The organism is Flavobacterium soli DSM 19725, from assembly GCF_000422705.1.
Classification (GTDB): Bacteria; Bacteroidota; Bacteroidia; order Flavobacteriales; family Flavobacteriaceae; genus Flavobacterium; species Flavobacterium soli.
In genome coordinates, this window is the sequence record NZ_AUGO01000008.1 from 1 (window position 1) to 57,671 (window position 57,671).

The window sequence follows — 57,671 nt, forward strand, 5'->3', positions numbered from 1 at the left end:
CTATTCGGGAGTAGCACCCTTTGAATATTCATCAGGAACCAGTGTAAAAGGCAGGACCAAGGTGAGTCATTTAGCAGACAAAAAGATGAAATCATTGCTTCACATGTGTGCATTGACGGCTATCAAATATGATCCACAGTTAAAAGAATATTATAATAAAAAGAAAGCCGAAGGTAAAAATTCGATGCTAGTATTAAACAACATTAGATGTAAAATTATAAGTCGTGTTTTTAGCGTAATTAACAGACAAACTCCATATGTAAATACATATAAATTTGCCTGTTAATTTTTAATATTTTATTTGTTTTTTATCATAGAATGCACTAGCCTGATTAAACCACCTGATTTAATGATATTGATTGCTCGAATCCTTTTACATTGACGCTTAAAATTTAATCCATCCTTCTAAAACCACCCCAAACCTCTAGAAAATTAAAAACACTATCTTCGTGACACCCAAAACCCCAATCATGAAAAAGTTCTTCCTCATTTTTTTCCTATTTGTTGTTGCCAGTGTTTTCTCGCAAACTGTCTATATCACCAAAACAGGTGCAAAATACCATCAGGAAACATGTACTCATTTGAAGCATTCTTCAATTAGCATGAACCTTGAAGAAGCCCTCGAAAAAGGATATGAACCCTGTAAAGTCTGTAAACCCCTAACGACTCAGGAGAAAGTTTCTGTAAATAATGTCAAGACAGAAACGACCACCGAGAGCCAAACTACAAGTACTACTTCGGTACAATGTTCTGGAAAAACCAAAAAAGGAATACGCTGCAAAAGGAAAACGACCAACACAAATGGAAGGTGTTACCAGCATTAAGGGCATTTTCAAGAGGCTATAAAATACGCATGGGAAAAGTCTAAATAGGCATGGGCAACTTCTGAATACGCATGGGAAAAGTCTAAATATGCTCCGACAACTTCTGAATACGCATGGGAAAAGTCTAAATATGCTCCGACAACTTCTGAATACGCATGGGAAAAGTCTAAATATACTCCGACAACTTCTGAATACGTATGGGAAAAGTCTAAATACGCTCCGACAACTTCTGAATACGCTCCGACAACATTTAAGATGCTAAGAGCAAATTCTAAGCGGATCCGTGAAAACAGATATAAAAAAACTGCAAGTGGTAGCTTGCAGTTTTGGTTTAGATAAAGTTATGGTCTTGTAATGCAGAGGTGATTTCATTCTTCAATAAACCACTACCACCACCATAGTGCTGAATAATGACAATGTCGGGTTTTTGGTTTCGGAAAGCAGTGATTAGTAGCTGTTCGCTTTCTTCACTGATGCCACAACCCAGCAACACAAGAGCAAAGTCATAGGTTGAAAATAATTCCAATGCTTCTTCATCGGTTTCGGCACCAATTCCGAACCATTCGTCGTTTGCATTGAGCAATCTCACGACCGTGTCGAGGATTTCCTTGTGTTTGCCGATGTAGAGGATTTTTATCATTTTAAATTTTTTTAATAAAGCCTGAGAGAAGAATCCATCAGGCTTATTAGTTTACATTTATTGCTTTACAAACTGCAATTCAATATTCAGTTTTACTTCTTCACCAACTAAAACTCCACCTGCTTCAAGTGCTGAGTTCCAGTTTAAGTTCCAATCCTTACGGTTGATTTTTCCCGAAATAGACATTCCCGCTTTTAGATTTCCCCAAGGATCCTTTGCCAATCCGCCGAATTCTACCTCCAATTTTACAGGTTTTGTAACACCGTGAAGTGTCAAATCGCCTTTCAATTCATATTCTCCTTCGTTTTGTTTTTTGAAAGAAGTGGCACTGAACGTCAATTTTGGGAATTTTTCAGCATCAAAGAAATCCGGGCTTAACAAATGCGTATCACGGTCGGTATTTCCTGTTGTGATAGAATCTACATCTCCTGAAAATTCAATTTTTGCGTTTTCGAAGTTGTCATCTTCGGTTTCAATCGAAGCATCAAATTTTTGAAAGCTTCCTGAAACATTTGTAAACATCATGTGTTTTACTTTGAAACCAATTTCTGAGTGTGTTGGGTCGATTGACCATTTTGTTGTTGACATAATTATTTAATTTTTAATTTATTATTACTATTGTTTATTATTATTTATTGAAATTACCATTGATTTTTGCTATTGCAATTGAATTACATCATCATTGGCACTTCCATCAAAAGAATTCTCGCATCTTCTGAGTTGGCCTTGATATCGATGCTTGAGGTATCCCAGATTCCTAGTCCGTCGCGTTGGTTCAAGGCGATGTTTCCTATTGTGAAATCTCCTTTAAGGACGAAAGCATAAATTCCGTTTCCTGCTTTTTTAAGGTTGTAAGTAGTGCTGAAATCCTTGTCGAAATTCCCCAAATGAAACCAAGCATCTTGGTGGATCCAAACGCCTTCATCGTCCTGATTGGGTGAGATAATCTGCTGTAATTTGTTATGACGGTCGGCTTCGTTTAGCGTGATTTGATCATATCGAGGGGCTACATTTTTCTTATTCGGATACACCCAAATCTGCAAGAACTTCGTCAAATTTTCAGAGCTGTTGTTATATTCGCTGTGGAAAATCCCGGTTCCGGCACTCATGACTTGGATATCACCTTTCTTGATAACGGCCTTGTTCCCCATACTGTCTTCGTGTTTCAAATCGCCTTCAAGCGGAATCGAAATGATTTCCATATTGTCGTGAGGATGACGCCCAAAACCCATCCCGGCATCCACACGATCGTCGTTTAAAACTCGTAGTACACCAAAGTGCATTCTCTCTGGATTGTGATAATTGGCAAAGCTAAACGTGTGGTGTGAATCCAACCAACCGTGATTGGCATGGCCTCTTGTATTGGCTTTGTGCAGAACAGTGTTCTCCAAAACTTTTGAATCTGTATTGGGAATATGATTAAAACCAACTGGTTCCAACTCTTTTATTTCGTCTATTTCATTTTTAAGAATTGATCCAACTGCAGCAGTTGTAACGAACATTCCTGTGCCAAATAATCCTTTTTTTATAAAATCTTTTCTGTCCATAATGTGATGCTTTATTATTACGGTACAAAGTTGCGTCAGAAAAAAGAGGTGGGCATTGAACTAGGACAAGAAATGATTTTTAATTAAAAATAAATACCAAAAAGCAAATTCCAAAAAGCAATTTCCAAATTCCAAAAAACAAATAAATTCCAATCTTTCAAATTTCAATTTTTGAAACCGTTGCTAAGGTTTGAAAAATTTTAAAATTGTTACTTGGAGCTTATTTGGAATTTGCTTTTTGGAATTTGGAAATTGTATTTTGGAATTTACCCTTTGGCCATTTTTGCCCGAACCTTGCTCAAGAACTCAGCCGAGATTCCTAAATAAGAAGCGATATAATGTTGTGCAACACGTTGGGGAATGGTTGGATAAAGTTCAAGAAATTCTACATATTTTTCCATTGCGGTTTTGGAAATGGTATTGAAAAGACGGTGTTGAGTAACCGAAAGGTTCCGTTGCATTAGGATTCTGAAAGCTCTTTCAAATCGAGGAGCTCTTTCAAAAAGCATTTCTTTAGATTCGGGACTGAACATAAAAAACTCGCAATCTTCGAGGGTTTCTATAAAAACTTGGCTGGGTTTATCTTCATATATACTAAAGGAAATATCACTGACCCAAGCGTTTTCGATTCCAAATTGCAATATCACTTCAAAACCATTGGCATCAATAAAATATTTGCGAATACAACCTTTAATGACGAAAGCTTCAAAATTGCACATTTCGCCTTCGTGAAGCATAATGGTTTTCTTGGGTACTTTTTTATGTTCTAATAAAGAATTGAAAATATTGAGCTCCTCTTCAGTAAAGGAAACATATCGGCTGATGCTGTTGTTGATTTGTGTGTACAAGGTTTTGGGATTTAAAGCATAAAGTTATAGAATTTATTGAACTAGGACAACACATTTGAAAATAACTTATTAGTATCTTTGTGCTCTACAAAATTACCATCTAAATGATTTACGAAAAACGACAGGATAATCCGCTTCAGGTTCAGATTTCTTTTCATAAGCTCATTGAAAGTTTGGAAGAAATAGCCTTGTCGGATGTTGACTATAGGTCGAATTATGCCAAAGGACTTTTAAATGAAGTGAATAAATTTCCTGAATTGAGAGAAGGTATAACCGATTTCAATGCCATTCAGGAACACAAACAGTTGATCCGTTATTTGCTTTCAGATTTGTTTCCAACAGCTTTAACAAAGAACGAAATTAAAGCGATTGCCATACCTTTCCACAATATAATTTTTAATTATTCCGAACGATTTCAAAGCATATTAAACAATGCAGGACCAGATTTTGACATGACAATTCGGGACTTCGACGACCATGAATTTTATGTCATGAGTTGCTGTTTGATTTTGATGCAATATTACGGATTGAAACTTGATCTAAGTAAGCCTTTCTTTTATGATATTCCCGATGCCGAGGGAATAATGAAGCATTACAGGATATTGTATAATGCTGATTTTATGGAAATTATTCCAACTGAATCTGCAATTCACATTACCCAGGAAGATGTTGATATGTTGATTGACAACTACGATAATTTCGAAATTTGGAAAGAAAAATTCCCAACTAATAGTTGGATAATTAAAGGTTTCGGAATTATGTCGATGTATGATGCCACGACTGAAAGTGCCGTTTCTAACTTGAAAACTAATCTTATAGGTAAGCGAGAAGAAGATTTTTCGGTAGAAGAAAACTTCCAAACCATTTTCAGATCAATCTATAGGATTCCCGATTTGAAAATTGGTTATACCGCAATCAATTACGAAGAAAATAAATTTGTAACTGCTCCTTTTGATAAGAATGTACAAAGCTTTATTTTAAGTGAGGCAATTGAAAATGATTGTAAAGAATTACTTTGTGACAAATCGTTTGATGGATTAATTAAGCAAAATAATTATTTGAGTATTTCGGATGTAGAAAAATTTGCAAACGAGAATCCAGAAAACCAATTGGCCCGTCATTTTTTGAAACTGGGGATTAGAAGTGCAATTTTTGCACCGATGGTCAAAGATGAAAAATTACTAGGAATTATTGAATTGGTTTCCTATAAAAAAGGTACACTCAATAGCATCAATGCTCATAAAATGGACATCGTGATGCCTTACATAATAGATACAATTGATCGTTTTTATTTTGAAACCGAAAACGAGATTGAAGCCATCATTCAAAAGGAATATACTGCAATCCATCCGAGTGTGTATTGGAAATTCCGCGAAGAGGCGATACTTCATATTGGGAACAAAAACAATAGGGATTTGCCTTTCAAGGAAATTGTTTTCAAAAATATCACCCCATTATATGGTCAGATTGATATAAAAGGTTCTTCTACGGCTCGAAATTTGGCCATCGAAAAAGATCTGGCTTTGCAAATCGATTTATTGATTGATCTCTTCAAGTTCATCAGCGAAAACCTTCAGCTTCCAGTTATTTATCAGAATATATTTGAATTGGAAAAATACCAAACCCAGTTGAAAGAAAGCCTGAAAGCTGATACAGAATCAATTGTTCAGACGTATATCTTGAATGAAATTCATCCGATATTACAGCATTTTAATTCCTCAAATACACAAGTAAAACAAAAGATAACGGCTTATTTTGATGCTTTGGATCCTCATATCCAAATGGTGTATGACGCAAGGAAAGATTTTGACAATACACTTTCGCTCATCAATAAAAAGATGGCTTCAGTTTTGGATAAAAAGCAGGAAAAAGCTCAGGAATTTTATCCGCACTATTATGAGCGTTTCAAGACCGATGGAGTGGAACATAACCTGTATATTGGAGCTTCCATTTCGCCAAAGCTGCCTTACAATCCATTGTATTTGAGTAATTTGAGGCTGTGGCAATTACAGGCTATTTGCGAAATGGAGAACGAATATTTCCATTTGAGAAAAACCTTGCCGTATGATTTGGATGTTACCTCGCTGATATTGGTTTTCAGTACCCCAATCTCAATACGTTTCCGTATGGATGAAAAGCGATTTGATGTTGATGGAACTTACAACGCCAGATATGAAGTCGTGAAGAAAAGAATCGACAAATCCAACATCAAGGGAACTCAAGAGCGAATTACCCAAAAGGGAAAAATCACGATTGTCTATTCCCAACATCAGGAAGAAATGGAGTACCGAAAATACATCCAGCTTTTGCAACATAAAAATCTTTTGGGTGCCGAAATTGAAAATTTTGAAGTAGAAGATTTACAAGGTGTTACGGGATTAAGAGCACTTCGAGTGGAAGTTGTTTACAATGAAATTGTGGAGGAAGAATATACGTATCAGGAATTGGTGAAGGATTTTAAGCAATAATTGTATTATATAGTATACAAAAGAAATCCCGTAGGGATGAAATTGTTGTAGATTTTATCGGGTAATGTGGTTAAAAACCCCGTAGGGTTGACATTATAATTTCATCCCTACGGGATTTTGGTTTTGTTGTGAATTTGGTTGCTACAATAATTTCATCCCAACGGGATTCTATCCAATCCTTTTAAAAGCAATCACAAAACACGCCACCGAAACAATAATTCCAATCATAAACACGGTATAGGTAATACGTAGCAATTTGTATTTTCGGTTTAAAACCAATCCTAGAAAGTACAAATCTTTTATCATCGAATCATAAAGGTATTCGCGGTCTTTCATCATTTCCTTCATGGCCCAAGTATATTCGTCAAGTGGCATTTTATAGAAATTTCCAAAAAACAAAAGGTTGATTTTCTTGGTTTCAACATCCTTTCGGGTAAACGAACCGTTTGTGACTTTTGGCCGGGTAGAAAGTATTGCAAAAATTATGGAAATCACACTAAACATCAGCATTACAAACGTTGGAAAAACCAAATGAGCATTACTTGGACTGTCTAATTTCGGAATTAAAGTTGACAAGGCAATCGAGATGATGATGGCATTTACCGAAAGTAAGATATTCGCTTTACTATCGGCAATCTGGCTTAATTGTGTGTGATTGTTTAAGGTTACTCTGAACATTGTTTCAATTCCACGTTCAGGCGTTTCCATTTTTTCCAGTTTCTTCTGGTTCAATAAATCTTTACTTTTCTTTTTCTCTTTTTTCCCTTTTTCAAGCGAAGTGATGAGGTTTTGAAGCGTTGCAATATTTTCGTCTTTTACAGGTTGCCAGTTTTTCTTGGCATATTCGGTATAAAATCGATGGAAACTGTTGAAGAACTTGCGGTTTTCATTGGCCCAATCCAATTCGGAAAAATCAATTTTCTTGGTATGTTTAAACTCTTCCCGAAGTAAATCGCACACTTCAAAATAGTTTTTGCTTCCAAAATGAGCATTATCAGCATCCCGAAGAATTTTTTCCAAATACTCTACAGGCTCAAGATTGAGCTGTGTTGCCTTGATTAATTTGGCAATCTGTTCGATTTTTTCAGGATCATAATTATTTTCGGTCAAAAAATCCTTGACGATTATAATTCCGTTGTCTTCATGATTTTCATATCCCTGAATGTATCCGGCATCGTGAAACCATGCAGCTATAATAAGCATCTCGGCATCAGCCTCATTAATTTCTTCGGCTTCAATCAACGTTTTAACGCTATTTACAACCCTTAAAGTATGATTAAAATTATGATAGATATAATCAGAAGATAATTTATCTTTGAACAACTGGAATATATAATTCTCGGCTTTTTGAACAATAGTCATAATCAAAATTTTATACAGCCAAAATATGAAATTATTTTCTCTAAATAATAGATTTCGTCATAATATTAGCTTCATTATACCAAACGTCTTTATACTGTTTCTATTGTATTCATGTGCTGTAAAAAAACCGCAATATGGAAAGGAAACTACTGCTTTTGAAAAGGATTCGGTAACTGCCACAAAAGTCAAGCACACGTTCTTTTTGATTGGAGATGCAGGAAATGCAGATGAAGAAAATGCAAAAAACACGCTTTCAGCCTTAAAAAAGCGATTGAATAAGGCAAATGAAAATAGCACACTTCTTTTTCTGGGAGATAATATTTATCCGTATGGCATGCCAAAAAAGGACGACAGTGAAAGAAAATCAGCCGAAGAAAAGCTCGACAATCAATTGGCTTTAAGCCAAAATTTTAAAGGAAAAACGATTTTTATTCCGGGGAACCACGACTGGTATAACAATGGGGTAGAAGGATTGAAGCGTCAGGAAGATTATGTAAATGAAAAGCTGAAGCAAAAGAAATCCTTTTTGCCTAAAGACGGTTGTGCCATTGATGATATTTCAATAAACGATAATTTGTCGTTGATTATCATCGATTCGCAATGGTACCTTGAAAAATGGGACGAACATCCTACAATCAATGATAATTGTACGATTAAAACCCGAGAAGATTTTTTTACTGAACTCGAAGATGTCTTAAACAAAAATCAAAAGAAAACCACTGTCATTGCCATCCATCATCCCTTGATGAGCAACGGTACTCATGGCGGACAATTTTCGCTTGAAAAACAATTATTTCCATTAGAGTCAAAAGTTCCATTGCCAGTGATTGGTTCACTGATTAATTTGCTTCGAAAAACTACAGGTGTTAGTCCACAAGATATTCAAAACAAGAACTATACGAAATTAATAAAACGTATCAAGGCATTGATTCAAGACAAGGATAATGTGGTAATTGTTTCGGGTCACGACCATAATCTGCAATATGTCGAGAAAGATAATATCAAGCAAATCATCAGTGGTTCGGGCTCAAAGGTTGAAGCTGCAAGAGTTATCAACCCAAAGGATTTTTCATTTGGTGGAAATGGTTATTCGGTTTTGGAAGTGACAGACAAAGGTGTTGCCAATGTTTCTTTTTTCGGGATGGTGGACAAGAAGGAAAAACTGTTGTTTCGCCATCAATTAATTGCCGATAAGATCGAAATTCCGAAGAAAAACTACACAAATTCTTTTTCAAAATATACCCGTTCATCGGTTTATGATTCGACCATGACTTCAAAAAGTAAGTTCCATACGTTTCTTTTTGGAAAACATTATCGCGAATATTTTAGCAAGCCAGTTCGGGTTAGAAATGTAAATCTCGACACGCTTTATGGCGGTTTGAAACCTACAAAAGCTGGAGGCGGACATCAATCAAAATCGTTGCGATTGGAAGACAAATCGGGTAGGGAATATGTGATGAGAGCCTTGAAAAAAAGTGCCACTCGTTTCCTTCAATCCGTAGCTTTCAAGGATCAATATGTTGAAAAGGAGTTCCGTGATACTTATGCAGAGGATTTTCTGCTTGATTTTTATACTTCTTCACACCCTTATACGCCTTTTGTTGTGGGAGATTTGGCGGAAGCCGTTGGCGTTTATCACTCGAATCCTAAATTATTTTTTGTTCCGAAGCAAAATGCCTTGGCCGATTTCAATGAAGATTTTGGAGATGAATTGTATATGATTGAAGAACGTCCGGCTGATGGTTTTGAAAATCTCGCAAGTTTCGGAAAACCAGATGCTATTGTAAGTACGGATGATGTTTTAAAAAACTTGATGAAAGATGAAAAATATGCAGTAGATGAAAAGGCCTATATCAAAGCCCGTTTGTTTGACATGCTTATTGGCGACTGGGACCGCCATTATGACCAATGGCGATGGGGCGAATATAAGATCGATGGCAAGGTATTGTACCGCCCAATTCCGAGAGACCGCGATCAAGCTTTTCCAAAATATGGTGGAGCCTTGTTGTCGCTTTTGATGAAAATGCCTGCTTTGCGACACATGCAGAGTTTTAGAGGTGAAATACGTAATGCGAAGTGGTTGAACATGGAACCTTATCCGCTTGATTTGCGTTTCTTGAGAACTTCAGATGAGAGGGATTGGAAAGAACAAGCCGAATACATTCAAAAAGAACTAACCGATACGGAAATTGAAAAGGCTTTCGCCAAATTACCAAAGGAAGTTCAAGACAATACCGTTGGAAGAATCAAGAATTATCTGAAAGAAAGAAAAGGTGATTTGATAGAAACGGCTGGAGATTATTATAAAGTTTTACAGAAAACGGTTTTAATAGTGGGTACAGACAAAAAAGACAAATTTGTTATCACCCGACTTCCAGATTCTAAAACGGAAGTAAAAGTTTTCAGAATGAAAAAGGAGGGTGAGGAATTTCAATATTCCCGTATTTATGATAAGAAGCAAACCAAGGAAATATGGTTGTATGGTTTAGATGACGATGATATTTTTGAAGTAAAAGGCAAAGAAAACGGAACGATTACCGTGCGAATGTTAGGAGGATTAAACCATGATTCTTATTTGGTTGAAAACGGAAAAAAAGTGGAAGTGTACGATTATAAATCAAAGGAAAATACTTTTGATATTGATAGGGCTACTCGTAAAAACCTGCACGATAGTTACGAACTCAATCAGTATGATTATAAAAAACCAAAATACAATGCTATTGCTGGTTTCCCAAGTATTGGTTTCAACCCTGATGATGGTGTGAAATTAGGGGTTTCGATAACTTATACTGTAAATGCTTTTAAGCGAAATCCTTTTTCGCAAAAACACAACATCAAGGCCAATTATTATTTTGCAACAAGTGGTTATGAGTTGCTTTACAAGGGTGTTTTTCCTAATATCGTCAATAATTGGTTTGTAGAGATGGATGCCAGTATTACGAGTCCAAACTTTAGTTCCAACTTTTTTGGCTATGGAAATGAGACCTTGAATGAGGATGATGAAAAAGGAATGGACTTCAATCGGGTAAAGATACAAAGTATAAAGGCATCACCCTCTATCAATTGGAAAGGTGATTTTGGGGCTTATTTTTCGGCGAAAGCTACCTTTGAATCAATGGAAGTGGAGGAAACCACCGACCGATTTATTAACACGCCAGGATTGGTAAGTCCATCGGTTTTTAGGACCCAGAATTTTGCTGGAGCAGAAGTGCGTTACGGTTATGAGAATTATGACAATCCGTCCAATCCAACCTTGGGGATGAAATTTTATATTGAAGGAGGATATCGTGTAAACCTTGGAGATTCAGATAGGCAGGTGCCTCATGCAGAAATGGCATTGGGTTTTAGCCATAAAATTACAAAAGGAGGGAAGCTGGTTGTGGGAACTTTGGCGAAGACCAGAATACTTTTTAGTAATGATTATGAGTTTTATCAGATGGCAACACTTGGAGGCGATTTTGATTTGAGGGCTTTTCGATTCCAACGTTTTTCAGGAAAGCAATCGTTCTTTCAAACATCGGATATACGATATGAAATGGGTAAATTCAAGAATGGAATCGTACCAATAAAATATGGCTTCCTTGCCGGATTCGATTATGGAAGGGTTTGGCTTCAGGATGATTTTTCGACCAAGTGGCACAATTCATATGGAGGTGGAATCTGGTTGAATGGCGTGAATGTACTTACAGCAAAATTATCATATTTCCACTCTGAAGATGGGGGAAGGGTGTCGTTTGGTTTGGGATTTGGTTTTTAGCTACAGAATTTAAAAATGATTTAAACACAGATTTCACGAATTTTCACAGATTATTTTTAGAATGGAATCTGTGAAAATTCGTGAAATCTGTGTTTTTATTTTTTTACTTCAACACCAAAAACTTCTACAGCTTTGCTGTCGGACAAAATCAAGCGGTATAATTTCCCTCCTGTTTTTTTGTCTTTTTCATCAGTAACATAAAGCTCGTCGTTGCCAACAAAACAAATACCTTCTTTTTGGGTAAAATTATTCAAATCAATCTGTTCCACTTTTCCCGAAAGGAAATTAGGGGAAGTAAAATCAGTAAAAATCCAAACCTTATCGGCACTTAACAATGCGATTTTTTTTCCGTCGGGGCTGATATCGGCACTGGTAACGGCACAATGGTTGAAATTGTCGCAGGTTTTAAACGAGGAAATAAGCTTTGCTGGATGGTTTCCGGGTTGGTTTGGAACTTGGTACAATAATGTCGTTCCATCAAATTTTGAACTTCGGTTTTTGGTAAATAAATAGAAATGGTTTTCAAAAAGAAAAAAAGATTCCACATCATAAAATCGCTCTGACTTTTTTGGAGGAAACAAGGTTTGTTCAGGAAAAAAGAAGGCTGTTTTCTCGGCTACAGAAGCTTCTTTTTTGTTCAAATCCGAAGCATTTATTTTGTAAATCGATAAGTCTTTTCGATCGTTATCATTGTTTCCAAAATCACCAATATAGAGGTTTCCATCTTTATCAGAAGTTAAATCTTCCCAATCGTTGTTTTTTGCATCTGTAATTTCAACTGTATTCACAATTTCGCCTTTTAAGTTCAAGGCAAATAATAACGGATCATTTCCGCTGTCTTCTAACGTCCAAATCAAATCTGATTTTTCAGTGACTTCAACGGCTGATGATTCTTTGATTTTTTTTGGCATTGAAAATAGTTCCTCGATTACTTCGGAAGAGGAGTTTGCACAAGATATAAATACGGCACTTGCCAGAAATATTTTTAGGGATTTTGAGAACATATCTTTTTTTGCATAAAAGTAATGAAAAAGCAAATCGAATCTATCTTTTAAATTTCGGCTCAAAAAAAAACTAAATGGGTTAAAACCCATTTCAATTGATGGCTTTGTTTGTTAATGCATGTCATCAATAGCATCAGGCTTTAGCCTGATGGATAATAGAAAGAAAGAAAAAATCGGCTTTAGCCAAAAGAATGACTAAAGCCGATTTGTGATTGTAAAGATGAATTATTTCTTCTTGTCAATCAATTCCTGAATTTGATTCCAATCATAAAAATGAAATGTCATTCCGTTACTCATGGCCACAAACATTCCGTTTTTGTATTGTGAATTAAGGTTGATATTGGTCACATCAGCTCCATCACATTCAACAGTTGAAGTTGGAATTACAGCCAAAAGCGGATATTCGTTTGGATTCCCATTTGCACCTTCTCTCGGATACACATTAAACGTATTGTCTTGTTGGTTTGAAACCAAAATATAACCTGTAGTTGCTGTTTTTTTGTAAATCGCAATTCCTTCATTATCGGCTTTGAAATCCTTCTGACCAAAAAAAGCCAATTCGTTATTGTTCTTTGCATCAGGATCAGCTACATATTTTCGCATTCCAGATTGTTCATCTGAATAATAAATATACCCCAATTCATTATCAACAGCAATGGCTTCGATTTCTTTTTTGCCACTGAATTTTCCAAATTTCCTAACCAATTCTGCTTTTACAGTTCCAGAACCATCAGTCAGTTTATATTGCCACAAATATGTATCTGTTGGACCTGTTTTTCTTCCAACGATTGCAAAAATTGCCTTGTCGCTTGGTCTTGTGTATAACGAAACACCCATCGGGTCACGTTCAACTTCGCCTTCAAAAACTGGAATACCGCCATTATCAAGTGGTTTCATATCAGGTAAACTGAAAATACGGATGCTGTTCATTTCACGTTCGGTTGTAACGGCAATATCTGTTTTTTTTCCGTTAATCATCAAGCCATAAGCGATATCAACGTTGTTTGGACGTTTGATTCCCAATACCTTATTGACGATTTTCCCTTCTAGATTATAAACATACAAACCACCTTCTGTATCTTTATCGGTCCCGATAATCAAACTCTTTGACGCATCTGTTGGATGAATCCAGATTGCAGGGTCATCCGTGTCGTGAGGAGCTGGTTCAGTGATAGCGTTTGGCTTTAAGGCGTTTGGTTTTACAGGAGCCAGCTTGTCGCTGCAAGAAATACTCAAGGCTCCGATTGTTGTTATTGCGATTAAAAAATGTCTCATTATTTATTGATTTCTGTTGTATAAATTATTTTCCCTTTTTCGTTTACGACTTGTACCTGAAGTTTTTTTTCATTTATTGAAAATGTCATAAAACCTGGTTCCGAAGCGGCAAATAATGTCCCTTCTCTTTTTCCAGTTGGTCTAATTTCGCAAGCAGCACCTGATAAAAACTGAGTGGTGTATCGACCTTTTGGTTTGATGATTTGCAAATCGTGTTCGTGTCCACACAAATAAGCATCTACTTTATATTGGTCGAACAAATCGGCAAATTTTTTCTCGAATCCTTTTGTATCGGGATTGTCCTTGCGTTTTCCTCCCGAATATAACGGATGATGTCCCACAACTATTTTCCATTTGATGGATGTATCCGAAGTGTTCAAGGTTTCAATCAGCCATTTTTTTTGTAGAATTGTATCTTGGGCAATGATGTTTTCATACATTTCTGAACCTTTTTCGTAATAACCATCAATAAACGGATTGGTATCCATCACGACCATCAAAACTTTTTCTCCGTTTTTAAGTTCAAAAGTTTCCGAATAATATTTGGCAGGCATTTTCCATCTTCGGCTGCTGTTTGAATAATCAATCTGGGCTTGGATATTACCCTTGTAATCGTGATTTCCCAAAGCTACATACCAATTTTCATACAAACTGTGGTTGGTGTAGATGTTTTCAAACGAAGAAATCCACTGGTAATCAGTTGTGCTTTGAACGCCATTTGGATAGAAATTATCGCCTACAGAAATCGTAAAATCCGACTCAATTGTCATCGAAGCTTTTCCCATCTGTTCAGCTACTTCCTTTTGAAAATATTGTCCGTTTCTTCCAAAATCTCCCATCACAATAAAGTTAAGACTTTCGTCCAATACTTTCAGCTCTGGAATAAAACCGCCTTTGTAGCCTGATTTTTCTTCAGAAAGATAGTCTTGGGCAAAGGTATTTCCGAAGACAAATAATAAAATGTAAATTATATTTTTCATACTTATATTTTACTCAAAAAACGCTGACAGGAAATGACTCCCGTCAAGCGTTATTTTTTATTTTAAATTAAAGGATTAAAAATCGAATTTCATACCGAAATTATACCTTGCCTGATAGTATTCCAATTGCTTCGTTCTAGAAGAAATTCCTTGGTAATAACGCAAAGGCTGATTACTCAAGTTGTTTCCTTCTATAAACAAACGCAAGTTTTTAGTGATTTTGTATGAAGCGTTTGCATCCACAAAAAGTTGCTTGTCATAATAAGTATCTTCAAATTCCTCTGAACCCAATTCATCCAAATAATCAGATGTGAAGTTAGTTGAAATTCTGGCAGAGAAACGTTTGTTTTCCCAGAACAATGATCCGTTGAAAGAGTGTGGAGCTGTTTTTGGCAAGCTTACATCCGCTCTTGGATTTCCATCTTCATCGGCAATTCCGAATGCTTTTGATTCAGTAAACGTATAATTCACATAGATTCCGAAACCTTTCAAGAATTTTCCAGGTAGGAAATCCAATTGTCTTTGCAACGCAACTTCAAATCCATAAACATCAACTTTATCACCGTTTCTAGATTGTGTGAAGGTCCAGTTCTCTCCAGCTGGAATTGGGTTTTCTTGATTTGGAAAATCTGTTGCGAATTTTTCAGTTGTATAATCTGGGTCGCTGAACGTGTAAATGAAATCATTTAATCTTTTGTAGAAAACTCCAGCCGAAAGCAATCCTACAGATTTGAAATAATTTTCCATCATGAAGTCAGCATTGTAAGCCAAAGTCGCATCAAGGTTCGGATTTCCTGCAAAAATCTCTGAATCCGATGCGATATTATTTACAAACGGAGCCAATGCATAATAATCAGGACGGGCCAGAGCGGTTGTCAAAGCAGCACGAAGTACTAAACTTTCTGAAGCATCATATTTAAACGAAACGCTTGGTAAAATATTCGTGTAGGAGTTTGTAGTCGTGATTTGTCCTTCCAACTCTTCTTCATCTAAAACCCTATTTCCAGTATAATCAATTTGAGTATTTTCGATTCTGAAACCTACAATCATTGATAGCTTAGTAGATAAGTCCTGATCCCATCTTATATAACCTGCAAATATATTTTCTTTTGCATTGTAGTTTTCTGCAAGAAATTCTGATGGATCAACTTCTCTCTCAAAAAGTCCGTCGTTGTTCAAATCTAAACCACCTAAGAAGTTTGCCGAAGCAAAAGTTCCAGGAACATATTTTACGCCAGGATTAAAATTCTCACTTCCAAAAAAGCTTGTTGCAACATCTGCTAAGGTTTCGAATCCGTCGATTGGCTCATAAGCATAGAAAATATTGTTTCTTTCCTTGTCTTTTAATCGCACTCTCAAACCCGTTCTGATTCTACCTTTTTGACCTTCAATTACAGAAAAAGGGAAACGGATATTGATTTTTGCACCAAATTCACTCTCTTTGGTTTCATCTGTATTTTGTGAAAGGTTGGATAGTTCAAGACTTGCAGGATCTTGTCCGACAGCAGTAATCAAAGGATATTTTGTATCTGATAAATCTTCCAGCATTTCCAAACCTTCTTGTTCAAATTCCAAATAACGCTCTTCAGGACGGTATTCTCTTGCTGTTGCATAATTAATAGACCAGTCTAAATCTAATTTTGGAGTCAAAAGGTGTTCCCCTCTCAACGAGTAGTTTTGAACTCTTTGGTCTTCCAAACGTCTATTTTTGTTTCGGTTGTTGTCAACTCCACCTTTTGTTTCTTTCACAAGTGTTCCTTCATAGCCAATAATTGCATCATTTGCATCATATTGTGCTTCTATGTCAGTGAATGTCGTTCTGAAACGGTTCTCACGATCATCTCTCCAGTTGTAAATCGCACTTGCAAAAATCGTGTTGTTATTGTTGAATTTATAGTCCAAAGCTACCGATGCACTTCTACGGATTCTTTGCACATCATATTTTCTGATGTCCGATTCTTCGATGTAAACATTCCCGAAATCGTCCTTTACCCAAGCCGCTTCGATATTATCAGAACCATAGTCGTTGTTATTGTAGGATCCACTCACGACCATTCCAAATTTGTTATCCAAATAACGATTTCCATAAACCAAACCTCCTGTATAAAGTGCTTTTTCACGAATTGGATTATAACCTCCTGATAATGTAGCTGAAATCCTTTCGCCATTTGGAGTAGCTCTTGTAATCAAGTTTACCGAACCTCCAATTGCATCTGCATCCATATCTGGAGTCAGGGTTTTGTTTACTTCGATGGTAGAAATCATATCCGATGGAATAAGGTCCATTTGAACATTTCTGTTATCGCCTTCGGCAGATGGAATCCTGTCACCATTAATAGTAACAGAGTTTAAAGTAGGAGCCAAACCTCGAACAATAATGTTTCGGGCTTCACCTTGATCGTTCTGCATCGTGATTCCGGGAACTCTTTTCAAGGCATCTCCGATATTTGAATCTGGAAAACGACCTACTTGATCCGAAGAAATTACGTTGGTAATGTTTCTATTGTTTTTTTGCTGGTTCAAGGCTTTTGCCTGACCTTTCAAGCGATCTCCAATTACAACCACTTCACTTAAATTCTCTGAACCTGAAGAAAGTTTGAAATTGATGATAGCTGTTTTTCCTTCTTCAACCGTAATTTCTTGCGATTGTGTTTGATATCCAATATAAAGAACTTCTACCGTATAGTTTCCAGCAGGAACGTTCAAGAATTCGAAATCTCCAATCTGATCGGAAACGGTGTATTTGTTTCCAACATTCAATTTGATTGTGGCACCAGGAAGCGAGAAGTTCCCGTCCGAATCGGTAATTTTTCCAGAGATGACTCCGTTTTTTTGAGCCAATCCACTAAAGCTGATCGCCAAAAAAGTAAGTAATAGAAGTAAATTTTTCATCATTAATGTTTGTGTTGTTTTAATGATGCGAAAGTAAAAAGGTGGTATAAAGCAAATGTTAACAACCTATTAGGAAATGATGCACTTTGCAGAAGTTTGTGTTAAGTAATTCAATATTTTTTTTGTCCAATGTAAAAAAATGGGACAAAAAAAAACAGCCCAAAAGAGGACTGTTTTCTTGATAAATAAGTACTAACCAATAATAACTATTTATTTTATCGTGATACTATACTTTCCGTAAAAGATTTATTATCGTAATCCATTACAAACGTATATTCTTCTCCAGTAAAATTGCTAACATCAAATTTTTTATTCACAGCATCCATATCTTTTAATGTTGCAGAATATACTTCGTTTTGGTAACGGTCATATACTTTAATGGCAACCGTGGTATTTTTAGTATTTGGGATACTCAATGTTACCAGTCCTTTTTTTGATACCAAAACAGGCTTGAAAGTTTCAAAAATTGCTTTTTTAGAAAGGTTTGCATCCTTGTCTGATACCGTGATTTCATAACGGGCAATTTTTGCATCTGTTTCCACTTCTAGAAAATAAGTTCCTTTCGCAAGTTCGTTCAAATCGTAGGTTCTGTTGATACCATTTTTGTTAGAAGTTGTTTCAGAAAAAAGAATTCTTTCTTGTGGATCCAAAATCGAGATTTCAGTTTTTGTATCTTGATTCAAAGCGAAACGGATTGTTTTTCCTTGTTCTTTTCTAACATGAAGATAAAAATCTCCGTTTGCAGCTTGTGCTCCAACGGCAGTCAAAACTACCGCCAATACCAATGTCAATTTTAAAATCGTTTTCATAATTGTAGTTTTTAAATTTATATTATTTTATTTAGGGCTAAATTACTACAGAAGTAAATGCAGCAAATAGAGTTTATTTTCAAATTTGTATTCTATATTGTCTTCAGCGAAAACGATTTAGGTTAAAATTGGTAATAAAACACATAATTGAGGTAATTTTGTAATCATTTCAAAACCCCAAAAATGAAAATACATAAACCTACTTATGAATTGGTAGAACCTTCTTTTGGAAGTTCGTTCTCCTATTTAAGATTTGATGAAAATGCAAACAACAAGTCGCATGTTTGGCATTTTCACCCCGAGATTGAACTCGTTTATGTAAATGGTGGTAGCGGAAAACGTCAAATAGGGAGCCATATTTCTTATTTTTCAGATGGCGATTTGATTCTCATCGGAAGTAATTTGCCGCATTGTGGCTTGACTAATGAGCAAACGGGAAATAAAAATGAAACAGTACTGCAAATGAAAGCTGATTTTCTAGGTAACAGTTTTTTCAAACTTCCCGAGATGGAAAATATCGGAAAACTTTTTACAGAAGCTAAAGCTGGAATTGCATTCGAGGGAGAAACCAAGAAAAAAATAGGGAAGAAGATTGAAGCGATGGAAACTCAAACGCCTTTTGAACGGTTATTGACACTCTTGGAAGTCTTGAACGACATGGAAAACTCCACAGAAAGCAAGATTCTCAATGCTGGTGGTTTTTTTATGGAAACCCAAGTTCAGGACAACAATCGCATCAATATTATTTTTAATTTTGTAAAAGATCATTTCCAAGAACAACTCACTTTGGAAGAAGTTGCCGAAATCGTGAGCATGACCGTTCCATCCTTTTGCAGGTATTTCAAGAAAACAACAAATAAGACTTTTACGAAATTTGTCAACGAATATCGTTTGGTGCATGCTTTGAAATTATTGGCTGAAAAGCCTATTAGCATTACTGATATTTGCTACGAAAGTGGTTTTAATAATTTTAGTTATTTCAATAAAACGTTTAAGGAATTTACAGGAAAAAGTGCTTCACAATATCGAAAAGAATTGAAACTGATAATTGATTAATCACAGTTATTTATTTCTCAAAACCTCAAGTAATTCCCTTCTATAAGTAATCCCGATTGGCAAATTCACCTTGTTGATCACCACAAAATCCTTCTCAATTGCATCAATTTTGTCCAAGGCCACGATATAGGATTTATGTATTCTCATAAAAAGACTTTCGGGCAAACTGTTCTGGATTTCATTGGTTGTGGTTGAGGCAAGATAGGTTCGGGTTTTGGTAAACAGCTTCACATAATTGCCAAAACTTTGGGCATACAGCAAATTTTCCAAATCAATATCCATAAAAAAGCCATCCACCTTTACGCTAATTTTAGCAATCGATTCCGTATTATTTTTTGATTCTGGACTATCCATCAGGAGAAAACGATCGATAGCTTTCAAGAATCTCGGGAAATAAATAGGCTTCAACAAATAATCAATTACACCATAATCATAGCTTTCCAAAGCAAATTCCGAATAGGCTGTCGTTAAGATTGTTTTTGGCGAAGAAGGAACAATTTTCAACAAATCTAGCCCCGTAATTTCAGGCATATCAATATCCAAGAACATCAAATCTACTTTGTTTTCTCTCAAATAATTCATCGCTTCAATTCCATTATAAAATTGATTTACCAATTCCAGTTGCGGGTTTTTCTGAATATAATTCACCAACACATAATGTGCAGCTGGTTCATCATCCACAATGATACATTTTTTGGGAGTATTCATCAGTTCAATTCGATTTCAAGGTTCACATTAAAACTTTTTTCACTTTCGATAATCTCCAATTTATGCTTTTCAGGATAGATGATTTCCAATCTTTCCTTGGTGTTTTTCAACCCGATTTTGGTAGAAACAACTGCTTTTTTCTTTTTCGGAATTGAGTTAACAACGTTCATAAAAAGACGACTTTCCTTCACTTCAATTTTGATGTTCACATGACAGTTTTCAATTGTACAAGCTCCATGTTTAAAGGCATTTTCAATAAAAGTAATCAACAGCATTGGGGCAATTTTATAGTTTTGACTTTCGTCGAAATCATACGAATATTGAATATCGCATCGGTAGCCCACACGTTCTTTTTCCAATTGGATATAGCTCGAAAGGAAGGCAATTTCCTCTTCAATCGAAACCAATTCCTTCGAACTGTTCTCCACCTGATACCGCATCAATTGCGAAACCTGCATGATCATATCCGAAGTTCGTTCAGGATATCGAAGACTGATGCCATACAAAGTATTGAACGTATTAAAAAGAAAATGCGGATTCAATTGTCCTTTCAAGGCATTGAGCTGCATTTCATTAAAAACCAATGTCTTGTTGGTTCTCCGTTTCTGTTCGCGATAATGCTCTAAAATCTGAATCGATCCCAAAATACAAACCAGCGTTCCGGCCAAAGTTCCCAGCTGGAAATGATAGGTTTTTTGATTGGCTGATTTATACAAAAAACAATTCTTATAAAGAATCTCGGTAGAAACTTCATAGAGAATTACTGAAAAAACCAATAAAGCCAAAATAGTCAGGACAAGATATAAAACTGGTCGGTGTTCCTTTAATAAAAAAGGCAGGATAAAAAACCGATTGACTTGAGCATGAGCATATAAGATGAAAAAATAAACCAAACCAAAAAAGAAGCCTTTTAAGCTCAAAATCAGGATCCAATCATTCAACGTAAAAAGCACAAAAGAGAATACAAGGATGAAAATTTCCTGCAACCATTTATTCTCTAAAACATATTTAAATTTCATTTTCAACATTTAAAGGACTACAAAGTAAGCATTTATAATTGTATTTCATCCTGTATTAATGACCAATTCAATTCGTCATTTTACCATTTTGGTTCATCATTTATAATCGGTTTATCATAAGGAAGCATTTTAAATTCGCACTTTAATATCCCAAGAATTTATTCGTATGACCTTAAAAAAGTTTTTTTTAATTAGTATTTTGATGCTGTTCCTGAACGGTTTCTCACAGACGCTTTCGCTGAAAGAAGCCGTAGAAACTGGAATTTCAAACTACGGAACCATCAAGGCAAAAAGCAAGTATGCCGAAGCTTCCCAAGAAACCGTGAAGCAAGCAAAACGCGATTATTTGCCAAATCTGAACCTTTCTGCCCAACAAGATTACGGAACTGTAAACGGACAAAACGGACCACTTTATGGTTTTGGAGGTCTTGGTGTGGCTTCTTCCGGATTGCCTCTTCCAGAACAAAATTGGAATGCCGCCTTCGGAGCTTTATATCTGGTAAACTTCAATTGGGAATTCTTTACTTTCGGAAGAATCAAGGAACGAATCAATGTTTCCAAAGCCGATGCCCTTCGTTTTGAAAAAGATTTGCAACAGGAGAAATTCCAACAGAAAATCAAAATAGCTGCTGCTTATCTGAATCTTCTTGCAAGTCAGAGATTGGCCATTTCCCAACAAAAAAACCTCGAAAGAGCCGAAGTTTTCCAAAGATTGGCTGCAGTAAGAGTCAAAAATGGATTATTGGCTGGAGTAGATTCTACATTGGCTTCCGCCGAAGTTTCCCGTGCAAAAATTTCCCTGAATCAGATAAAAGACCAAGTCAAGGAACAGAACAATAAACTAGTTGCCTTAATGGGAGTTGAAGTGAAGGATTTTGCCTTGGATACCACTTTCGTAAAGCAAGTTCCAAAGGCAATTTTTGAATTGGAACAAGCAAATGATAGCTTGAATCTGGTACTCCAATTCTATAAAAGCCGTGTCGATTTCAGTAAGCAACAAGTAAAAGCATTCAGAAAAGAATATTATCCTAGTTTCAGTTTTTTCGGGATTTACCAAACACGTGCTTCAGGATTTAATTCAGATTATGCCGTAGATCAAAATTCATTTACCCAAAATTATCTGGACGGAATCAGTCCAAACCGTCAAAACTATTTGTTAGGGGTTGGCGTTACCTGGAACCTGACTTCCATTGCCAGAACCAGCAAAAAAGTAAGTGCCCAAAAATTGGTTTCGGAAGGTTTGGAAGAAGAATATAAAGTGATCGACCAGCAATTGAAAACCCAATCCGATGCCGCTGATGCGAAAATTAAATTCGCCATGGATAATTTTGCGGAAGCACCCAAACAAGTTGCCGCTGCCAAGCAAGCCTACCTGCAAAAAACAACGTTGTACAAAAACGGATTGACGAACTTAATTGATGTTACACAAGCGTTTTACACCTTGAACCGTGCTGAAATTGACCGTGATATTATTTACACAAACGTTTGGCAATCACTTTTGATGAAAGCCGCTGCAACGGGCGATTTCGACCTATTTATTAATGAATTTTAATTGTAAAGCCTAATGAATTTAATACGTTTCGCACTTCGCAAGCCCATCTCGATCCTCGTTCTCGTGGCAGGACTTTTCTTCTTCGGAATTGGAGCCGTGAGAACCATCAAGGTGGATATCTTACCTAAAATGAATCTTCCGGTGTTGTATCTGGCCCATCCTTTTGGAGGTTATACCCCCAACCAAATGGAATCGTATTTTGCCAAGAATTATGTCAACATCATGCTTTTTGCAAATGGTGTAAAATCGATTGAAACCAAGAACATACAAGGGTTAACCTTAATGAAAGTAACCTATTATGAAGACACCAATATGGCTCAGGCTGCTGCCGAATTGAGTGCTCTTTCCAACAGGATTCAGGCTATTTTTCCTCCTGGTTCCCAACCACCATTCGTCATTCGTTTTGATGCTTCGTCGCTTCCAGTAGGTCAGTTGGTTTTGAGTAGTAAGACCAAGACAAACAATGAGTTGCAGGATTTGGCTAATGTGTATGTCCGAGCTTCGTTTACTTCAATTCCGGGTTTGTTGGCACCACCACCATTTGGCGGAAGCCCAAGAACTATTGAAATTAATGTTGACCCAGATGCACTTCGTTCGCATAATCTAACACCCGATCAAATTGTTGAAGCGTTACGACTTAATAATCAAACGGCTCCTTCTGGAAATGTAAGGATTGGCGATAAAAATTATCTGACCCCAACCAACAATACCATAAAAGACATTCAGGATTTTGCTAAAATTCCACTCTTCAAGGGTGGGGTTCAAAATTTATATTTAGGAGATGTGGCTACCGTAAAAGACGGGGCCGATATCACAGCGGGTTATGCTTTGGTGAATGGAAAACGTTCGGTTTATGTGAGTATTGCAAAAGCCGGAGATGCTTCAACTTGGGAAGTGGTGCAGAATTTAAAAAAGCAATTGCCTAAAATCCAAAGCACGTTACCCGAAGATGTACAGCTTTCGTATGAATTCGACCAATCGGTTTATGTAATCAATTCCGTAAAAAGTTTGATTACCGAAGGTGTCATTGGAGCGGTTTTAACGGGATTGATGGTGTTGTTATTTTTAGGAGATAGGAAAGCGGCTCTTATTGTAATACTAACGATTCCAATATCCATTATTTCTGGAGTTTTATTCCTGAAATTATTCGGGCAAACCATCAACTTGATGTCGTTAAGCGGACTTGCTTTGGCTATCGGAATCTTGGTAGATGAAAGTACCGTTACCATTGAAAATATCCATCAGCATTTGGATATGGGAAAACCAAAAGCACTCGCCATTTGGGATGCCTGTAAGGAAATAGCCTTGCCAAAATTATTGATTTTACTTTGTATTCTCGCCGTTTTTGCACCAGCTTTTACGATGACAGGAATTCCTGGAGCTTTGTTTTTGCCTCTTGCATTGGCAATTGGTTTCTCGATGATTATTTCGTTTTTGCTTTCGCAGACTTTTGTTCCGATTATGGCAAACTGGCTGATGAAAGACCACGCAAAAATCCACCATGAACCTTCCATTTCAGATGATGAAGCAGAATTCAATGCTTCGGGATTAACGCCAGAATCAGAACAAGATACCTATAACCAAAGAAAAGTTTTAGACAGAGAAGATTTGAACAACGATGGAAAAATCGGCAAGTTCGAGAAATTCCGCATCCGTTTTATGAAACTCATCGACAGGCTTTTCATCTTCAGAAAACCAGTTACCTTGATTTATTTGTTCGGAATAACAGCATTGGCGGTTCTTTTATTGAATATAATTGGTCAGGATGTTTTCCCAAAGGTAAATTCCAGCCAGTTTCAAATGCGACTCCGAGCTCCCGATGGAACCCGAATCGAAAGAACCGAAGAGAAGGCTTTGTTGACGTTGAAAGAATTGGAAAAGATGGTTGGAAAAGAGCATATCGATATTTCGTCGGTTTATGTCGGCCAGCATCCAAGTTTGTTTTCGGTTTCACCAATTTATCTTTTCACAGCTGGTCCTCACGAAGCGGTTTTCCAAATCGGGTTGAAGGACTACCACGAAGATATGGAAGTGTTTAAAGATGATTTCCGAAAAAGATTAGCAAAGGTCCTGCCCGATGTAAAAGTTTCCTTCGAACCAATTGAGTTGACGGATAAAGTTTTAAGCCAAGGTTCGCCAACGCCAATCGAGATCCGAATTGCAGGAAAAAATAAAAAACTGAACGAAGAATACGCCAATAAAATCATCGCCAAGCTGAACAAAATTGATTATTTCCGCGATGTTCAAATCGGGCAACCGATAAAATACCCTTCATTGGAAATTAATATCGACAGGACTCGTGCTGCACAATTGGGGGTTGATATGAACGATATTTCACGTTCGCTGATTGCCTCAACTTCTTCTTCAAGATATACCGAGAAAAATACTTGGATCGATGAAAAGGCGGGACTTTCCTATAATGTTCAGGTGCAAGTGCCGTTGGACAAGATGAATTCCCATAACGACCTAGGAGAAATTCCTTTGCTAAAGAATACTTCTCGTCCAGTTTTGACTGATGTGGCTACGATTACGCCATCTTATACCTATGGCGAAAACGACAATCTTGGTGCAATGCCTTATATTTCGGTTACGGCAAACATCGACCATACGGATTTGGGTACAGCTGCAAAAGCGGTCAAAAATTCAATTGCAAATTTAGGAGAATTGCCAAGAGGATTATTCGTAGAACCTATCGGATTATCGAAGGTTTTGGATGAAACTATGGGAAGCCTTCAAACAGGATTGCTAGTTGCAGTTGTGGTTATTTTCCTGATGCTTTCGGCAAATTTCCAATCGTTCAAGATATCCTTGGTTATTTTGACGACCGTTCCGGCAGTAGTTTTAGGGGCTTTATTACTGCTTTTACTAACAGGTTCAACCTTGAATTTGCAATCCTATATGGGAATCATTATGTCCGTCGGAGTATCGATTGCCAATGCAGTTTTATTGGTCACGAATGCCGAACAATTACGAAAAGTCAACGGAAACGCAATGCAATCAGCTCGTGAAGCCGCATCGTTACGATTGCGTCCAATCATTATGACCAGTATCGCCATGATTGCCGGAATGTTGCCAATGGCTATCGGTCACGGCGAAGGTGGCGATCAAGTTTCGCCTTTAGGAAGAGCTGTAATTGGAGGATTGTTGTTCTCAACCTTTACAGTATTAATAATCCTGCCAATGATTTTCGCTTGGGCATTAGGAAAAACCTCCACACAGTCGGTTTCATTGGATCCGGAAGACGAAGAAAGCAAACATTACATCTCATCATTATCTCATAAAAATGAAAAATAATAGTATAAAAGTAGCCGTTCTAGCTATGTTATTTTTGGCTAGTTGTGCCGAAAAGAAAGAAGAAACAGCTCCAGTTGAGGAAGCTCCAGTAATCGAAACATTCATTGCCCAAAAAGAAAAATTGTCAACTGAGTTGAGAATGCCTGCCGAATTGGTTGGGTTTCAGCAAGTAGATATTTATGCAAAAGTCAGCAGTTTTGTAAAGGAATTGAAAGTCGATATCGGTTCGGAAGTCAAAAAAGGACAGTTGATGATGATTTTGGAAGCTCCAGAAACCAGTTCGCAATTGGCTGCAGCCGAATCAAGATTGCATTCGCAGGAAGCGGTTTACATGACAAGTAACAACACCTATAAAAGATTCTTGGAAACCAGCAAGGTCGAAGGAACCATTTCTAAAAACGATTTGGAACTTGCCGAAGGAAGAAAAAACTCTGATTATGCACAGCTTCAGGCGGCAAAAGCATCCTATCGTGAAGTGCAGAATATCATCAATTATCTTCAAATCCGTGCTCCATTTGATGGTGTCATTGCCGCTCGAAATGTAAATCTTGGAGCCTATGTTGGTCCTGCCGGAAAAGGTTCGGATCAGCCATTAGTGACGATTCAACAGCAAGATAAACTCCGACTTTCAGTATTTGTTCCCGAAGCTTACACAGGTTATTTGAGCAACGGAGACGAATTGAGCTTCACTGTAAAATCAATGATGGGACAAAATTTCAAGGCAAAGATTGCTAGAAAATCGGGAGCTTTGGACAGCAAACTACGTTCCGAAAGAATAGAAATGGATGTCATCAATACCACTAAAAAATTATTACCGGGAATGGTCGCCGAAGCCATTTTGCCTTTGAATGCAAAAGACAGCACTTTCGTTGTGCCTAAAACAGCGGTAGTTTCCTCAAGCGAAGGTATTTTTATATTAAAAGTGAAAGATCATAAAACACTCCGAACCGAAGTCCAAAAAGGCAGGGAATTCGAGGATAGGGTAGAAGTCTTCGGAGACATCCAACCGAATGAAACGTTCGTCAAGGTAGCTTCCGAAGAAATAAAAGACGGGACGGAAGTGAAGTAAGTAAAAAGGCTTTTTGTAATTTAATTTACAAAAAGCCTTTTTAATTTTATATTTTGGAAGGAGCTACCCCGAATTGCTTTTTGAAGGCAAACGAAAAGTGCGATAAGTCCTCAAAGCCAACTTCAAGATAAACATCAGAAGGGGCTTTTGCTTTTTCCTTAATTAGATAATAAGCTTCCTGCAATCTTCTTTTCTGTAACCAATGACTTGGCGAATCCTGAAATACTTTTTGAAAATCTCTCTTGAAAGTTGCAAGGCTTCTTCCAGTCAGATAGGCAAAGCGTTTGAGTTGAACATTAAAATGGAAATTTTTATTCATAAACGCCTCCAAATCTATTTTCCCAGGTTCATTGAAATCAAACAAGACTTGTATCAACTCTGGATTGATTTTTAAAAGCAGATGAAGGGCTTCCTTGATTTTTATCCTAAATAATTTCTCGTCTTCTTCCTGATTCATTGCAAAATAAGCTATCAAAGATTCCATAAAAGAAAGATAAGCGGGGTTTTGGGGCAGCGGTAAAATCGCGAGATCGGGATTGCTTTTCTCAATCTTATAATTATATTCTAGACTTATTTCCTTCAGAATATCCTGTGTCAGATATAAAGTAATGGATTTATATTCTCCATTTTCAGGTGGAATTTTTTCAAACTTTAAAAGCTGATTCCTCTTGGTAAATCTCAAATCGCCTTCAACCGATTTATAATTCTTTTTTCCATCATACATGCTCATCGTTCCAGCTAATTGATAGCTTAAAACATGTTCAGGAACAAATTGTTCACCGGTCCTGCTTTTTGAATAATAGCAGGAATAAAGAATCTTTGGTTTGGTAATTTCTTCTGTAATTGGCATAGCGTAAAGTTATGAAAAGAAACAGAAAGTTATTTAGTAAGGATACTTTCTGTTTCTCTTTTTATCAATATTATTGCAATAATGTTCTCGGTTCAAGATAGGCTTCCAATCCAAGAACTCCAAATTCCCGCCCCATTCCGGATTGCTTGAATCCACCGAAAGGTGCCAACGGATCATGTTTCAAAACATTAATTAAAACCCTTCCGGCATTAATTTTTGAAGCTACATCATGAGCTCTTTTTGTATCAGTAGAACTCACGTATGCTTGTAATCCATAAGTCGTATCATTGGCAATTTCGATAGCTTCTTCTTCAGTTTTATAGGTCAACACTGATAAAACAGGTCCAAAAATCTCTTCTCTTGCAATTCGCATCTGGTTGTTTACATTTACAAAAACGGTTGGTTTTACAAAATTTCCTTTTTCCAAACCTTCTGGTTTTCCTAATCCGCCAACCAATACTTCAGCACCTTCTTCAATTCCAATTTTAATATAATCCTGAACACGTTGATACTGTTTCTGGCTTACCATTGGTCCAACATTGGTATCACTCTCTTTTGGATCTCCCACTTTTGTATGTTCCAACGTAGATTTGATCAAACCTTTCACTTCCTCCAAGCGATATTCCGGAACCAGTAATCTTGTTCCAGCCACACAAGCCTGTCCACTGTTCATGTAAGCCGCCATGATTGCCATAGGAATTGCTGTTGCAAAATCAGCATCATCTAAAATAATATTCGGAGATTTTCCACCCAATTCCAGGGTAACGCGTTTCAAAGTATCAGTAGCTTCTCGGGCAATCAGCTTTCCTACAACGGTTGAACCAGTAAAAGAAATTTTTGCAATATCTGGATGACGCGTAATTTCTGCACCTACAGTAGTTCCCAATCCATTTACAATATTGAAAACACCTTTTGGAAGTCCCGCTTCATGCAAACACTCCGCCATAATTTGTGTTTGCATTGCACTCATTTCGCTGGGTTTGATAACGGCAGTACAACCAGCGGCAATTGCAGAAGCTAGTTTACTTGAAATAAATCCGTTGCTGGAATTCCAAGGAATAATAATACCAACAACACCAATGGGTGCCATCTGAACTTCGGATGCTCCAATGGTTTTAGTAAATTGATAGGATTCTAAAACAGTAATGGCCGATTCAAAATTTTGAAGTAAAAAACTATAGCCGTTAGTAGCAAACTGCAAAGTTCCTCCATATTCTTCCACCATCACATTAATCAAATCTTCTTTCCTGTCTCGAACTGCATTTTGCATCGATTTCAGATAGCCGATACGTTCTGTAATTGTCGTTTTTGAAAATGAAACGAATGCTTTTTTAGCGGCAGCGATAGCATTTTGAGTGTCTTCTTCATTCCCTAGCCTTACTTCTCCTAGCTTTTCATTTGTTGTAGGACTAATCAAATTGAAAAGGTCCGTTCCCTTTGGTGTAACAAATGCTCCATTGATGTAAATCTTGTCTATTGTCTTCATAATTTTTTACGTTTATAATTATGGGACAAAGTTCAGCAGAAACAAGATTTTATACTTTGTTGTATGGCTCATACTTGCTTTGTTGAAAAGTTCAAAAAAATTAGGCATCCGCCAAAAGCATACAGGCTTCCTCCTAAAAAATCTGTCACCTCCCAACTTCCAGTCATCATCTCGCAACTTCCAACACAATTCCCTATATTTGCACTCCGAAAAAGCACAAATAAAAGTGAGTCAGATCAACAAACTAAAAATTCTCAACGACCCTATCTATGGGTTCATTACCATTCCAGACACCTTAATTTACGACCTTGTTCAGCATCCTTATTTTCAACGATTAAGACGTATTTCGCAAATGGGATTGTCCTATTTGGTATATCCTGGAGCTCACCACACTCGTTTTCACCATGCTTTAGGTTGTATGCACATCATGCAAAAAGCTGTTGAGGTAATCCGTTTCAAGGGAACTGAAATATCAAAAGAGGAAGAAAGAGCTTTGTATGTTGCGATACTTTTGCACGACATTGGCCACGGACCATTTTCTCATGCTATGGAACACAGCATTGTAGAGGATGTCAACCACGAGTCGATTTCATTATTGTTTATGGACAAGCTAAATGCTGAATTTAATGGTGAATTGAGTCTGGCGATACAAATATTCAAAGGTGATTATCATAGAAAATTCATGTTGCAACTCATATCAAGTCAGTTGGATATGGACAGGATGGATTACTTGAAACGTGATAGTTTTTATACTGGTGTAGCCGAAGGAAACATCAATTCTGATCGATTGATTCAAATGATGACCGTTGTTGAGGATACGCTTGTAATCGAAGAAAAAGGAATCTATTCGGTCGAAAAATTCCTGATGGCAAGACGCTTGATGTATTGGCAGGCCTACTTACACAAAACCAGTCTTGTAGCAGAGTTAATTTTGACGAAAGTCCTAAAAAGAGCAAAAGAATTAACGCAGAAAGGTGTGATTTTAAATTGTAGTCAGCCGTTATTGTTTTTTATGCAAAATAAAATCACATTGGAAGCTTTTGATGATGCAACACTGGATTTATTTGCACAATTGGATGATTTTGACATCATCAGTGCTTTGAAAAACTGGCAATTTCATGATGATTATGTTCTGAGTTCCCTTAGCAGGATGATTATTAACCGCGATCTGTTGAAGATTAAAATCAGCGAAGAAAAGTTCTCTCAAGAGGATGCTGATATCTATATCAACAAGTTTGCGAAGCTGAGTAACATTTCCTTGCATGATGCGGGATACTTTGTATATAAAGGAAAAATTAAAAATCAGGCCTATAATAAGGAGGCCGAACCCATCAGTATATTCCGAAAAGACAAATCGATCGAGGATGTCATCAATGCCTCAGATCAGTTGAATTTAAAAGCCTTGACGAAACCGGTAACCAAGTTTTATATTTGTTTTCCAAAAGTACTTGCCGAAAATTAACATTTAAAAATCTATTTTTTATATTTTTGTCGGGATGAAATTTACAGCAGAACAAATAGCAGGTATTTTAGAAGGCGAAGTAGTAGGAAATCCTAATGCTGAAGTTTCCAGATTATCAAAAATAGAAGAAGGAACCGATGGCTCGCTTACATTTTTAAGCAATCCTAAGTACCAGAATTTCATATATTCTACACAAGCATCTATCACCATAGTCAACCACTCTTTTGTAGCAGAAGGCCCAATCGCTACAACATTGATCAAAGTAGAAGACGCTTATGGTGCTTTCTCTAAGATATTGACTTTTTATGATGAAGTAAAGCACAACAAAAAAGGAATCGAGCAGCCTTCTTCCATTTCGGAGAATGTTAAATATGGTTCCGATTTTTATTTGGGAAGCTTTAGCTACATTGGAAACAACGTAAGAATTGGAAATAATGTAAAGATTTATCCGAACTCTTTTATTGGTGATAATGTTGTGATAGGCGATAATGTGATTATTTTTGCAGGAGCCAGAATTTATTCAGAAACCGTAATCGGAAATTTTTGTACCATTCATTCAGGATCAATTATTGGTGCTGATGGTTTTGGTTTTGCACCAAATGCCGACGGAAGCTATACAAAGATTCCACAAATTGGTAATGTAATTTTGGAAGATAATGTAGATATTGGAGCTGCCACAACAATCGATAGGGCAACAATGGGTTCTACGATCATAAGAAAAGGAGTAAAACTCGACAATCAGATCCAAATTGCTCATAATGTTGAAATTGGAGAAAATACCGTCATTGCTGCTCAAACAGGAGTTGCAGGTTCAACCAAAATCGGAAGTAATTGTATAATAGGAGGTCAGGTAGGAATCGCAGGACATATCACTATCGGAAATAATGTGAGAATCCAAGCCCAAACAGGTGTCGGAAAAAATATTAAAGATGGAGAAATAATCCAGGGAAGCCCTGCTTTTGGATATAATGATTTTAGCAAATCGTATGTTCATTTCAGAAACCTGCCGAAAATTGTGACCGAACTAGAAGATTTAAAAAAGAAGATTAATAAATAAGTAAAATAAAATCCAAGAAACAATGGTTAAACAAACGACCATCAAGAACGAAATTTCTCTAACAGGAGTAGGACTTCACACAGGAAAGGAAGTCAAAATGACCTTTAAACCTGCACCAGTCAACAACGGATTCACTTTCGTAAGAGTTGATTTGGAAGGACAGCCTATCATTGAAGCTGATGCTAATTATGTTGTGAATACACAAAGAGGCACCAATCTAGAGAAATTAGGTGTAAAAATCCAAACTTCAGAGCATGTTTTAGCTGCTTTTGTTGGTTGTGATCTAGATAATGTTATTGTAGAATTGAATGCTTCCGAACCGCCAATTATGGACGGTTCATCTAAATATTTTGTAGAGGCCATAGAAAAGGCTGGAATAGTTGAGCAAGAAGCCGAACGAAAATATTATGTCGTAAAGGAAGTAATTTCTTTTACTGATGAAGCTACAGGAAGTGAAATCTTAGTAATGCCAAGCGATGATTATCAAGTGACGGCTATGGTCGATTTTGGTACAAAAGTATTGGGCACTCAAAACGCTACAATGAAAAGCATTGCCGATTTCAAAAAAGAAATTGCAAATGCAAGAACTTTCAGTTTTCTTCATGAATTAGAATCATTGTTAGAAAATGGTCTGATCAGAGGAGGAGATTTAAACAATGCTATCGTTTATGTAGACAAGGAAATCTCTGAATCTACTATGGAAAATCTGAAAGTTGCCTTTGGAAAAGAGAAAATTTCGGTTAAACCGAATGGAATTCTTGACAACCTGACGTTGCATTATCCTAATGAAGCTGCCCGTCATAAATTGCTTGATGTTGTGGGTGATTTGGCTTTGATTGGAACTAGAATCAAAGGAAAAGTTATTGCAAACAAGCCAGGCCATTTTGTAAATACACAATTTGCAAAGAAGATGGCTAAAATCATCAAGATAGAACAAAGAAATCACGTTCCCGTATATGATTTGAATCAGGAACCATTAATGGACGTCAATAAAATCATGACAATGTTGCCACACAGGCCTCCATTTTTATTGATTGATAAAATCTTTGAACTTTCAGATACACACGTTGTAGGTTTGAAAAACGTTACGATGAACGAACCCTTCTTCGTCGGACATTTTCCAGATGCACCTGTAATGCCAGGAGTTCTAATTGTTGAAGCAATGGCACAATGTGGTGGAATCTTGGTTTTAAGTACAGTTCCAGACCCTGATAATTACCTGACTTTCTTTATGAAAATTGACAATGTGAAATTCAAACATAAAGTATTGCCAGGTGATACCTTAATATTCAAATGTGATTTGATTACTCCAATAAGAAGAGGAATCTGTCACATGCAGGCAAATGCTTACGCAAACGGAAAACTCGTTGCCGAAGCAGAATTAATGGCACAGATTGCCAAAAAACAATAAAAAGAAAGTAGATGAATCAACCACTTGCTTACGTTCATCCGGGAGCTAAAATAGCTAAAAACGTTGTAATTGAGCCTTTTACAACAATCCATAACAACGTAGTTATTGGAGACGGAACTTGGATAGGTTCAAATGTTACCATCATGGAAGGTGCAAGAATCGGGAAGAATTGCAATATTTTTCCGGGTGCTGTAATTTCGGCGATACCACAAGATTTAAAATTTGGAGGAGAAGATTCTCTTGTAATTATAGGAGATAATACGACGATCAGGGAATGTGTAACCATCAACAGAGGAACTGTAGCTTCAGGCCAAACGGTGATTGGAAATAATTGTCTTATCATGGCTACGGCTCACATTGCTCACGATTGTCACGTTGGTAATAATGCAATTATTGTAAACGGAGTCCTTTTAGGAGGTCATGTTACAATTGGGAATTTTGCCATCATTGGAGGTTTATCAGCTGTACACCAATTTATTAGTGTTGGTGATCACGCTATGATTTCGGGTGGATCTTTGTTGAGAAAAGATGTTCCTCCTTATACAAAAGCTGCAAAAGAACCTTTGTCTTATGTAGGAATCAACTCTGTAGGATTGAGAAGAAGAGGTTTTACGACTGAAAAAATCAGAGAAATTCAAGAAATCTACAGGATTTTATACCAGAAAAATTACAACACCACCCAAGCTTTGGGAATCATCGAAGCAGAGATGGAAGCAACTCCAGAAAGAGATGAAATTATCCAGTTTATCAGAAACTCTTCAAGAGGTGTGATGAAAGGATACACGGGAAGCTTCTAAAAGAAAACAAAAAAACAAATTAACAAACAACGAATAAAAATATAAAATGGCATCTACATCAGATATTAGAAACGGATTATGCATCAAATTCAATCACGATATTTATAAAATCATTGAATTCTTACACGTAAAACCAGGAAAAGGACCAGCTTTTGTTAGAACAAAATTGAAAAGTTTAACAAACGGAAAAGTGTTGGACAACACGTTTTCTGCAGGACATAAAATTGATGAAGTTCGTGTAGAAACACATGAATTCCAATTCTTATATGCAGAAGGAGATTTGTATAACTTTATGCACACTGAAACCTATGAGCAAATTCAATTGAACAAAGCAATCCTTGATGCTCCAGATTTGTTGAAAGAAGGAACAACTGTAAAAGTAATCATCAATGCAGAAACAGAAGCTCCTTTATCTGTAGATATGCCTGCTTCTGTTATTTTGGAAGTTACCTATTCTGAACCAGGAGTGAAAGGAAATACTTCTACAAATGCTACTAAACCAGCAACTGTTGAAACTGGAGCAAATGTAAACGTTCCGTTGTTCATTAACGAAGGTGATAAAATTAAAATCGATACAGCTACAGGTTCTTATATGGAGCGAGTGAAGGAATAGTTTGCAGTGTTCAGTTTTCAGTTTACAGTACTGAACACTGAACACTGAACACTGAATACTAACTATATGAAGTTTCCAAAAATCCATTCTTTAAAAGAAATTGCCACGATAATCAATTGTGAGTATGTAGGTAATGAAGATTTTCCAGTTCACGGTATGAATGAAATTCATGTGGTGGAGAATGGGGATATTGTTTTTGTAGACCATCCAAAATATTACGACAAGGCGTTGCAATCTGCAGCAACAATCGTTTTGATCAATAAAAATGTTGAATGTCCGGAAGGAAAAGCACTTTTAATTTCGGATGACCCTTTTAGGGATTTCAATAAATTGACCCATCATTTCCGACCTTTTCAATTTTCGAATGTTGCCATTTCGGCTTCCGCCAAAATAGGAGAGGGCACCATCATTCAGCCGAATTCATTCATTGGAAATAATGTTACCATAGGCAAGAATTGCTTGATTCATTCCAATGTTTCTATTTATGATAATACCATAATTGGAGATAATGTGATGATTCATGCCGGAACCATACTTGGAGCTGATGCTTTTTATTATAAAAAGCGTGAAGAAGGTTTCGATCAATTGATTTCTGGCGGTAGAGTAGTAATTGAAGATAATGTTGGAATTGGGGCACTTTGCACGATTGACAAGGGGGTTACTGGCGATACCACAATTGGAGAAGGAACAAAAATCGATAACCAAGTGCATGTTGGACATGACACTATTATCGGAAAAAAATGCTTGATTGCTTCACAGACCGGAATTGCAGGTTGTGTGATTATTGAGGACGAAGTTACGCTTTGGGGACAAGTTGGAACCACAAGTGGCATAAGAATAGGTTCGAAAGCGGTGATAATGGGGCAAACAGGAGTAACAAAATCTGTAGAGGGTGGAAAAACCTACTTCGGAACGCCAATAGAAGAGTCCCGTGAAAAGCTAAAGCAATTGGCCAATATCAAAAAAATACCCGAAATACTCGAAAAATTAAAATAATGATGTCTGCTAAAAAAATAGTTCAGGATTTTTATAAATCAGATGCCTTAATAGACGCTTCAGTAATGAGCGAGTTCTTGCATCCTGAGATAATTTTAGAATGGAACAGTTCAAAAGGTTTTTTGAAACTGGGTTATGATGAAATTCTAGCCATCACTGCTGAAATGAGCAAGGCTTATGTTCGTTCAAAAGCACGGATCAACTTGATGGTTGTGGAAGGCAATATTGTTTCGCTTCGCTATTCTCATTATGTAAAAACCATTGAAAACCCAAGAGAAGAAATGCTTTTGGCACACTTCTTTGTAATCTGGGAAATCAAGGACGGTAAACTTTTCCGAGGTTACCAAATGAGTCAACTTTCATAATTTATTCTCAAAAAAACTTTCCAATTAGGTCTCAAAACCTTACTTTTGCATCACTATTTCAAAAAATAATTAAAAATATATATTATGAGCGTTTTAGTTAATAAAGATTCTAAAATAATTGTTCAGGGTTTTACAGGAAGTGAAGGAACTTTTCACGCTTCTCAAATGATTGAATACGGAACAAACGTTGTAGGTGGTGTAACACCAGGAAAAGGTGGAACAACACATTTAGATCGTCCAGTTTTCAACACTGTAAAAGATGCTGTAGAACAAGCTGGAGCTGATACCACTATCATTTTCGTTCCGCCAGCTTTTGCTGCTGATGCAATTATGGAAGCTGCTGATGCTGGAATCAAAGTAATTATCACAATTACAGAAGGTATTCCAGTTGCAGATATGATTAAGGCTTACGCTTATATTCAAAATAAAGAATGTCGTCTAATCGGGCCAAACTGTCCTGGTGTTATTACTCCAGGTGAAGCAAAAGTAGGTATCATGCCAGGTTTTGTTTTCAAAAAAGGAACTGTTGGTATCGTTTCTAAATCAGGAACTTTAACCTACGAAGCGGCTGACCAAGTTGTAAAACAAGGTTTGGGAATCACAACAGCTATCGGAATCGGTGGAGATCCAATTATTGGAACTACAACTAAGGAAGCTGTAGAATTGTTGATGAACGACCCAGAAACTGAAATCATTATCATGATTGGAGAAATTGGTGGACAACTAGAAGCTGATGCTGCTAAATGGGTAAAAGCTGATGGTAATCGTAAACCAGTTGTTGGTTTCATTGCTGGGGAAACTGCTCCAAAAGGAAGAACAATGGGTCACGCAGGTGCGATTGTTGGTGGTGCTGATGATACAGCCGAAGCTAAAAAACGTATCATGAGAGAATGTGGAATCCACGTTGTTGACTCTCCAGCAGAAATTGGTAAAAAAGTAAAAGAAGTACTTGGGTAATCTCCAAGATGCAAATAATAAATTCCAAAGCTCCGCTTCATGTGGAGCTTTTTGTTTCCATAATCTCACTTAGAGCCTTCGTGCCTTTGTGGCAAAATAAAATAAGATGTATAAAGAATTAAAGAAATTCAAAACCCAAAATACCTTCACGTTCACTCAGGAAGATAGCCTAGAAACCGTTTGCAATGCTCCAGAATCAGGGAGTGGTGTTTTTATGGTATATGCTGTAGAGGGAGAAGAGAAAGAATTGATCATGGTAGGTTCTACGGGAACTATCCAAAACGATGGAACATTGAAAATCAAAAACGGCGGACTTTATGACAAGATTGTAAACGGACACCAATTTGCCAAAACAGGAAGAAAATATTCTTGGCCAGCCCAGATGAAACTCGAAAACATCGAGCGTCTTGAAGTGTCTTGGTATGAAACCTTCAACGAAAAGAACAAGGTAATCCCTACTTTCGTAGAAGGACAAGTGCTGCAAAACTTTCTAGACGAAAAGGGAAGATTGCCTAGATGGAATGTGGCGTTCTAAGAAGAAACAAAAATAATCATCAAAATTCTTACAAGTTGTAAGGCTTTTTTTATTTCAAACAATTGATTTTTATATATTTGAGGACTTATATTTATTTTATGAAAAAACTTTACTTTTTGGTGGTGGCGTTGTTTGCATGTGTGAACATGAGAGGACAAATTATAGACTTTTCGGATGCTAATTTCAAAGCAAAACTGTTGCAAGCTGAAGAAGGGTCGTTTATAGCTTTTGATTCCGAAGGAAATACTATGAAAATTGATGGTAATGAGGATGGTGAGATAGAATTGAATGAGGCATTAGCAGTACATGGGTTAAATGTATATCCAAATATTTCTAATTTGAGCGGAATTGAATTTTTTACTAATTTAAAAAGTCTGTACATACCTGATAACAATTTATCAGGAATAGTGGATTTTTCACCTTTAATTAATCTAACGTATTTGAATTGTAATGATAGTTTTAATTTAGTAACTACTAATGGCATTAATATTTCTGGTCTTAATCTCAAAACTCTATATTGTAATAACAATAAAATTATATCCTTAAATCTTTCGGATGCTCCTAACTTGGAGTTTTTAGATTGCTCATGGAACCAAATGCTAAGTTTGGATGTAAGTTCAAATCCTTTGATTAAGGAGTTAAGTTGTTCTTTTAATAATTTAAGCTCTCTTGAATTAGAAGGATTAACAGAACTAACAAAATTAAGTTGTAATAATAATGTTTTAGAATCACTTAATCTATCTGATTGTTTACAATTAGATCAACTTTATTGTTCTTTTAATGATTTTATAAATTTGGACTTGGTTTATTCATCTGATCTTTCTATTGTTAGTGCAGGTCCCAATTATTTTTTGGAAAATGCTTTTATAAAAGGAAATACAAATATTTTATTTAATTTAAGTGAGTGTCCAAGTCTAAAATATCTTTGTGTTGATGATAGTAAAATAGAAATAGCAGAAAATCTTGTAACCGAATTAGGCTATACGGATTGTGAAGTCAACTCTTACTGCTCCTTTACTCCCGGAGGTGAATATTATACAATTAATGGAACAAATATTCTCGACTCCAATAACAATGGTTGTGATGTATCAGATGCAATCCTTCCAAATCTAAAACTTAATATAACAGATGGGACTATAACTGGAAGCCTAATATCCAATCAATCAGGAGAATATTATATTCCAGTTCAAGCAGGAAACCATACCATAACTCCAGTATTAGAAAACCCCACCTATTTCAATATTTCGCCAACAGCTGTAAGTGTTACTTTCCCTGAAACCGCAAGTCCCTTCATACAAAATTTCTGCATCACGCCAAATGGTTTTCATCAGGATGTTGAGGTAACGATTGTTCCTATAGATGCTGCCGTTCCAGGTTTTAATGCTCATTATAAAATTATCTACAAGAATAAAGGAAATGTTTCTATCGCTATGGGAACCGTAGGTTTAAACTATAATGATGAAGTGTTAGATTTTGTTTCAGCTAACCCTACTTCGGAGGTGCTACCCGTTGGATCATTGTTTTGGACATTCCTGAACCTTCAACCTTTTGAAACCCGAACGATTGATGTGTCTTTCAATCTGAACTCTCCTATGGAAACTCCAGCACTCAACGGTGATGATATACTTACATTCGAAGCTTCAGCAGATACAAGTGTAGGAGAGGATGATAATCCAATTGATAATGTCATGAATTTTCAACAAACCGTTGTCAACTCCTTCGATCCGAATGATAAAACCTGCCTCGAAGGAACTGCCATCACGCCAGACATGATCGGGCAATACGTTCACTACATGATCCGCTTTGAAAATACCGGAACCTTTGCTGCACAAAACATCGTAGTAAAAGACATGATTGATACCGCAAAATTTGATGTTTCAAGTTTGATTGCCCTAAACGGAAGCCATCCATATGTAACCCGAATCACAGGAAATAAAGTAGAATTCATGTTCGAAAACATAAACCTGCCTTTTGATAATGCCAATAACGATGGCTATGTAGTTTTCAAAATCAAAACCTTGCCAACTTTAGCTTTGGGCGACAGCTTCAGCAACACGGCCAGCATCTATTTTGATTTTAACTTCCCAATTGTTACTGAACCTGCCGTTACAACTTTTGCAGAACTTGGAACACTAGATTTTGAGTTTAACAATTATTTTACTTTATATCCAAATCCTACTAATGGTATCTTGAACATTACCTCAAAACAAGCTATCGAGTTGCAAACTGTCAGTATCTACAACACTTTAGGACAATTGGTAGTTTCAGTGCCAAATGCTAAAGGTGTGAATACTGTTGATGTTTCAAGACTTTCAACTGGGAATTATTTTATCAAAGTAGTTTCGGATAGGGGAATATCGAATGCGAAGTTTGTCAAAAAATAATAGCAAAAAATCCAAAACCAAAGCCTTGTAAATCACAAGGCTTTTTTTGTGGAAAAAATCCCTCGGAATTTCCTTCAACACTTCTTAATAAGGGAAATAAAGAGTAGCTTTGTTACGCAAAAAAAAACAAATCTTACATAATGGATAACTTAATTAATCATCCTGGACTTCTCACCATTTTTACTGTCGTAATTATTGTCATGTTACTACTCGATTTGGGTGTTTTCAACAAAAACAGTCATGTAGTTTCCAACAAAGAAGCGATTTCATGGTCGGTAGTTTGGATTGGGCTTTCAATGCTTTTTAGCGGATTCATTTATTACTATATGGGAATTGAGAAATTTTCACAATTTCAATCTGCCTATTGGATCGAGAAAGCCTTATCGGTTGATAATCTATTTGTATTTATACTTGTTTTTGGATTTTTTAATGTACCAAAAGAAAACCATCACAAAGTATTGTTTTGGGGAATCATTGGAGCATTGATTATGAGGGCCATCTTTATTTTTACAGGTGTCGAGCTCATCAAGATGACCTATTTACCAGAGATGGACATTATGGGCTATAGTTTGAGAATCAATGTTGTGATGACCTTATTTGGTATTTTTTTGATTTATGCAGGAATAAAATCATGGTTTGCCAAAGAAGATAATGACGAGAACAAGGATTTTAATAAAAGTCCAGGTGCAAAATTGGTGCACAAGTTTTTCAACGTAAGTAAGAATTATGACGGAGATAAATTCTTCACCATCGAAAACGGAAAAAAATTAGCAACGCCTTTATTAGTGGTTGTAGCAGTAATTGAATTCACGGATTTGCTTTTTGCAGTCGATTCGATACCTGCCATTTTCGCTATCGCTCCAGACGATCCTTTTATTTTATATACTTCCAATATCTTCGCCATCCTCGGACTTAGGGCATTGTATTTCTTGTTGGCCAATTTCATCCATTTGTTCAGCAAGTTAAAATACGGTTTGGCAATCATTCTGACTTTTATTGGAATAAAAATGGTTATCGCTCCATTTTATCACATCGATTCGTTGCATTCGTTGATGGTTGTGGGTGGAGTTTTAGTGCTATCGGTTTTGGCATCTGTTGCATTTCCAGACAAAGAAGAAACCCATTCATAGGAATTTTCAACACATCAAACGTCTTAAATAAACGTTATAATCCACTATTTTTGGCTTAAATTCTTATATTTGTCCAAACAAACTAAGCAAATTAAAACATACATATAATGAAGTTATTACAAGGAAAAACAGTTATCATCACAGGTGCAAGCCGTGGAATTGGAAAAGGAATTGCAGAGGTTTTTGCCAATCACGGTGCAAATGTTGCCTTCACTTATAGTGCATCTGCCGAATCGGCTTTGGCTTTAGAAAACGAGTTGAATGGTTTGGGAATCAAAGCAAAAGGATACCAATCTAACGCTGCAGATTTCAATGAAGCACAAACTTTTGTAGATGCTGTTTTGGCCGATTTTGGTACAGTTGACGTATTGATCAACAATGCCGGAATCACAAAAGATAACCTTTTAATGAGAATGTCCGAAGAAGATTTCGACAAAGTAATTGATGTCAACTTGAAGTCGGTTTTCAATATGACCAAAGCGATCCAAAAAACGTTCTTGAAACAACGTTCAGGATCAATCATCAACATGAGTTCTGTAGTAGGAGTGAAAGGAAATGCTGGTCAAACCAATTATGCCGCGTCAAAAGCAGGAGTTATCGGTTTCACCAAATCAGTAGCCTTAGAATTAGGTTCAAGAAACATCCGTTGCAACGCCATCGCTCCAGGATTCATCGAAACTGAAATGACCGGAAAACTAAACGAAGACGTAGTAAAAGGCTGGAGAGAAGCCATTCCTTTGAAACGTGGCGGAAGCACTGAAGATGTAGCAAACGCTTGTCTTTTCTTCGCTTCAGATATGAGTGCCTACGTTACAGGTCAAGTTTTGAATGTTGACGGAGGAATGCTAACTTAGAAAAAGTTGACAGTGTTCAGTGTTCAGTTCTCTGCAATCTGAGTACTGAACACTGCTAATTTTTTTCAGAAGCTATTCCCGCTTTCCGTTACAATCTTTCATCAAAGAATCTTTTTTTCTAAGGCCTGAAAGGAGCTTCCGTTGGTCGCTCTTTCACACCAAGAAAAAATAGATTTTTTCAATGAAAGAATTTCCACTACAATCGGGGCTAGTACTTAGATTGTCCATATAATGACCAAATTAGAAAACAATTTATGCATATAAATACCTTTTGGAAAATTGTTATCAAGTCAATTGGATTATGGCTTTTAATAAATTGTGTTTGGATAATTCCTCAATTCACATCAACATTAAATTTTATTAATGGGGAAATTGAATGGGGAAATTTGATTTTAATTTGGCTAATCTGCTTTACAACTTTAATTGTTTTCATCTTAGTTACGAGATTATTCCTGTTCAAAACAGAATGGATAATCAAAATTCTTAAACTGGATAAAAAATTTATAGAAGAAACAATAGGATTAGACATTCCTGCTAAAACAGTTTTGTCAATAACGGTAACAATTATTGGAGCAATTTGGTTTCTAATGTCTTTCCCTAATCTGATAACTTCAATATTTGAATTTTTAAGACAGAAGGAGCTAATCAAGAATTATGGAGAAACAGGAATGCTGATTTATTTTTTTATAGCAACAATTTCTGGATATTTAGTAATGACAAATTCAAAATCAATAACTGATTATATTTGGAAAGAGAATACAGATTTAGATAAACCTTAATTTCCTTAATAACTTAATGGTTCAAAATTTTAATCATTAAATTTAAATTTAAAAAATGACATCAACCACAATTCTATTAATCTTATTATCGGTTTTAATTACAGGAGGTTTGTCATTTTACCACTATTTTTACAAAGCCAAAAGCAAGTCGAAAGTAACTTTGCTTTTGGCTTTTTTGCGTTTTTTCTCGATTTTCGGAATCTTATTGTTGTTAATTAATCCAAAGATTACCAAGAACACCTATGAAACCGAAAAAACACCATTACCAATTGTAATGGACAATTCAAGTTCTATTGTAAATCTAAAAGCAAATGAAACCGCTTTGGAACTTTACAAGAAACTGACTTCAAATGCCGATTTGCAAGAAAAATTTGCGATACAATCCTATCAATTTGACAATGAATTTGAGCTCTCAGAACAATTTGATTTCAAGGGAAACCAATCCAATTTTGAAGCAGTAGCAAAAAATCTGAAAAGCATCAACAAGAACAAAAACTATCCAACAGTTTTAATCTCGGATGGAAATCAAACCCAAGGAAATGATTATGTATATAGTTTTGATGCCAATAATAAAGTGTATCCTTTAATTCTTGGTGACACCACTACTTTCTTGGATTTGAAAATCAATCAGTTGAATGTCAATAAATATGCTTTCCATAAAAATAAATTCCCTGTTGAAGTATTCTTAAACTATTCAGGAACCAAAAGCATCACGGCCGATTTCAGTATTTCGCAAGGTAATTCGGTGTTGAACAAACAAAGCGTTACATTTTCGCCCTCAAAAAGATCAGCAGTAATCAATGTGTTGCTTCCTGCAAATACTATCGGGCTACAGGTTTTTAAAGCTTCAATTACCTCAAAAGAAACCGAAAAAAACGCCTACAATAACACCAAGAATTTTGCAGTAGAAGTTATCGACCAGAAGTCGGAAATTGCAATTGTTTCATCCATCAATCATCCTGATGTTGGGGCTTTGAAACGTTCAATCGAAACCAATTTGCAACGTAATGTGACGTTGGTCAAGCCAAAAGAAATACAGTCGTTGCAGGATTATAACGTCCTGATTTTATACCAACCAACAGCCGAATTCAAGTCGGTTTTTGAGTTGAACAAGAATGTAGGATTGAACACCTTTATCATCACAGGAAACAACACCGATTTTAATTTCCTCAACCAGCAACAAAAAAGCCTGACCTTCAAGATGAGTTCCCAAACGGAAGATTATTTGGCCGAATTCGATTCGCAATTCAATCTTTTTGCCCTAGATAATATTGGTTTTGAAAACCTTCCGCCTTTGCAAAATGCCTACGGTACAGTTGTTGCAAACGAAAATGTGAATGTGCTTCTTTCGTCCAGAATTCGAAACATTCAAACCAATATGCCGTTATTGGCTTTCGCCGAAAATCAAGGCAAACGAACAGCTTTTTTATTGGGAGAAAACATCTGGAAATGGCGTTTGCAAAGCCGAATAGACAATGAATCATTCGAAAGTTTCGATGTTTTTATTGATAAGACCATTCAGTTTTTGGCTTCAAATAATTCAAAAAAATCGCTAATTGTCAACCACGAAAGCTTCTACAATTCAGGAGATGCAATTGAAATTACAGCTCAATATTTCAATAAAAATTATGAGTTTGACGAAAAGGCACGTTTGACAATTTCGGTAACCAACAAACAAACGAAGCAAAACAAGAACTACGATTTATTGAAAGGAAATAACACCTATAAAGTTAACCTTGACGGCCTTCCAGCCGGACAATATAATTTTACCGTAAAAGAGTTGACTTCTAAAAACAGCTATTCTGGTTATTTCGAAATCTTAGATTTCGATATCGAACAGCAGTTTGTGAATCCTGATGTTGCAAAATTAAACCAATTGGCGACTCAAACTAACGGCAAGACTTTTATGCCCAACCAATCGGATTTGTTGATTAAAAATCTTCTGGAGAATGAAGATTACAAAGCCATTCAAAAGGAAATTACAAAAAAGATTCCTTTGATCGATAGTATCTTGCTGTTGATTTTGATTGCTGCAGCATTGGCTTCGGAGTGGTTTATTAGAAAATACAACGGGATGTTGTAATCAATGCTGAAATGTTTTTCTCCTAATTACAAAATATTGTAACCGAACATAATCATAAACCAATGCGGTAAACAATATTAGAACTGCTAAAAGAAGGGTTTTAATTTGGAAATAGGAATATAAATATCCTCCCAAGATGCAACCGCTAAAAAATGAAATTATGATTGAAAACCGTAAATAAATATTGGCTTTTAATCTTTTGATTTCGGTTTCCTTTTTGTAGAAAAAAAGTTGTGACAGCTCAATTCCCAAATCTGTAAAAAGCCCCGTTAGATGTGTTGTCCTAACGGTTGATTGCGAAATTTTTGTCACCAAGGCATTTTGGATTCCCATCGCCAGTAGCATTCCAAAAGCAATTATTTTACCTTCTGTTTCGGATAAATTAGTTTCAATTCCGAAAATTGCTATTACCAATAAAACAGTCATTTCTAAAGCAATAGGAATTACATGCGAAAACTGTGGTTTTGTTTTAGATACCGTTTCAGTTATAAAATTAGAGAGGAAAGCTCCACCAAGGAAGAAAAGGGTTAAAATCAGAAAAGTAATGGCTGCTGCAAATTCATTTCGGATCATTTCTTCAGCAAAAAAAGCAAAGTGTCCCGTTACATTGGTCGTTAATATTTTAATGGACAAGACTCCTGTAATGTTTACAATCCCCGCCACTAATGATAGCAAGGTTGCCAATCGAAGATTATGAATGAAAGTTCTGTTTTTTCCTTGATGGCGAAACATTGGTTGTAATCTTTTTTCAAATTTACATCAAAATAGTATAGTGTGATATCTTAGAGTAGTTTATAAATTAAGATTGGCTTAAGATTGGCTTAAGATTGATTTCTCGCGGTAAGAAACCATTCCAATACTCGTTAATTTTGGTATATAATTTACGGATATGAAAAAGTTAATTTTACTGTTGTTTCTAGCAACATTTTCAACTGCATTTTCTCAAAACTGGGAAAAGAACTTTACAGAAGCCAAAGCCAAAGCTGTAATAGAAAACAAAAATATTTTATTAGTCTTTTCTGGTTCAGATTGGTGTGCTCCATGTATCAAGCTGGATAAGAATGTTTGGCAATCGGAAGCATTTAGCAAGGCTTCAAAAGAAAATTGGATTATCTACAAAGCTGATTTTCCTAAGAAGAAATCCAATCAACTTTCCCAAGAACTTACGAATGAAAACAAGGCTTTGGCTGAAAAATACAACAAAGCAGGTAATTTTCCTTTAGTAGTGCTTTTGGATAAAAACGGAAAAGTTTTGGGAATGGAAAGTTTCAAGAATATTACAGCCGATGAATATGTACAACTTCTTCATTCTTTTGAAAAATGATCAAAATAGCATTCAGAATAGTTGTCTTTTTAATTTTTACAACTTCTTTCGGGCAAGTCGTTCACAAACGAAAGTTATCGATGTTAGGAAGTCCGTTTGAGGTTACAGTCGTGGCTCAAGACACCATCAAAGCCAATGATTGGATTGATTTGGCTCTAGCCGAAGTAAAACGTGTCGAAAACCAAATCTCCGATTGGATTCCGACCACGCCAATATCTCAAGTCAATAAGAATGCTGGAATTCAAGCCGTAAAAGTAGATGACGAAGTATTTCAATTGGTGCAAAGAGCCTTGAAAATATCAGAATTGACAAGTGGTGCTTTTGATATTTCCTATGCTTCGATGGATAAAATTTGGAAGTTTGACGGAAGTATGAAAGCAATGCCAACTCCCGAAGCTATTGCAAAATCGGTAGAGCGAATTGGCTATAAGAAAATCATTTTGAACGAAAAGGAGCATTCGATTTTCCTAAAAGAGTTGGGGATGAAATTAGGCCTTGGCGGAATAGGTCAGGGCTATATTGCTGATAAAGTAAAAGCATTGTTGGTTTCCAAGGGCTGTACTTCGGGTATTGTAAATGTGTCGGGCGACATCAATGCTTGGGGAAAACAGCCTGACGGAACGCCATGGAGTGTCGGGATCGTAAATCCGATGAACAAGAATAACGTTTTTGCCACTTTTCCGCTCGAAGACAGCTCGGTTGAAACTTCGGGAAGCTACGAGAAATTTGTCACCTTCAATGGAATACGCTATTCCCACATCATCGACCCACGAACGGGTTATCCAGCTACAGGAATCGTGAGCGTTTCAGTATTTGCAAAACAGACTGAAATTGCTGATGCTTTGGCAACCGGAATTTTCGTTTTGGGAGTGGATGTTGGACTGGATTTGGTCAATCAATTAAAAGGAATCGGATGCATAATCGTAGATGACAAAGGAATGGTGCATGCGTCAAAAAACATAGACATTAAAAAATTTCAATAATGAAAAAAATAGCATTTGCCCTTTTGAGCTTGGTTGTTTTACAATCATGCAGTTCTGTAAAAGAATATGAAAAAGAAAAAATAAATGACCCTGATATGAAATTAACAGCACGTTCAACAGAGCGTTTCGAAACCAATTATCAAGTCTACAGGGAAGCTTCGGCAGGAGCCAATGGTGGAAAAACGGGCGGTGGTTGTGGTTGTAATTAAAAAATCTGATTCAGATAAAACAAAGATGAAAAAATACCTTTCACTCATATTTTTACTTTTCGGCTTGACCGTTATCGCACAAGAAAAAGATTCAACAGTGGTTTTCAAGAAACGTGTCTTGGAAAGTACAGAAGTGGATTTCTTGATGAGTTATTACAAGCAGGACGGAATTCACTCGGCTGTTTCAGGAGGAAACGGAATGGAGGAATTGACCGACATTACCCCCACAATCGTTGTGGCAATGCCTCTCAGCGATGACGAAGTATTAACAATTGATGCCGGACTTTCAGCCTATTCATCAGCTTCATCAGGAAATATTAATCCGTTCGACAGTGCTACTCCAAGTCCGTGGCAGGCCAGTTCTGGAGCTTCTGCCCAAGATATGCTGACGACTTTGGTGGTCAATTACAGCCATAGTTCGGATGATCGAAACACGATTTGGAATGCTCATGCTTCGGGTTCGGTGGAATATGATTATTCTTCGATTGGTTTTGGAGGTGGTTTTACGAAATTATTCAATGATAAAAATACTGAAATCAATGTTTCGGCCAATGTCTATTTGGACACTTGGAGCCCTATTTATCCTAAAGAATTACAGGATTTTGCTGATAACGGAAATACGTTAAACGGCGGAATTTTCAATCGCTTTGACATAACGGGAAATACAGATTATAATCCTGAAAAATTCAAATTCCACAATAACAAGAAACGAAATTCGTTTGCCTTATCGTTCAGTTTTTCGCAAGTCATCAACAAGAAAATGCAACTTTCGCTTTTTGCCGATGTTTTGCAACAGCAAGGATTGCTGTCAACGCCTTACCAAAGGATCTATTTTAAAGATATTGCCGATTCTTTCATCAACGAGTTTCAACTGGCCGACGATATTGAGCGATTGCCCGATTCTCGTTTTAAATTGCCACTTGGAGCACGGTTGAATTATTACATCAACGAGCGTTTCGTCTTGAGGACTTATTATCGTTTTTATACTGATAACTGGGGTGTTCAGACCCATACGGCAAGTTTTGAATTGCCAATAAAATTAACGGATAGGTTCACGGTTTTTCCGATGTATCGTTATTATTCGCAAACGGCATCCAACTATTTTGCTCCGTATGAATCACATCTTTCAACAGAGAAATATTATACTTCAGACTATGATTTATCGACGTTTAATGCCAATCAATATGGCTTTGGAATAAATTATACGGATATTTTTACGGGAAGCAAAATTTGGAAATTTGGTATTAAAAACATCGATTTCAGATTTAATCATTATACAAGAAGCGACGGATTGGATGCAAATATTGTATCTTTCGGAATCAAATTTGTCAAGCAGTAAAAAATGAAAATTCTTGTAGTAGAAGACGAAATCGGGATTGCCAATTTTCTGAAGCAAGGTTTGGAAGAAGAAAATTATGAAGTTTTCGTGGCCAATGATGGCGAAAAAGGGCTTGATTCGGCACTTAAAAACAAACCCGATTTGATTTTATTAGATTGGATGCTTCCCAAAATTACAGGTTTGGAAGTTTGCAAGAGTATTAGAAAAAAAGAGGCCAAAACGCCTATTATTTTTCTGACAGCAAAGGATACAGTTCAAGAAACTATTGAAGGTCTAAAGGCAGGAGCCAATGATTATATCAAAAAACCTTTCAGTTTTGAAGAATTGCTCGAAAGGATTAAAATTCATTTCAGAAGCGAAAAGGAAAGCGATGACTTGAGTTTGGGAAATATCAAGATGAAACTTTCCAGCCATCAGGTTTTTGTAGAAGATAGCGAAGTTGTATTGACACAGCGGGAGTTTGATTTATTGGCCTATCTGATAAAAAATAAGGGAAATGTCTGCACCAGAACCCAAATAATAGAGGACGTTTGGAACATCCATTTTGAATATGACACGGGTGTGATTGATGTTTTTATGAACGCCATCCGGAAAAAATTAAACCTAAAAAAGGAAGAAGATTATATCAAAACCCTTCGCGGAATTGGGTATATTGCAAATGACTAAGTAAAAATTATGCTTCCATTTTCGTTTAAAAATAGAATTGCTTTCAATTATATCATCAGTACGGCTTTGTTGATTCTGCTGGTTTTTTTTGTGATTTTTTATATCGTCAGAGTGAGTGTCTACAGTCATTTGGAAAGCGACATCAGAGTTGAAAGTGAGAAATTATTAGAAGAAATAAAAGTAGAAAATAATACTTTTCACTTGATTGACCAACACGAATGGAAAGAGAAGGAGCATAACACCCTAGACGTAAACCCAATTTTTATTCAATTTGTTGATGCAACTGGAGCAATCATCGATAAATCGCCCAACTTAAAAAAATCGCAACTGTATTTCAGGAAAGGAGTTTCGGTAGATAAATTTCATGACGATCAATTAGATAATTCTTTTAATATTCGCCAATCGCAAGTGCCAATCTATCAAAATAGCACTATTGTAGGGTATATTTTAATAGCAGTATCCTTGGAAGACGCCACGATAGTTTTGCATAATTTAAGCCAGATACTCTTCGTTTTATATCCTTTAACCTTAATGATTCTGTTTATAATAGCTAGAATTATTGCTGGAAGAAGCATTAAGCCTGTAGCTTCTATCATTGAAACTTCCAACACTATTTCTAGGGAAAATTTAAAATCAAGGATTCCGTTGCCAAATAATAAAGATGAACTTTTTGTACTTTCTCAAACCATCAACAATCTTTTGGATCGAATTGAAAATGCTGTAGAACGAGAAAAACAATTCACATCGGATGCTTCACACGAACTTCGAACGCCTTTGGCGGTTATAAAAGGAACGCTTGAAGTTTTGGTCAGGAAACCCCGAGACCAGAAAGAATATGAAGAAAAAATCAACTATTGTGTAAAGGAAGTCGATCGACTGAATTTTATGGTAGATGAATTGCTGTTGTTGGCTCGGTTGGAGAACCAAAAGCAGTCCTTGAAAGCGGAAAGTGTTTTTGTGAATGCCATCATTTTGGATGGTTTAGCTAGATATTCTGAAAAAATAAGGAACAAGAATCTCCAAATTACAAACCATTTTGAGAGTGATATTTTCATTAAGACCGATAGCTATTTGTTTTCGATAATAGTGGACAATCTTCTATCAAATGCATTGAAATATTCCGAAGACAACGGAAAAATCGAAATTTCTCTAAGGTCAGAAAATGATACTGTTTTCTGTAGTATAAAGGACAACGGAATTGGAATTTTAGAGGCCGATTTGGATAAGATTTCAAATCCCTTTTACCGTTCCAGATCATCCGACCATCCTGAAGTAAAAGGAACAGGCTTGGGACTTTCCATCGTAAAACGTCTTTGTGGTTTACTTCAAATGGAGTTTCATATTCAAAATAATGAAGATAAAGGCGTCAATGTTACCTTGGTAATTAAAAATTTATAAAATTAAAATTATGAATCAGGCTCATCTACACATGGTTTTCAATCATTTTCCCATTATAGGATTATTTTTTGGAATAGGAATTTTACTATACGGAATCATTAAAAAGCAAACCCTTTTGGTAAATACAGCTTATGTGATTTTCATCGTTTGTATGATTATGGCAAAAGCAACGATGATGACAGGTGAAGGAGCTGAGGATATTGTTGAAGAATTAGGTATTTCCCATGATTTAGTTCACGAACACGAAGAATTAGCTGAAACATTTATGAAAGTGCTCTATGTTTTGGGACTTCTTTCTATCTTAGGCTTATTTGCAAATGTAAAAAAACATCCGAAAGCTGTAATTGTCTCTTATATTGTTGTGGTTACAGCCATTGGAGGTGTTATTTTGTCAAAGTTTGTAGGAACTTCTGGGGGAGAAATTCGGCATACGGAAATCCGTGATACAGAAATTATACATACTGATTCCTAGATCTGACATAGTTTTACCATTTCTTTAATAAAAAGCCTTTTTTTATCTAAAATTATTAATTCTTAATTTTTGCCTTAAAACTTTCTTTTATATCAATTCTCAAAAAGCTATATTTACTTTTTAATAAAGATAATATAGCTTTTTTTGCATTTTATGAATTCCGATAGAAATACCGTTTTAGACGAGATAGAGAAAGAAATTACCGAGCCACAGCTAAACATCATTCTCACCACTGCCGAAGATGATTTTAGACCTGTTTATATCTCGGGAAATTTTAATGAGTGGCGAACTCAGGACAAGGAATTTATGATGGAAAAAATAGGAGATGGTTTGTATCACTTCAAGTTTCCGTATGATTTTGTTTACCCAAAAGAGTTGCTTTATAAATTCACCAAAGGCGATTGGAGCGAGGTAGAAATTGACCAATATGGCAATCGAACTGAGAACCGTTCTTGTAAGCAAACTTCTGGTGTAAAGAAAGAACATGTTGCAAAATGGAGGAGGAATTGGCTTCCTTTCAAGCCAAATTTCCTACCTCAAGTAAAATTAATATCGGAAGAATTCGAAATTCCACAGCTCAATAAGAAACGAAAAATTTGGGCTTTGTTGCCCCACGATTATGACCTTTCGAGCGAAAGCTATCCGGTTTTATATTTGCAGGATGCCCAAAATCTATTCAACGAAAAGGCTGAATTTGGCAATTGGGAGATCGATAAAAAATTAGCCGTTATGGCGGAATACAAGATTGGAAAAATAATTGTGATTGCTATTGAGCATGCCGAGAAAGACAGAATAAAAGAATATAATGTTGGGCAAACCATTTTAGGGAAAGGCCAAGGAAAACAGTACATCCGGTTTGTAACCGATACTTTGAAACCATTTATTGATAGCAATTTCAGAACAAAATCTGAACGGGAATTTACAGGAATTGGAGGAAGTTCGATGGGAGGATTGGTGAGTATTTTTAGCGGATTGATGTATCCTGAAGTATATGGGAAATTGATGATTTTTTCGCCATCATTATGGGTGGTTCCAAAAATGAATATCAGCAATGATTTTGACGATGAAGCACAGGACACCAAGATTTATTTGTATGCCGGAGGTGATGAAAGTGCCACGATGATTGAACACGTGAAGCAGTTCAAGAAAAAATTGATTAAAAGCGAGTTTGTGAGTAGCAAGATGAAAATCAAGTTAAGCATCAATAACGAGGGGAAACACAGTGAAATTTACTGGAGTGACGAATTTCCAAAGGCAATAGAATGGTTATTTTTTAATACTAAAGAAAATTAAATGCAGACAAAAAACATCAACACATTAGAAAAATATGCGGGAACGATTTTGATTCCAGTTTTTGAAACCCATTCAAAGAGCCTTGTGCCAATTGAGTTTCATGGTGTTTCTGTGCCTTCAAAAGTATTTTATGGGAAAAAAGACACTCATTATTTGGTTGAAAAATATGATTGTACACACATTTTTATTGGCTTAGGAAAAGAAATCGATTATAAATCTTTAAAAACTATTTTTAGAAGAATTGCTTCGAAGCATAAAGATGTTTTCGGTAAAAATGTGGTTTTGGTTATTCCGCATCAATTCGACAATCAAAAAGTTGAAGCAAGTATTTCAGGGTTGGTTTTAGGAACTTACAGTTTGGGACACTTCAAGAAAAATGAGATACATCCGTTTTTAGAAAAAGATTTCACGCTGAATTTGCACGCTAAAACTGAGTTTACCGAAGTTGCCGAAAGAGCAATAAAAATTGGAAAAGCACAATTAGAGACTTTCAATTTGGTTGATTTGCCTCCAAATGTAGCTACACCAAAATATCTTGCAAACTGGGCAACCGAAAACGGAACTGAATTTGGTTTTAAAGTTGAAGTTTTGGGAGCTGAAGCCTGTAAAGAAAAAGGCCTTGAAGCTTTTTTATCTGTTGGAAAAGGAAGCGACAAGGAACCACAGTTTATCATTATGGAATATGTTCCTGAAAATGCTAATGCAAAAACCAAGCACGTTGGTTTTGTTGGAAAAGGAATCACTTTTGATACTGGCGGATTAAATATTAAAACAGCCGGAATGGTTCACATGAAATGCGATATGGCAGGTGGTGGAGCGGTTTTCGGAGCAATGCGATTAATTGCAGATTTGAAATTACCGGTAAAAGTGACAGCGATTGTGCCTTGTTGCGAAAATTCGGTGGATAGCAAGTCGTTTTTGCCAAGCGATGTAATAGGCAGTTACAGTGGACATTCAATCGAAATAATCGATACCGATGCCGAAGGAAGATTGATTTTGGCCGATGGATTGTCGTATCTCATCAAAAATTATAAACCCGAAATTATTGTCGATATTGCGACATTAACAGGTAGTAGTGTGGCGACTTTGGGTTTTGAATGTGGTGCTTTGTTTACCAATAATAATGAGATTTCTCAAAAATTGCAACAATCAGGAGATGCAGTTGGCGAGCGTTTATGGCAATTGCCACTTTGGGACAGTTATAAATCGGATATCGAAAGTGATATTGCCGATGTGAAAAATTACAGCGGAAAACCCGTTGCAGGAGCCATCAGTGCCGCTAAATTTCTAGAATATTTTACTGACGAACATAAAGCCTGGGCTCATCTTGATGTCGCAGGAGTAGCTTTTGGGGACGACGAATTTGCAAAGAGCAAGCATGCAACCGCTTATGGTGTGCATTTATTAACTAAATTTATTGAAAATCTTTAAGCTATGGAAAATTCTACTAAGACGTTTGTTTGCATTTCAAATTATTTCAAGGGAGCTGATTTTTTAATCAATTTAAAAAAGCTCGGAAATACAGTATTTTTAGTTACTTCAGAAAAATTAAGGAATAAGCCTTGGCCACACGATCATATAGATGAAATATTTTATATGGAAGGGCAGGACATCGACTGGAATCTGGAGCATTTGTTGCTAGGTGTTGGGAATTTGATGAAAAATCATAAGATTGATGCCATAGTTGCCTTGGATGATTTTGATGTTGAAAAGGCGACTTTTTTGCGTGAAAATTTACGCATTGACGGAATGGGACAAACCACGGGTCGATATTTCCGTGATAAATTGGCCATGCGAATGAGAGCGAAGAGTTTTGGGATTCCGATTCCTGCTTTTGCACCCCTTTTTAATGATTATGAAATCAATGATTTTGCCGATACGGTTTCACCTCCTTGGGTTTTAAAACCGCGTTCAGAAGCTTCGGCTTCGGGAATTATTAAGGTTCATGACAAAGAAAGTTTGTGGTTGCATATCAACGAATTAGGGAATAATCGTTTCAAATATTTAGTAGAGCAATTCAAGCCCGGCGATGTATATCATTGTGATGGATTGAATCTGGATTCTAAAGTTTTGTTTAGTATTACATCCCGCTATTTGGCGACTCCGATGGAAATTTCGCAAGGTGGTGGAATTTTTAGAAGTGCCAATATCGAATATAATTCTGCCGATGATAAAGCGATTAAAAAGCAGAATGAAGCTGTGATGAAAGCCTTCGGAATGAAACATGGTGCGACACATACTGAGTTTATCAAATGCAAGGAAGATGGAAAAATATATTTCTTGGAAACCTCTTCAAGAGTAGGTGGAGCACATTTGGCTGAAATGGTCGAAGCGGCTTCGGGAATAAATCTATGGGGAGAATGGGCTAAAATTGAAGATTCTTTGATTAGAGAAACTGCTTATAAGCTTCCAAAACCAAAGAAAAATTATGCTGGAATTGTACTGACGCTATCAAAATTTGAACAACCTGATTTATCCTCTTTTTCGGATGAAGAAGTATGTTTTAGAGTTCCGTTGGACTACCATGCGGGATTGATTGTAAATTCTGATAAACGTGAAAAAGTATTGGAATTGTTAGACAATTATGCTGACCGATTGGTGCGAGATTATGCTGCTGTTGGCAAACAGGAAAGCGTGAAAAATTTGCATTAAGAAACATATAAAATTTATTTTTTTAGCCTATTGAAAACTATTCAGTAGGCTTTTTTATATAATCATATTTGACCAAATCACTTTTTGAGGCAACTTCAACTATTTTGGTATCAGTTACAATTAGATTTCTGCTGGAAACCTCAAGGACGTCATGATAATAATGATCGGTCAGGATTATCCCTTTCGTTTCCTTTAACGTAAAAAGAAATTCTTTTAGAAATTCCTTCATGATAGGTTCGACCATCGAAAAAGGCTCGTCCAAAAGTAAAAACTCATGCTGTAGATTTCCGATCAGTAGGATTTCTAAATACCGCAGTTCCCCCATTGACAGCTTTCCAACTAATGTATTTTCAAATTTTGAAATCCCCTTAGCATAAAAAATCTGGTCTTGTTCCTCCTCTTGATAAAATAAAGGGATAACTTCTCTAACTTTCAGGCCTTTCGGCAAAAAAGGCTCTTGCGATAAGTAGGCTATTTTTTTTGAAGGGATAATTCCTTTAGTCTCTATTTCCTCGCCATTGATTTTTACAGTGATACTATTTGCTTTAAGTGTTCCGAATAGTATTTTTAATAGTGTAGATTTTCCGGAGCCATTTCTTCCGAAGACACCAATTATTTCACCAGTTTCGCATTTCAATGAAATATCAGACAGGATTAATTTTTTGCCGAAATATTTGGTAAGATTATCAATTTCAAGCTTATTCATTTGAGAAGCAATAAAAAAAATGGAACGGATAAGGCTAGATTTACTAAGAATATTTTTTGAACCAGTTTCCTTTTGGTAAAGCCTAAATTATAATACAAATAGTACTCGTTATTTTTGAAGTTTTTAAAGAAAAATAGTCCCAAAAATATTCCAAATGAACAAAAAATAATTAGACCCCAGACTGCACTGTTAAAAAAAGCAAATGATAAGGAAACAGGAAAATTGATGATGGTATTATCTTTGTAAAACCTCCAGAAAGCACTATTCATTTCCTAAAACAATTATTTCTTCTTCAGGTTTTTTTATGCGAATTTTTATCAGTTCGTATTCCCAATTACCATCAATTTTATTAGCTTGGATATCCATTTTTCCTTTTCCTTTTGATCCAGTAACTCGAAAAGTAAGGTTAACGGCATTGTGATCTTCAGCATAGACCACGTTGCCTTCCAGAATCGTTAATTTATCGACAGGTTGGATTGTTCCAAGGACTTCGCTTACTCTTTCGTTCTGACGGGCTTTTTCTAAGGCATTTTCGTAAAGTGCAGGTTCTGCATAAGCTTGAGCAAAACTCATTAAGCCACTCGTTAGCGATAAAAAGGCAATGATCATGATGAGCAATGCTGTTATTGGCACTAGCCATTTCCAGTTTCTAACTCCCCAGCTTTTTTCTCGAATAAGTTCGTTCATGATGGTATAATTGATAACCAAAAATAAGGAAGATTCCGACTCTTTGATATTCAATTATATATTTTATAACATTTTAATTTTTAGAATTTCACGAATTTTATCGCTTGATGACCTTCAAATTTCAAAATATAAGTTCCTTCGGATAAATCAATTATGGCTAAAGGTTGTTGATCGTTTTTGAAATCTTTTACCTTTTGACCAAGAATAGTATAAATGCTTCCTGCTGTATTTTCAGGAACATTTAGAAAATGAATTGAAGTTGAAGCTGGATTGGGATAAACAGCGATTGATGGCTTTTCTGGAGTTTTAATTCCTAGAGTTTCGTTAGTAAATCTAGCAACAAATGGATAACGTTCAAATTCATCTTCTTCAATTATAATACCATCAAAATCAACTGTTCCAGTAGCAAGACCTGCAATGAAAATCGAACCATCAACTGACAAAGCAACGCCATCAATTCGGTCTTGATTGGATCCGCCAAATGTTTTTGCCATCAAAATATCCCCTTGAGGGTTATATTTTAGAAGAATTGCATCACGATTGCCAAAACCTTCGGTTGTTGTAGTAATGGTGGGACTCCAGTTAACGGTAGAGGAGGTAATTCCACCAAAATAAATATTGCCATCATCATCAAGTGTCAGAATGTTTCTATTTCCAGCGATAAGCGAACCCGAACCAGGAACTTCTTTGACCCATTGAAAGTTTCCGGTTGCATTTAGCTTTGCAATATAAGTATCCTGAAAACCGTCAGTTGGTCCTTCTGCAATAATCGCATCAAAAGAATAGGCTTCAAAAAGCTCCGAAGTCAAGTAGATAGCATCGGGCGATTTTGCTACAACCTGTGGTAACGGACAGGTGATATTATCGAGATATTTCACCCATTGGAACACTCCCGCCGCCGAATATTTAGCGATATAAGTATTATAAGTGAAACCTTCAGGAAGTGGGACTGATACAGTTCCAAAAGTTGCTCCCGTATTTGCACAAGATCCTGCTGCATAGATATTTCCAGTATCATCCACAGCCAAAGATGAAATACTGCTAACTTGTTCCTGATTGATGGCAAATAGCACATCACC

Annotated in this window: 50 protein-coding genes (1 of these 50 running past the window's edge); 32 read left to right on the forward strand and 18 right to left on the reverse strand. The window is 36.3% G+C overall.

The window, feature by feature from the left end; translation table 11 throughout:
- Together G508_RS0110745 and G508_RS20305 are read left to right on the forward strand one after the other, a co-directional pair.
- A partial coding sequence (locus G508_RS0110745) for a transposase (RefSeq protein WP_026705318.1) occupies positions 1–286 on the forward strand: 286 nt, incomplete at its 5' end.
- A 184-nt stretch (positions 287–470) separates the two neighbouring features.
- Positions 471–824: a hypothetical protein gene (locus tag G508_RS20305; protein ID WP_211223388.1), complete on the forward strand. Its 354-nt coding sequence runs from the start codon at positions 471–473 to the stop codon at positions 822–824.
- Between the two features lie 331 nt (positions 825–1,155).
- Here the strand turns inward: G508_RS20305 and G508_RS0110755 are convergent, their stop codons facing one another.
- The 4 genes from G508_RS0110755 to G508_RS0110775 all read right to left on the reverse strand — a co-directional run bounded on the left by G508_RS0110755 (position 1,156) and on the right by G508_RS0110775 (position 3,859).
- The gene (locus G508_RS0110755) at positions 1,156–1,464 is read right to left on the reverse strand and encodes a response regulator (protein ID WP_026705319.1); all 309 of its coding nucleotides are present in this window, start codon (positions 1,462–1,464) and stop codon (positions 1,156–1,158) included.
- Between the two features lie 57 nt (positions 1,465–1,521).
- Positions 1,522–2,052, reverse strand: a complete 531-nt coding sequence (locus G508_RS0110760; RefSeq protein ID WP_026705320.1) for a YceI family protein — start codon at positions 2,050–2,052, stop codon at positions 1,522–1,524.
- 83 nt (positions 2,053–2,135) lie between these two features.
- Positions 2,136–2,855 (reverse strand): pirin family protein, encoded by a 720-nt coding sequence (locus G508_RS0110765; protein ID WP_245569865.1) that lies wholly within the window; start codon positions 2,853–2,855, stop codon positions 2,136–2,138.
- 422 nt (positions 2,856–3,277) lie between these two features.
- A complete protein-coding gene (locus tag G508_RS0110775; protein WP_026705322.1) occupies positions 3,278–3,859 on the reverse strand; it encodes a Crp/Fnr family transcriptional regulator in 582 nt (193 codons plus the stop codon).
- A gap of 104 nt (positions 3,860–3,963) precedes the next feature.
- Here G508_RS0110775 and G508_RS0110780 point away from each other — a divergent pair, with 104 nt between their 5' ends.
- Positions 3,964–6,327 (forward strand): hypothetical protein, encoded by a 2,364-nt coding sequence (locus G508_RS0110780; RefSeq protein ID WP_026705323.1) that lies wholly within the window; start codon positions 3,964–3,966, stop codon positions 6,325–6,327.
- 168 nt (positions 6,328–6,495) lie between these two features.
- Here the strand turns inward: G508_RS0110780 and G508_RS0110785 are convergent, their stop codons facing one another.
- Positions 6,496–7,689: a Pycsar system effector family protein gene (locus G508_RS0110785; RefSeq protein ID WP_026705324.1), complete on the reverse strand. Its 1,194-nt coding sequence runs from the start codon at positions 7,687–7,689 to the stop codon at positions 6,496–6,498.
- 25 nt (positions 7,690–7,714) lie between these two features.
- Here G508_RS0110785 and G508_RS0110790 point away from each other — a divergent pair, with 25 nt between their 5' ends.
- A complete protein-coding gene (locus G508_RS0110790) occupies positions 7,715–11,446 on the forward strand; it encodes a metallophosphoesterase (RefSeq protein ID WP_026705325.1) in 3,732 nt (1,243 codons plus the stop codon).
- A gap of 95 nt (positions 11,447–11,541) precedes the next feature.
- On the opposite strand, the gene G508_RS0110795 is transcribed toward G508_RS0110790, so the two are convergent.
- The 5 genes from G508_RS0110795 to G508_RS19560 all read right to left on the reverse strand — a co-directional run bounded on the left by G508_RS0110795 (position 11,542) and on the right by G508_RS19560 (position 18,406).
- The gene (locus G508_RS0110795) at positions 11,542–12,450 is read right to left on the reverse strand and encodes an SMP-30/gluconolactonase/LRE family protein (RefSeq protein ID WP_051197588.1); all 909 of its coding nucleotides are present in this window, start codon (positions 12,448–12,450) and stop codon (positions 11,542–11,544) included.
- A 225-nt stretch (positions 12,451–12,675) separates the two neighbouring features.
- Positions 12,676–13,725: a phytase gene (locus tag G508_RS0110800; protein ID WP_026705327.1), complete on the reverse strand. Its 1,050-nt coding sequence runs from the start codon at positions 13,723–13,725 to the stop codon at positions 12,676–12,678.
- Positions 13,725–14,705, reverse strand: coding sequence for a metallophosphoesterase (locus tag G508_RS0110805; RefSeq protein ID WP_026705328.1), 981 nt, complete (start codon positions 14,703–14,705; stop codon positions 13,725–13,727). Before G508_RS0110805 ends, G508_RS0110800 begins: the two co-directional genes overlap by 1 nt.
- 75 nt (positions 14,706–14,780) lie before the next feature.
- Positions 14,781–17,597 (reverse strand): TonB-dependent receptor, encoded by a 2,817-nt coding sequence (locus G508_RS0110810; RefSeq protein WP_026705329.1) that lies wholly within the window; start codon positions 17,595–17,597, stop codon positions 14,781–14,783.
- A gap of 215 nt (positions 17,598–17,812) precedes the next feature.
- Complete coding sequence (locus G508_RS19560) at positions 17,813–18,406, reverse strand: T9SS type A sorting domain-containing protein (RefSeq protein WP_051197564.1); 594 nt, start codon at positions 18,404–18,406, stop codon at positions 17,813–17,815.
- A 183-nt stretch (positions 18,407–18,589) separates the two neighbouring features.
- Between G508_RS19560 and G508_RS0110820 the strand changes: the two genes are divergently transcribed.
- Complete coding sequence (locus G508_RS0110820; RefSeq protein ID WP_026705330.1) at positions 18,590–19,462, forward strand: AraC family transcriptional regulator; 873 nt, start codon at positions 18,590–18,592, stop codon at positions 19,460–19,462.
- Between the two features lie 6 nt (positions 19,463–19,468).
- On the opposite strand, the gene G508_RS0110825 is transcribed toward G508_RS0110820, so the two are convergent.
- Both G508_RS0110825 and G508_RS0110830 read right to left on the reverse strand, forming a co-directional pair.
- The gene (locus G508_RS0110825) at positions 19,469–20,170 is read right to left on the reverse strand and encodes a LytR/AlgR family response regulator transcription factor (protein ID WP_026705331.1); all 702 of its coding nucleotides are present in this window, start codon (positions 20,168–20,170) and stop codon (positions 19,469–19,471) included.
- Positions 20,170–21,189 (reverse strand): histidine kinase, encoded by a 1,020-nt coding sequence (locus G508_RS0110830; protein WP_026705332.1) that lies wholly within the window; start codon positions 21,187–21,189, stop codon positions 20,170–20,172. Before G508_RS0110830 ends, G508_RS0110825 begins: the two co-directional genes overlap by 1 nt.
- Before the next feature lie 166 nt (positions 21,190–21,355).
- Between G508_RS0110830 and G508_RS0110835 the strand changes: the two genes are divergently transcribed.
- From G508_RS0110835 to G508_RS0110845, 3 genes are read left to right on the forward strand one after another with little or no spacing between them, the layout of a single operon-like run.
- Complete coding sequence (locus G508_RS0110835; protein WP_026705333.1) at positions 21,356–22,741, forward strand: TolC family protein; 1,386 nt, start codon at positions 21,356–21,358, stop codon at positions 22,739–22,741.
- Between the two features lie 12 nt (positions 22,742–22,753).
- A complete protein-coding gene (locus tag G508_RS0110840; protein WP_026705334.1) occupies positions 22,754–26,035 on the forward strand; it encodes an efflux RND transporter permease subunit in 3,282 nt (1,093 codons plus the stop codon).
- Positions 26,025–27,104 (forward strand): efflux RND transporter periplasmic adaptor subunit, encoded by a 1,080-nt coding sequence (locus tag G508_RS0110845; protein ID WP_026705335.1) that lies wholly within the window; start codon positions 26,025–26,027, stop codon positions 27,102–27,104. The genes G508_RS0110840 and G508_RS0110845 overlap by 11 nt, the downstream gene beginning before the upstream one ends.
- 46 nt (positions 27,105–27,150) lie before the next feature.
- On the opposite strand, the gene G508_RS0110850 is transcribed toward G508_RS0110845, so the two are convergent.
- Together G508_RS0110850 and G508_RS0110855 are read right to left on the reverse strand one after the other, a co-directional pair.
- Positions 27,151–27,954 (reverse strand): AraC family transcriptional regulator, encoded by an 804-nt coding sequence (locus tag G508_RS0110850; protein WP_026705336.1) that lies wholly within the window; start codon positions 27,952–27,954, stop codon positions 27,151–27,153.
- 70 nt (positions 27,955–28,024) lie between these two features.
- On the reverse strand, positions 28,025–29,440 hold the full coding sequence (locus G508_RS0110855) for an aldehyde dehydrogenase family protein (RefSeq protein WP_026705337.1): 1,416 nt from the start codon (positions 29,438–29,440) through the stop codon (positions 28,025–28,027).
- A gap of 226 nt (positions 29,441–29,666) precedes the next feature.
- Between G508_RS0110855 and G508_RS0110865 the strand changes: the two genes are divergently transcribed.
- The 14 genes from G508_RS0110865 to G508_RS0110930 all read left to right on the forward strand — a co-directional run bounded on the left by G508_RS0110865 (position 29,667) and on the right by G508_RS0110930 (position 44,863).
- The gene (locus G508_RS0110865; RefSeq protein ID WP_026705338.1) at positions 29,667–30,902 is read left to right on the forward strand and encodes an HD domain-containing protein; all 1,236 of its coding nucleotides are present in this window, start codon (positions 29,667–29,669) and stop codon (positions 30,900–30,902) included.
- A gap of 34 nt (positions 30,903–30,936) precedes the next feature.
- Complete coding sequence (gene lpxD / locus G508_RS0110870) at positions 30,937–31,959, forward strand: UDP-3-O-(3-hydroxymyristoyl)glucosamine N-acyltransferase (RefSeq protein WP_026705339.1); 1,023 nt, start codon at positions 30,937–30,939, stop codon at positions 31,957–31,959.
- Between the two features lie 22 nt (positions 31,960–31,981).
- Positions 31,982–33,370, forward strand: a complete 1,389-nt coding sequence (locus tag G508_RS0110875; RefSeq protein WP_026705340.1) for a bifunctional UDP-3-O-[3-hydroxymyristoyl] N-acetylglucosamine deacetylase/3-hydroxyacyl-ACP dehydratase — start codon at positions 31,982–31,984, stop codon at positions 33,368–33,370.
- 11 nt (positions 33,371–33,381) lie between these two features.
- Complete coding sequence (gene lpxA, locus G508_RS0110880) at positions 33,382–34,167, forward strand: acyl-ACP--UDP-N-acetylglucosamine O-acyltransferase (RefSeq protein WP_026705341.1); 786 nt, start codon at positions 33,382–33,384, stop codon at positions 34,165–34,167.
- A gap of 46 nt (positions 34,168–34,213) precedes the next feature.
- Entirely contained in the window at positions 34,214–34,780 is a 567-nt protein-coding gene (efp, locus tag G508_RS0110885) for an elongation factor P (protein ID WP_026705342.1), read from the forward strand.
- A 66-nt stretch (positions 34,781–34,846) separates the two neighbouring features.
- Positions 34,847–35,776, forward strand: a complete 930-nt coding sequence (locus G508_RS0110890; protein WP_026705343.1) for a UDP-3-O-(3-hydroxymyristoyl)glucosamine N-acyltransferase — start codon at positions 34,847–34,849, stop codon at positions 35,774–35,776.
- Positions 35,776–36,141 (forward strand): nuclear transport factor 2-like protein, encoded by a 366-nt coding sequence (locus G508_RS0110895; protein WP_245569861.1) that lies wholly within the window; start codon positions 35,776–35,778, stop codon positions 36,139–36,141. The genes G508_RS0110890 and G508_RS0110895 overlap by 1 nt, the downstream gene beginning before the upstream one ends.
- An 84-nt stretch (positions 36,142–36,225) precedes the next feature.
- Positions 36,226–37,098 (forward strand): succinate--CoA ligase subunit alpha, encoded by an 873-nt coding sequence (gene sucD, locus G508_RS0110900; RefSeq protein WP_026705345.1) that lies wholly within the window; start codon positions 36,226–36,228, stop codon positions 37,096–37,098.
- Positions 37,099–37,204: 106 nt separating this feature from the next.
- A complete protein-coding gene (locus tag G508_RS0110905; protein WP_026705346.1) occupies positions 37,205–37,633 on the forward strand; it encodes a hypothetical protein in 429 nt (142 codons plus the stop codon).
- A 98-nt stretch (positions 37,634–37,731) separates the two neighbouring features.
- Positions 37,732–40,017, forward strand: coding sequence for a DUF7619 domain-containing protein (locus G508_RS0110910; RefSeq protein WP_026705347.1), 2,286 nt, complete (start codon positions 37,732–37,734; stop codon positions 40,015–40,017).
- Positions 40,018–40,157: 140 nt separating this feature from the next.
- Positions 40,158–41,147: a TerC/Alx family metal homeostasis membrane protein gene (locus G508_RS0110915; protein WP_026705348.1), complete on the forward strand. Its 990-nt coding sequence runs from the start codon at positions 40,158–40,160 to the stop codon at positions 41,145–41,147.
- A gap of 107 nt (positions 41,148–41,254) precedes the next feature.
- The gene (fabG, locus tag G508_RS0110920; RefSeq protein WP_026705349.1) at positions 41,255–42,001 is read left to right on the forward strand and encodes a 3-oxoacyl-[acyl-carrier-protein] reductase; all 747 of its coding nucleotides are present in this window, start codon (positions 41,255–41,257) and stop codon (positions 41,999–42,001) included.
- Between the two features lie 254 nt (positions 42,002–42,255).
- Positions 42,256–42,780 carry a hypothetical protein gene (locus G508_RS0110925; RefSeq protein WP_026705350.1) on the forward strand — a complete coding sequence of 175 codons (525 nt, stop codon included), beginning with the start codon at positions 42,256–42,258 and terminating at the stop codon, positions 42,778–42,780.
- Positions 42,781–42,835: 55 nt separating this feature from the next.
- Positions 42,836–44,863, forward strand: coding sequence for a hypothetical protein (locus tag G508_RS0110930; RefSeq protein ID WP_026705351.1), 2,028 nt, complete (start codon positions 42,836–42,838; stop codon positions 44,861–44,863).
- On the opposite strand, the gene G508_RS0110935 is transcribed toward G508_RS0110930, so the two are convergent.
- The gene (locus G508_RS0110935) at positions 44,864–45,595 is read right to left on the reverse strand and encodes a YoaK family protein (RefSeq protein WP_026705352.1); all 732 of its coding nucleotides are present in this window, start codon (positions 45,593–45,595) and stop codon (positions 44,864–44,866) included. It abuts the gene before it with no gap.
- Positions 45,596–45,752: 157 nt separating this feature from the next.
- On the opposite strand from G508_RS0110935, the gene G508_RS0110940 reads away from it, so the two are divergent.
- The 10 genes from G508_RS0110940 to G508_RS0110985 all read left to right on the forward strand — a co-directional run bounded on the left by G508_RS0110940 (position 45,753) and on the right by G508_RS0110985 (position 55,199).
- The gene (locus G508_RS0110940) at positions 45,753–46,187 is read left to right on the forward strand and encodes a thioredoxin family protein (protein ID WP_026705353.1); all 435 of its coding nucleotides are present in this window, start codon (positions 45,753–45,755) and stop codon (positions 46,185–46,187) included.
- The gene (locus G508_RS0110945; protein WP_026705354.1) at positions 46,184–47,170 is read left to right on the forward strand and encodes an FAD:protein FMN transferase; all 987 of its coding nucleotides are present in this window, start codon (positions 46,184–46,186) and stop codon (positions 47,168–47,170) included. Before G508_RS0110940 ends, G508_RS0110945 begins: the two co-directional genes overlap by 4 nt.
- Positions 47,170–47,379 (forward strand): DUF4266 domain-containing protein, encoded by a 210-nt coding sequence (locus G508_RS0110950; protein WP_026705355.1) that lies wholly within the window; start codon positions 47,170–47,172, stop codon positions 47,377–47,379. Before G508_RS0110945 ends, G508_RS0110950 begins: the two co-directional genes overlap by 1 nt.
- A gap of 25 nt (positions 47,380–47,404) precedes the next feature.
- Positions 47,405–48,718 (forward strand): DUF3570 domain-containing protein, encoded by a 1,314-nt coding sequence (locus G508_RS0110955; protein ID WP_026705356.1) that lies wholly within the window; start codon positions 47,405–47,407, stop codon positions 48,716–48,718.
- A gap of 3 nt (positions 48,719–48,721) precedes the next feature.
- Positions 48,722–49,384, forward strand: coding sequence for a response regulator transcription factor (locus G508_RS0110960; protein WP_026705357.1), 663 nt, complete (start codon positions 48,722–48,724; stop codon positions 49,382–49,384).
- A 9-nt stretch (positions 49,385–49,393) separates the two neighbouring features.
- Positions 49,394–50,782 carry a sensor histidine kinase gene (locus G508_RS0110965; protein WP_026705358.1) on the forward strand — a complete coding sequence of 463 codons (1,389 nt, stop codon included), beginning with the start codon at positions 49,394–49,396 and terminating at the stop codon, positions 50,780–50,782.
- A 10-nt stretch (positions 50,783–50,792) separates the two neighbouring features.
- Complete coding sequence (locus G508_RS0110970) at positions 50,793–51,254, forward strand: hypothetical protein (protein ID WP_026705359.1); 462 nt, start codon at positions 50,793–50,795, stop codon at positions 51,252–51,254.
- A gap of 153 nt (positions 51,255–51,407) precedes the next feature.
- The gene (locus G508_RS0110975; protein WP_026705360.1) at positions 51,408–52,547 is read left to right on the forward strand and encodes an alpha/beta hydrolase; all 1,140 of its coding nucleotides are present in this window, start codon (positions 51,408–51,410) and stop codon (positions 52,545–52,547) included.
- Positions 52,548–53,978, forward strand: a complete 1,431-nt coding sequence (locus G508_RS0110980; RefSeq protein WP_026705361.1) for a leucyl aminopeptidase family protein — start codon at positions 52,548–52,550, stop codon at positions 53,976–53,978. It abuts the gene before it with no gap.
- A gap of 3 nt (positions 53,979–53,981) precedes the next feature.
- Positions 53,982–55,199 carry an ATP-grasp domain-containing protein gene (locus G508_RS0110985; RefSeq protein WP_026705362.1) on the forward strand — a complete coding sequence of 406 codons (1,218 nt, stop codon included), beginning with the start codon at positions 53,982–53,984 and terminating at the stop codon, positions 55,197–55,199.
- Between the two features lie 37 nt (positions 55,200–55,236).
- Here G508_RS0110985 and G508_RS0110990 read toward each other — a convergent pair whose 3' ends face one another.
- The 3 genes from G508_RS0110990 to G508_RS0111005 form a co-directional block, all read right to left on the reverse strand.
- Complete coding sequence (locus G508_RS0110990) at positions 55,237–55,905, reverse strand: ATP-binding cassette domain-containing protein (RefSeq protein ID WP_026705363.1); 669 nt, start codon at positions 55,903–55,905, stop codon at positions 55,237–55,239.
- Between the two features lie 261 nt (positions 55,906–56,166).
- Positions 56,167–56,646, reverse strand: coding sequence for a cytochrome c oxidase assembly factor Coa1 family protein (locus G508_RS0111000; RefSeq protein WP_245569862.1), 480 nt, complete (start codon positions 56,644–56,646; stop codon positions 56,167–56,169).
- 26 nt (positions 56,647–56,672) lie between these two features.
- Positions 56,673–57,671: the 3' portion of a T9SS type A sorting domain-containing protein gene (locus G508_RS0111005; RefSeq protein ID WP_026705366.1), read on the reverse strand. 558 nt of this gene lie beyond the right edge of the window; 999 of the gene's 1,557 nt are visible here — the last part of the coding sequence; the start codon falls outside the window, past its right edge — the gene reads right to left on this strand; its stop codon occupies positions 56,673–56,675.

Excerpts from the sequence above, each read along its gene's own strand:
- fabG (WP_026705349.1), top strand. The coding sequence starts at position 41,255 with ATGAAGTTATTACAAGGAAAAACAGTTATCATCACAGGTGCAAGCCGT.
- sucD (WP_026705345.1), top strand. The coding sequence starts at position 36,226 with ATGAGCGTTTTAGTTAATAAAGATTCTAAAATAATTGTTCAGGGTTTT.
- G508_RS0110945 (WP_026705354.1), top strand. The coding sequence starts at position 46,184 with ATGATCAAAATAGCATTCAGAATAGTTGTCTTTTTAATTTTTACAACT.
- G508_RS0110780 (WP_026705323.1), top strand. The coding sequence starts at position 3,964 with ATGATTTACGAAAAACGACAGGATAATCCGCTTCAGGTTCAGATTTCT.
- G508_RS0110760 (WP_026705320.1), bottom strand. The coding sequence starts at position 2,052 with ATGTCAACAACAAAATGGTCAATCGACCCAACACACTCAGAAATTGGT.
- G508_RS0110810 (WP_026705329.1), bottom strand. The coding sequence starts at position 17,597 with ATGAAAAATTTACTTCTATTACTTACTTTTTTGGCGATCAGCTTTAGT.
- efp (WP_026705342.1), top strand. The coding sequence starts at position 34,214 with ATGGCATCTACATCAGATATTAGAAACGGATTATGCATCAAATTCAAT.
- G508_RS0110985 (WP_026705362.1), top strand. The coding sequence starts at position 53,982 with ATGGAAAATTCTACTAAGACGTTTGTTTGCATTTCAAATTATTTCAAG.
- G508_RS0110805 (WP_026705328.1), bottom strand. The coding sequence starts at position 14,705 with ATGAAAAATATAATTTACATTTTATTATTTGTCTTCGGAAATACCTTT.
- G508_RS0110785 (WP_026705324.1), bottom strand. The coding sequence starts at position 7,689 with ATGACTATTGTTCAAAAAGCCGAGAATTATATATTCCAGTTGTTCAAA.
- G508_RS0110890 (WP_026705343.1), top strand. The coding sequence starts at position 34,847 with ATGAAGTTTCCAAAAATCCATTCTTTAAAAGAAATTGCCACGATAATC.
- G508_RS0110825 (WP_026705331.1), bottom strand. The coding sequence starts at position 20,170 with ATGAATACTCCCAAAAAATGTATCATTGTGGATGATGAACCAGCTGCA.
- G508_RS0110845 (WP_026705335.1), top strand. The coding sequence starts at position 26,025 with ATGAAAAATAATAGTATAAAAGTAGCCGTTCTAGCTATGTTATTTTTG.
- lpxD (WP_026705339.1), top strand. The coding sequence starts at position 30,937 with ATGAAATTTACAGCAGAACAAATAGCAGGTATTTTAGAAGGCGAAGTA.
- G508_RS19560 (WP_051197564.1), bottom strand. The coding sequence starts at position 18,406 with ATGAAAACGATTTTAAAATTGACATTGGTATTGGCGGTAGTTTTGACT.
- G508_RS0110930 (WP_026705351.1), top strand. The coding sequence starts at position 42,836 with ATGACATCAACCACAATTCTATTAATCTTATTATCGGTTTTAATTACA.
- G508_RS0110790 (WP_026705325.1), top strand. The coding sequence starts at position 7,715 with ATGAAATTATTTTCTCTAAATAATAGATTTCGTCATAATATTAGCTTC.
- G508_RS0110965 (WP_026705358.1), top strand. The coding sequence starts at position 49,394 with ATGCTTCCATTTTCGTTTAAAAATAGAATTGCTTTCAATTATATCATC.
- lpxA (WP_026705341.1), top strand. The coding sequence starts at position 33,382 with ATGAATCAACCACTTGCTTACGTTCATCCGGGAGCTAAAATAGCTAAA.
- G508_RS0110830 (WP_026705332.1), bottom strand. The coding sequence starts at position 21,189 with ATGAAATTTAAATATGTTTTAGAGAATAAATGGTTGCAGGAAATTTTC.
- G508_RS0110955 (WP_026705356.1), top strand. The coding sequence starts at position 47,405 with ATGAAAAAATACCTTTCACTCATATTTTTACTTTTCGGCTTGACCGTT.
- G508_RS0110875 (WP_026705340.1), top strand. The coding sequence starts at position 31,982 with ATGGTTAAACAAACGACCATCAAGAACGAAATTTCTCTAACAGGAGTA.
- G508_RS0110835 (WP_026705333.1), top strand. The coding sequence starts at position 21,356 with ATGACCTTAAAAAAGTTTTTTTTAATTAGTATTTTGATGCTGTTCCTG.
- G508_RS0110895 (WP_245569861.1), top strand. The coding sequence starts at position 35,776 with ATGATGTCTGCTAAAAAAATAGTTCAGGATTTTTATAAATCAGATGCC.
- G508_RS0110795 (WP_051197588.1), bottom strand. The coding sequence starts at position 12,450 with ATGTTCTCAAAATCCCTAAAAATATTTCTGGCAAGTGCCGTATTTATA.
- G508_RS0110980 (WP_026705361.1), top strand. The coding sequence starts at position 52,548 with ATGCAGACAAAAAACATCAACACATTAGAAAAATATGCGGGAACGATT.
- G508_RS0110970 (WP_026705359.1), top strand. The coding sequence starts at position 50,793 with ATGAATCAGGCTCATCTACACATGGTTTTCAATCATTTTCCCATTATA.
- G508_RS0110950 (WP_026705355.1), top strand. The coding sequence starts at position 47,170 with ATGAAAAAAATAGCATTTGCCCTTTTGAGCTTGGTTGTTTTACAATCA.
- G508_RS0110975 (WP_026705360.1), top strand. The coding sequence starts at position 51,408 with ATGAATTCCGATAGAAATACCGTTTTAGACGAGATAGAGAAAGAAATT.
- G508_RS0110960 (WP_026705357.1), top strand. The coding sequence starts at position 48,722 with ATGAAAATTCTTGTAGTAGAAGACGAAATCGGGATTGCCAATTTTCTG.
- G508_RS0110935 (WP_026705352.1), bottom strand. The coding sequence starts at position 45,595 with ATGTTTCGCCATCAAGGAAAAAACAGAACTTTCATTCATAATCTTCGA.
- G508_RS0110800 (WP_026705327.1), bottom strand. The coding sequence starts at position 13,725 with ATGAGACATTTTTTAATCGCAATAACAACAATCGGAGCCTTGAGTATT.
- G508_RS0110910 (WP_026705347.1), top strand. The coding sequence starts at position 37,732 with ATGAAAAAACTTTACTTTTTGGTGGTGGCGTTGTTTGCATGTGTGAAC.
- G508_RS0110840 (WP_026705334.1), top strand. The coding sequence starts at position 22,754 with ATGAATTTAATACGTTTCGCACTTCGCAAGCCCATCTCGATCCTCGTT.
- G508_RS0110855 (WP_026705337.1), bottom strand. The coding sequence starts at position 29,440 with ATGAAGACAATAGACAAGATTTACATCAATGGAGCATTTGTTACACCA.
- G508_RS0110820 (WP_026705330.1), top strand. The coding sequence starts at position 18,590 with ATGAAAATACATAAACCTACTTATGAATTGGTAGAACCTTCTTTTGGA.
- G508_RS0110850 (WP_026705336.1), bottom strand. The coding sequence starts at position 27,954 with ATGCCAATTACAGAAGAAATTACCAAACCAAAGATTCTTTATTCCTGC.
- G508_RS0110990 (WP_026705363.1), bottom strand. The coding sequence starts at position 55,905 with ATGAATAAGCTTGAAATTGATAATCTTACCAAATATTTCGGCAAAAAA.
- G508_RS0110905 (WP_026705346.1), top strand. The coding sequence starts at position 37,205 with ATGTATAAAGAATTAAAGAAATTCAAAACCCAAAATACCTTCACGTTC.
- G508_RS0110925 (WP_026705350.1), top strand. The coding sequence starts at position 42,256 with ATGCATATAAATACCTTTTGGAAAATTGTTATCAAGTCAATTGGATTA.
- G508_RS0110940 (WP_026705353.1), top strand. The coding sequence starts at position 45,753 with ATGAAAAAGTTAATTTTACTGTTGTTTCTAGCAACATTTTCAACTGCA.
- G508_RS0110915 (WP_026705348.1), top strand. The coding sequence starts at position 40,158 with ATGGATAACTTAATTAATCATCCTGGACTTCTCACCATTTTTACTGTC.
- G508_RS0110755 (WP_026705319.1), bottom strand. The coding sequence starts at position 1,464 with ATGATAAAAATCCTCTACATCGGCAAACACAAGGAAATCCTCGACACG.
- G508_RS20305 (WP_211223388.1), top strand. The coding sequence starts at position 471 with ATGAAAAAGTTCTTCCTCATTTTTTTCCTATTTGTTGTTGCCAGTGTT.